The organism is Pantoea sp. Morm (assembly GCF_016643525.1).
GTDB classification, from domain to species: domain Bacteria; phylum Pseudomonadota; class Gammaproteobacteria; order Enterobacterales; family Enterobacteriaceae; genus Pantoea; species Pantoea dispersa.
Genome location: NZ_VOQX01000017.1, coordinates 1 through 57671, shown reverse-complemented (window position 1 = coordinate 57671; position 57671 = coordinate 1). Strand labels below are relative to the sequence as shown.

55 protein-coding genes and 1 pseudogene (1 of these 56 running past the window's edge) are annotated in these 57671 nt (G+C 57.2%); 27 read left to right on the top strand and 29 right to left on the bottom strand.

The features are described from left to right. The 3 genes from FT726_RS08580 to FT726_RS08570 all read right to left on the bottom strand — a co-directional run. Positions 1-419, bottom strand: the 5' end (the start) of a protein-coding gene (locus FT726_RS08580; RefSeq protein ID WP_288422450.1) for a DNA topoisomerase III. 1504 nt of this gene lie to the left of the window's left edge; the window shows 419 of its 1923 coding nt (coding positions 1-419); the start codon lies at positions 417-419; its stop codon lies off the left edge, out of view. A 21-nt stretch (positions 420-440) separates the two neighbouring features. Further along, complete coding sequence (gene selD / locus FT726_RS08575; protein WP_346302671.1) at positions 441-1484, bottom strand: selenide, water dikinase SelD; 1044 nt, start codon at positions 1482-1484, stop codon at positions 441-443. A gap of 153 nt (positions 1485-1637) precedes the next feature. Then, positions 1638-2189 (bottom strand): NAD(P)H nitroreductase, encoded by a 552-nt coding sequence (locus FT726_RS08570; protein WP_058774609.1) that lies wholly within the window; start codon positions 2187-2189, stop codon positions 1638-1640. A 171-nt stretch (positions 2190-2360) separates the two neighbouring features. On the opposite strand from FT726_RS08570, the gene sppA reads away from it, so the two are divergent. From sppA to pncA, 3 genes are all read left to right on the top strand, one after another. Beyond that, positions 2361-4217 carry a signal peptide peptidase SppA gene (gene sppA / locus FT726_RS08565; RefSeq protein ID WP_288422447.1) on the top strand — a complete coding sequence of 619 codons (1857 nt, stop codon included), beginning with the start codon at positions 2361-2363 and terminating at the stop codon, positions 4215-4217. Positions 4218-4302: 85 nt separating this feature from the next. Continuing rightward, entirely contained in the window at positions 4303-5316 is a 1014-nt protein-coding gene (ansA, locus tag FT726_RS08560) for an asparaginase (RefSeq protein WP_136547151.1), read from the top strand. 16 nt (positions 5317-5332) lie between these two features. After that, complete coding sequence (gene pncA, locus FT726_RS08555; RefSeq protein ID WP_031280213.1) at positions 5333-5941, top strand: bifunctional nicotinamidase/pyrazinamidase; 609 nt, start codon at positions 5333-5335, stop codon at positions 5939-5941. A gap of 35 nt (positions 5942-5976) precedes the next feature. Here pncA and FT726_RS08550 read toward each other — a convergent pair whose 3' ends face one another. Together FT726_RS08550 and msrB are read right to left on the bottom strand one after the other, a co-directional pair. After that, positions 5977-6258, bottom strand: coding sequence for a YeaC family protein (locus tag FT726_RS08550; protein WP_104189023.1), 282 nt, complete (start codon positions 6256-6258; stop codon positions 5977-5979). 2 nt (positions 6259-6260) lie between these two features. Beyond that, a complete protein-coding gene (msrB, locus tag FT726_RS08545) occupies positions 6261-6671 on the bottom strand; it encodes a peptide-methionine (R)-S-oxide reductase MsrB (RefSeq protein ID WP_021510062.1) in 411 nt (136 codons plus the stop codon). A 338-nt stretch (positions 6672-7009) separates the two neighbouring features. Between msrB and gapA the strand changes: the two genes are divergently transcribed. Both gapA and FT726_RS08535 read left to right on the top strand, forming a co-directional pair. After that, positions 7010-8008, top strand: coding sequence for a glyceraldehyde-3-phosphate dehydrogenase (gapA, locus tag FT726_RS08540; RefSeq protein ID WP_021510061.1), 999 nt, complete (start codon positions 7010-7012; stop codon positions 8006-8008). Positions 8009-8082: 74 nt separating this feature from the next. After that, a complete protein-coding gene (locus FT726_RS08535; RefSeq protein ID WP_058771253.1) occupies positions 8083-8958 on the top strand; it encodes a D-hexose-6-phosphate mutarotase in 876 nt (291 codons plus the stop codon). Positions 8959-8982: 24 nt separating this feature from the next. Here FT726_RS08535 and FT726_RS08530 read toward each other — a convergent pair whose 3' ends face one another. Then, the gene (locus FT726_RS08530; RefSeq protein ID WP_346302670.1) at positions 8983-9831 is read right to left on the bottom strand and encodes an aldo/keto reductase; all 849 of its coding nucleotides are present in this window, start codon (positions 9829-9831) and stop codon (positions 8983-8985) included. A gap of 83 nt (positions 9832-9914) precedes the next feature. Further along, complete coding sequence (locus tag FT726_RS08525; protein ID WP_059009705.1) at positions 9915-10664, bottom strand: MipA/OmpV family protein; 750 nt, start codon at positions 10662-10664, stop codon at positions 9915-9917. A gap of 408 nt (positions 10665-11072) precedes the next feature. Between FT726_RS08525 and yeaG the strand changes: the two genes are divergently transcribed. The 6 genes and pseudogenes from yeaG to FT726_RS08495 all read left to right on the top strand — a co-directional run bounded on the left by yeaG (position 11073) and on the right by FT726_RS08495 (position 19799). Continuing rightward, positions 11073-13007: a protein kinase YeaG gene (yeaG, locus tag FT726_RS08520; RefSeq protein WP_021510057.1), complete on the top strand. Its 1935-nt coding sequence runs from the start codon at positions 11073-11075 to the stop codon at positions 13005-13007. A 90-nt stretch (positions 13008-13097) separates the two neighbouring features. After that, entirely contained in the window at positions 13098-14372 is a 1275-nt protein-coding gene (locus tag FT726_RS08515) for a YeaH/YhbH family protein (protein ID WP_031280211.1), read from the top strand. 231 nt (positions 14373-14603) lie between these two features. After that, positions 14604-16331, top strand: a pseudogene (locus FT726_RS08510) (potassium/proton antiporter). 75 nt (positions 16332-16406) lie between these two features. Next, on the top strand, positions 16407-16640 hold the full coding sequence (locus FT726_RS08505; RefSeq protein ID WP_021510054.1) for a DUF1480 family protein: 234 nt from the start codon (positions 16407-16409) through the stop codon (positions 16638-16640). A 378-nt stretch (positions 16641-17018) separates the two neighbouring features. After that, a complete protein-coding gene (gene wbaP / locus FT726_RS08500) occupies positions 17019-18485 on the top strand; it encodes an undecaprenyl-phosphate galactose phosphotransferase WbaP (protein ID WP_141495377.1) in 1467 nt (488 codons plus the stop codon). A gap of 120 nt (positions 18486-18605) precedes the next feature. Beyond that, positions 18606-19799, top strand: a complete 1194-nt coding sequence (locus FT726_RS08495) for a multidrug effflux MFS transporter (RefSeq protein ID WP_104189014.1) — start codon at positions 18606-18608, stop codon at positions 19797-19799. Here FT726_RS08495 and dadX read toward each other — a convergent pair. Further along, positions 19792-20862 carry a catabolic alanine racemase DadX gene (gene dadX, locus FT726_RS08490; protein ID WP_104189012.1) on the bottom strand — a complete coding sequence of 357 codons (1071 nt, stop codon included), beginning with the start codon at positions 20860-20862 and terminating at the stop codon, positions 19792-19794. The two genes, FT726_RS08495 and dadX, sit on opposite strands and share 8 nt — an antisense overlap. Before the next feature lie 21 nt (positions 20863-20883). Further along, the gene (locus FT726_RS08485) at positions 20884-22185 is read right to left on the bottom strand and encodes a D-amino acid dehydrogenase (protein ID WP_058771249.1); all 1302 of its coding nucleotides are present in this window, start codon (positions 22183-22185) and stop codon (positions 20884-20886) included. Between the two features lie 499 nt (positions 22186-22684). Here FT726_RS08485 and FT726_RS08480 point away from each other — a divergent pair, with 499 nt between their 5' ends. Next, a complete protein-coding gene (locus FT726_RS08480) occupies positions 22685-24220 on the top strand; it encodes a SpoVR family protein (RefSeq protein WP_031280208.1) in 1536 nt (511 codons plus the stop codon). 324 nt (positions 24221-24544) lie between these two features. On the opposite strand, the gene fadR is transcribed toward FT726_RS08480, so the two are convergent. Next, a complete protein-coding gene (fadR, locus tag FT726_RS08475; RefSeq protein WP_058757728.1) occupies positions 24545-25264 on the bottom strand; it encodes a fatty acid metabolism transcriptional regulator FadR in 720 nt (239 codons plus the stop codon). Between the two features lie 309 nt (positions 25265-25573). On the opposite strand from fadR, the gene dsbB reads away from it, so the two are divergent. Further along, positions 25574-26104 (top strand): disulfide bond formation protein DsbB, encoded by a 531-nt coding sequence (dsbB, locus tag FT726_RS08470; protein ID WP_040679952.1) that lies wholly within the window; start codon positions 25574-25576, stop codon positions 26102-26104. 56 nt (positions 26105-26160) lie between these two features. Here dsbB and FT726_RS08465 read toward each other — a convergent pair whose 3' ends face one another. From FT726_RS08465 to FT726_RS08455, 3 genes are all read right to left on the bottom strand, one after another. After that, entirely contained in the window at positions 26161-26607 is a 447-nt protein-coding gene (locus FT726_RS08465) for a YcgN family cysteine cluster protein (RefSeq protein ID WP_282996816.1), read from the bottom strand. Positions 26608-26672: 65 nt separating this feature from the next. Beyond that, on the bottom strand, positions 26673-27332 hold the full coding sequence (locus FT726_RS08460; protein WP_021510045.1) for a fumarylacetoacetate hydrolase family protein: 660 nt from the start codon (positions 27330-27332) through the stop codon (positions 26673-26675). A 270-nt stretch (positions 27333-27602) separates the two neighbouring features. After that, on the bottom strand, positions 27603-27878 hold the full coding sequence (locus tag FT726_RS08455) for a YcgL domain-containing protein (RefSeq protein WP_021510044.1): 276 nt from the start codon (positions 27876-27878) through the stop codon (positions 27603-27605). Positions 27879-28031: 153 nt separating this feature from the next. On the opposite strand from FT726_RS08455, the gene minC reads away from it, so the two are divergent. Genes minC through minE form a run of 3 tightly spaced genes read left to right on the top strand, consistent with a single transcriptional unit; the run spans position 28032 to position 29858 of the window. Continuing rightward, on the top strand, positions 28032-28739 hold the full coding sequence (minC, locus tag FT726_RS08450) for a septum site-determining protein MinC (RefSeq protein ID WP_346302669.1): 708 nt from the start codon (positions 28032-28034) through the stop codon (positions 28737-28739). Between the two features lie 33 nt (positions 28740-28772). Continuing rightward, on the top strand, positions 28773-29585 hold the full coding sequence (gene minD / locus FT726_RS08445; RefSeq protein WP_021510042.1) for a septum site-determining protein MinD: 813 nt from the start codon (positions 28773-28775) through the stop codon (positions 29583-29585). Between the two features lie 3 nt (positions 29586-29588). Further along, complete coding sequence (gene minE, locus FT726_RS08440; RefSeq protein ID WP_346302668.1) at positions 29589-29858, top strand: cell division topological specificity factor MinE; 270 nt, start codon at positions 29589-29591, stop codon at positions 29856-29858. Positions 29859-29913: 55 nt separating this feature from the next. On the opposite strand, the gene rnd is transcribed toward minE, so the two are convergent. From rnd to FT726_RS08415, 5 genes are all read right to left on the bottom strand, one after another. Further along, on the bottom strand, positions 29914-31035 hold the full coding sequence (rnd, locus tag FT726_RS08435; RefSeq protein WP_021510041.1) for a ribonuclease D: 1122 nt from the start codon (positions 31033-31035) through the stop codon (positions 29914-29916). Positions 31036-31140: 105 nt separating this feature from the next. Further along, positions 31141-32814: a long-chain-fatty-acid--CoA ligase FadD gene (gene fadD, locus FT726_RS08430; RefSeq protein WP_132462411.1), complete on the bottom strand. Its 1674-nt coding sequence runs from the start codon at positions 32812-32814 to the stop codon at positions 31141-31143. A 208-nt stretch (positions 32815-33022) separates the two neighbouring features. After that, complete coding sequence (locus FT726_RS08425; protein ID WP_010616392.1) at positions 33023-33616, bottom strand: Slp family lipoprotein; 594 nt, start codon at positions 33614-33616, stop codon at positions 33023-33025. Between the two features lie 60 nt (positions 33617-33676). Beyond that, a complete protein-coding gene (tsaB, locus tag FT726_RS08420) occupies positions 33677-34378 on the bottom strand; it encodes a tRNA (adenosine(37)-N6)-threonylcarbamoyltransferase complex dimerization subunit type 1 TsaB (protein WP_288423764.1) in 702 nt (233 codons plus the stop codon). 52 nt (positions 34379-34430) lie between these two features. Continuing rightward, positions 34431-36341 carry an ATP-dependent DNA helicase gene (locus FT726_RS08415; RefSeq protein WP_346302667.1) on the bottom strand — a complete coding sequence of 637 codons (1911 nt, stop codon included), beginning with the start codon at positions 36339-36341 and terminating at the stop codon, positions 34431-34433. Positions 36342-36466: 125 nt separating this feature from the next. Between FT726_RS08415 and FT726_RS08410 the strand changes: the two genes are divergently transcribed. After that, positions 36467-36811: a RidA family protein gene (locus tag FT726_RS08410; protein ID WP_282996304.1), complete on the top strand. Its 345-nt coding sequence runs from the start codon at positions 36467-36469 to the stop codon at positions 36809-36811. A gap of 13 nt (positions 36812-36824) precedes the next feature. On the opposite strand, the gene FT726_RS08405 is transcribed toward FT726_RS08410, so the two are convergent. After that, complete coding sequence (locus FT726_RS08405) at positions 36825-37001, bottom strand: YoaH family protein (protein WP_010616389.1); 177 nt, start codon at positions 36999-37001, stop codon at positions 36825-36827. A 115-nt stretch (positions 37002-37116) separates the two neighbouring features. On the opposite strand from FT726_RS08405, the gene pabB reads away from it, so the two are divergent. The 4 genes from pabB to FT726_RS08385 all read left to right on the top strand — a co-directional run bounded on the left by pabB (position 37117) and on the right by FT726_RS08385 (position 42392). After that, positions 37117-38469, top strand: a complete 1353-nt coding sequence (pabB, locus tag FT726_RS08400; protein ID WP_346302666.1) for an aminodeoxychorismate synthase component 1 — start codon at positions 37117-37119, stop codon at positions 38467-38469. A gap of 1 nt (position 38470) precedes the next feature. Then, positions 38471-39040, top strand: coding sequence for a CoA pyrophosphatase (locus FT726_RS08395; protein WP_282996303.1), 570 nt, complete (start codon positions 38471-38473; stop codon positions 39038-39040). 190 nt (positions 39041-39230) lie between these two features. Further along, positions 39231-40595, top strand: coding sequence for an L-serine ammonia-lyase (locus FT726_RS08390; protein ID WP_058774595.1), 1365 nt, complete (start codon positions 39231-39233; stop codon positions 40593-40595). 234 nt (positions 40596-40829) lie between these two features. Next, complete coding sequence (locus tag FT726_RS08385; protein ID WP_058757738.1) at positions 40830-42392, top strand: EAL domain-containing protein; 1563 nt, start codon at positions 40830-40832, stop codon at positions 42390-42392. Positions 42393-42404: 12 nt separating this feature from the next. Here the strand turns inward: FT726_RS08385 and FT726_RS08380 are convergent, their stop codons facing one another. Beyond that, positions 42405-43973: a TerC family protein gene (locus tag FT726_RS08380; protein WP_288423782.1), complete on the bottom strand. Its 1569-nt coding sequence runs from the start codon at positions 43971-43973 to the stop codon at positions 42405-42407. 510 nt (positions 43974-44483) lie between these two features. Here FT726_RS08380 and manX point away from each other — a divergent pair. The 4 genes from manX (at position 44484) to FT726_RS08360 (ending at position 47715) form a co-directional block, all read left to right on the top strand. Beyond that, on the top strand, positions 44484-45446 hold the full coding sequence (gene manX, locus FT726_RS08375; RefSeq protein ID WP_058757739.1) for a PTS mannose transporter subunit IIAB: 963 nt from the start codon (positions 44484-44486) through the stop codon (positions 45444-45446). A 57-nt stretch (positions 45447-45503) separates the two neighbouring features. Continuing rightward, positions 45504-46304: a PTS mannose/fructose/sorbose transporter subunit IIC gene (locus FT726_RS08370; RefSeq protein WP_031280203.1), complete on the top strand. Its 801-nt coding sequence runs from the start codon at positions 45504-45506 to the stop codon at positions 46302-46304. Between the two features lie 14 nt (positions 46305-46318). Continuing rightward, positions 46319-47164, top strand: a complete 846-nt coding sequence (locus tag FT726_RS08365) for a PTS mannose transporter subunit IID (RefSeq protein ID WP_021510027.1) — start codon at positions 46319-46321, stop codon at positions 47162-47164. 92 nt (positions 47165-47256) lie between these two features. After that, complete coding sequence (locus tag FT726_RS08360) at positions 47257-47715, top strand: DUF986 family protein (RefSeq protein ID WP_282996301.1); 459 nt, start codon at positions 47257-47259, stop codon at positions 47713-47715. Here FT726_RS08360 and rlmA read toward each other — a convergent pair. From rlmA to FT726_RS08335, 5 genes are all read right to left on the bottom strand, one after another. Further along, positions 47712-48518 carry a 23S rRNA (guanine(745)-N(1))-methyltransferase gene (rlmA, locus tag FT726_RS08355; protein WP_282996300.1) on the bottom strand — a complete coding sequence of 269 codons (807 nt, stop codon included), beginning with the start codon at positions 48516-48518 and terminating at the stop codon, positions 47712-47714. The genes FT726_RS08360 and rlmA overlap by 4 nt on opposite strands. A gap of 140 nt (positions 48519-48658) precedes the next feature. Beyond that, positions 48659-48868 (bottom strand): transcription antiterminator/RNA stability regulator CspE, encoded by a 210-nt coding sequence (gene cspE / locus FT726_RS08350; protein WP_021510024.1) that lies wholly within the window; start codon positions 48866-48868, stop codon positions 48659-48661. An 83-nt stretch (positions 48869-48951) separates the two neighbouring features. Next, on the bottom strand, positions 48952-49026 hold the full coding sequence (locus FT726_RS08345; RefSeq protein ID WP_110866451.1) for a DUF2627 domain-containing protein: 75 nt from the start codon (positions 49024-49026) through the stop codon (positions 48952-48954). Between the two features lie 540 nt (positions 49027-49566). Continuing rightward, entirely contained in the window at positions 49567-50565 is a 999-nt protein-coding gene (locus tag FT726_RS08340) for an MBL fold metallo-hydrolase (RefSeq protein WP_282996796.1), read from the bottom strand. A gap of 18 nt (positions 50566-50583) precedes the next feature. Next, on the bottom strand, positions 50584-50859 hold the full coding sequence (locus FT726_RS08335) for a YebO family protein (RefSeq protein ID WP_152390949.1): 276 nt from the start codon (positions 50857-50859) through the stop codon (positions 50584-50586). A gap of 218 nt (positions 50860-51077) precedes the next feature. Here FT726_RS08335 and FT726_RS08330 point away from each other — a divergent pair, with 218 nt between their 5' ends. Then, positions 51078-51314, top strand: coding sequence for a YobH family protein (locus FT726_RS08330; RefSeq protein WP_021510021.1), 237 nt, complete (start codon positions 51078-51080; stop codon positions 51312-51314). Positions 51315-51354: 40 nt separating this feature from the next. Here FT726_RS08330 and kdgR read toward each other — a convergent pair whose 3' ends face one another. Next, a complete protein-coding gene (kdgR, locus tag FT726_RS08325) occupies positions 51355-52146 on the bottom strand; it encodes a DNA-binding transcriptional regulator KdgR (RefSeq protein WP_346302665.1) in 792 nt (263 codons plus the stop codon). 162 nt (positions 52147-52308) lie between these two features. Between kdgR and FT726_RS08320 the strand changes: the two genes are divergently transcribed. Further along, positions 52309-53691: an MFS transporter gene (locus tag FT726_RS08320; RefSeq protein WP_275028717.1), complete on the top strand. Its 1383-nt coding sequence runs from the start codon at positions 52309-52311 to the stop codon at positions 53689-53691. Between the two features lie 43 nt (positions 53692-53734). Here FT726_RS08320 and htpX read toward each other — a convergent pair whose 3' ends face one another. From htpX to proQ, 3 genes are all read right to left on the bottom strand, one after another. Then, the gene (gene htpX, locus FT726_RS08315) at positions 53735-54616 is read right to left on the bottom strand and encodes a protease HtpX (RefSeq protein ID WP_021510018.1); all 882 of its coding nucleotides are present in this window, start codon (positions 54614-54616) and stop codon (positions 53735-53737) included. A 210-nt stretch (positions 54617-54826) separates the two neighbouring features. Then, a complete protein-coding gene (gene prc, locus FT726_RS08310) occupies positions 54827-56866 on the bottom strand; it encodes a carboxy terminal-processing peptidase (RefSeq protein WP_346302664.1) in 2040 nt (679 codons plus the stop codon). Between the two features lie 20 nt (positions 56867-56886). Beyond that, on the bottom strand, positions 56887-57567 hold the full coding sequence (proQ, locus tag FT726_RS08305) for an RNA chaperone ProQ (RefSeq protein ID WP_346302663.1): 681 nt from the start codon (positions 57565-57567) through the stop codon (positions 56887-56889). Positions 57568-57671 lie beyond the last annotated feature (104 nt).

Below are 57671 nucleotides of genomic sequence, written 5' to 3'. Positions count from 1 at the left end.
GCAGGGTTGAGGTCGTTAATCAGGCAGCGCTGCACCTGCTGGCGCTTTTCAGCCGGCAGCTGCAGATAATCGAGCACTTCGTCGACCAGCAGTTGTCCTTCGCGATCCGGGTCACCGGCGTGCACCACCACGCTGGCCTGCTGCAGTAAGCCCTCGATCACTTTGAGCTGCTTCGCCACCGACGGGCGCGGCTGCAGGCGCCATTTGTCCGGGATGATGGGTAAATCCGCCAGATTCCAGCGCGCATAGCGGCTGTCATAGCTGTCAGGCTGCGCCTGCTCCAGCAGATGCCCGACACACCAGGTCACAACCTGGTCATTACCACAGGCAATATAGCCGTCGCCACGTCGATGCGGTTTGGGTAGCACATCGGCGATGGCGCGTGCCAGACTGGGTTTTTCAGCAATAAACAAACGCATGAATGGCGTCGTTCCTTTACGTCAGGTGACTACAGTAATCAGTGGATGGGCGCGGTCGGCCGGCAGCAGCGAGCCGATCGCCGTGGCCTCGACGCCAGCCTGCACGGCGCACGCGTGAAACGCCGCAATAGCGTCAGGCTGCACCGCCACCAGCAGCCCGCCGGAAGTTTGCGGATCGCACAGCAGTGCGCGCGTGGCCTCATCCATGGCAGAAATGTGCTCGCCGTAGCTGGCGAAGTTGCGGCTGGTGCCGCCCGGCACCGCGCCGGCCGCAATGTACTGGTCCACGCCGGGCAGACGCGGTACCTGTGCGGCCTGCACATGTGCGCGCAGGCCGGAGCCCAGACAGATTTCACTCAGATGCCCCAGCAGACCAAAGCCGGTGACATCGGTCATGGCGCTGACGCCGGGCAGTTTAGCAAATTCCGCCCCTGCGCTATTGAGCTGGCACATCACCTGCGCCGCCAGCGTCTGATGCTCCGCACGCAGCAGCCCTTTTTTCTCTGCAGTAGTCAGAATACCGATGCCAAGCGGTTTGGTGAGGAACAGCTCGCAGCCCGCCTGCGCAGCGCTGTTCTTTTTCACGCGCACCACGTCAACGATGCCGGTAACGGCAAGGCCAAAAATCGGCTCCGGCGCATCGATTGAGTGGCCCCCCGCCAGCGCGATGCCAGCCGCCTGGCAGGCCGCGCGACCGCCTTCAATCACCTGCTGTGCCACTTTCGCGTCCAGCACATTAACCGGCCAGCCGAGAATAGCGATAGCCATGATCGGTTTGCCGCCCATGGCGTAAATATCACTGATGGCGTTAGTGGCCGCGATACGGCCAAAGGTGTGCGGATCGTCAACGATGGGCATAAAGAAGTCAGTGGTGCTGACCACCGCCGTGCCGTTACCAAGATCGTACACGGCAGCATCGTCACGGGTTTCATTGCCGACCAGCAGTCGCGGATCGTGAAAGGCAGCCAGTTCGCTGTGCAGAATGGTCTCAAGCACCTGAGGTGAAATTTTACAGCCGCAGCCAGCGCCGTGGCTGTATTGCGTCAAACGAAGCGGTTCGCTCATGGCGGGTTCCTTGTGCGCTGAACAGAGAGGGCTATGTTAGCCTGGCTGCCCGCTGCTGGTAAGCGCTGTCGCCGCTAAGCGCGATCTTTCGCACAGCGACTGTGCAATCAGTGTCGTTGCATGCACCTTGCCGCAGAAACCCGCTGCTGTCTGTCAGAAATAACTGACAAACGCCTCGCTGTCGGGCGCAACCACGGTGGTATTGGCTTTCAGCTGCGGCGTTCCGAGGTAGAGGAAACCCACAATCGCATCCTGCTCGCGGCAGCCAAAGGCGGCGCGTACCTGCGGATGGTCGGTCCATGGCCCGCTGCGCCAGATGCCGTTAAAGCCCTGCGCGACAGCCGCCATTTGCATCGCCATCACCGCGCAGCCAGCGGACACGACCTGCTCCCAGCGCGGGACTTTAGCGGAGGCTTCGCAGTGTGCGACAACGGTGATGATCATCGGCGCGCGGAACGGTGACGTCCGGGCCTTCTCAATGGCTTTGTCATCCAGCTGGCTGTCGCGTGCGGCCTGCTCCAGCAGATGGCTGAAGCGTTCGCGCCCCTCATTTTCAATAATGATGAAGCGCCACGGCTGCAGCGTGCCGTGATCCGGTGCGCGCATACCCGCGTGCAGAATATTCTGCAGCACTTCACCGGCGGGTGCCGGCTCGGTCAGGCGCGACGCTGAACGACGGTTTACCAGTAATTCCAGTGCATCCATCTTGATTCTCCCGTGATTAACAAAGCGTGGGCTAATCCTGGCACAGCGCGATCTTTTGTAACAGTCTGGCGCGATTTCCTGCTGACTTTTCGCACGCTGCTCTTTAGGATGAACCCGACATCGGGGCAGACCGCACACCGGCTGCCCTGGCTACGTGAATATGGAGAGTTTATGCGCACATTGTGGCGAATTATTGCTGGCCTGTTCCGCTGGAGCTGGCGGGTGCTGAATTTTATCCGGGAATTTATCCTGAATCTGTTCCTGATTGTGTTAATTCTGGCCGGCGTCGGCATCTGGCTGCAGCTATCCAGCGCCAGCAGCAGTGAACCGGTGCAGCAGGGTGCGCTGAAAGTCGATCTGAGCGGCGTGCTGGTGGACAAACCGTCGGTCAGCAATCGTCTGAGCCGCATCAGCCGCCAGCTGCTGGGTGCCAGCAGCGATCGTTTGCAGGAAAACTCGTTGTTTGATGTGGTCGATGCCATTCGTCAGGCAAAGAGCGATAAAAATATCACCGGCATGGTGCTGGATCTGCGCGATTTTGCCGGCGGCGATCAGCCTTCGCTGCAGTACGTGGGTAAGGCGCTGCGCGAATTCCGCGACGCGGGCAAACCCATTTTTGCCCTCGGCGACAGCTATAGCCAGGCGCAATACTATCTCGCCAGCTACGCCACGAAGGTCTATCTGTCCCCGCAGGGCACGGTAGATCTGCACGGTTTCGCCACCAACGGCCTGTATTACAAATCCCTGCTGGATAAGCTGAAAGTCAGCTCACACGTGTTCCGTGTCGGCACCTATAAGTCCGCAGTTGAACCTTTCCTGCGTGATGATATGTCGCCGGAAGCGCGCGATGCTGATGGCCGCTGGGTCGGCCAGCTGTGGCAGAACTACCTCAACACGGTGTCCGCCAACCGGCAAATCACGCCGCAGCAGCTGTTCCCGGGGGCGGCGGGCATCATCAGCGGTCTGCAGGCCGTTCAGGGCGATACTGCTAAATATGCCCTGGATAACAAACTGGTGGATGTGCTGGATTCGCGCGCTGCCGCCGATCGCGAGCTGGTGAAAACCTTCGGCTGGGATAAAGCCAGCAATGACTACCGCAACGTCAGCATCTATGACTACAACGTCAAACAACCGACGCAGCAGGATGGCAACATTGCGGTGATTCTCGCCAGCGGCGCCATCATGGACGGCGAAGAGAGCGCCGGCAACGTCGGTGGCGACACCACCGCTGCGCAAATCCGTGACGCCCGCCTCGACGACAAAATCAAAGCCATTGTGCTGCGCGTCAACAGCCCGGGCGGCAGCGTAACGGCCTCTGAGGCCATCCGCGAAGAGCTGGCGGCGGCGCACGACGCCGGCAAGCCGGTGGTGGTTTCAATGGGCGGCATGGCGGCATCAGGCGGCTACTGGATCTCCACGCCGGCCGACTACATCGTCGCTGCGCCGAGCACCCTGACCGGGTCGATCGGCATCTTTGGCGTGATCAATACGGTGGAGAATAGCCTGAGCAGCATCGGCGTGCACAGCGATGGCGTTGCCACCTCGCCGCTGGCGGATGTGTCGACCACCAAAGCGCTGCCGACGGAAGTGCAGCAGCTGATGCAGCTGACCATTGAAAACGGTTATCGCAACTTTGTCGGTCTGGTGGCGGCGTCACGCCATAAAACGCCACCGCAGATTGATGCCATCGCGCAGGGTCACGTCTGGACCGGTAGCGATGCCAAAGCCAACGGGCTGGTGGATGCGCTGGGCGACTTCGACGATGCGGTAGCCAAAGCCGCCGAGCTGGCGAAGGTCGCGAAACCTGAACTGAGCTGGTATCAGGACGATCCGGGGATGATCGACCTGCTGCTGAACCAGATGAATGCGTCGGCACAGGCCGTGCTGCCGGCCGCGCTGAAAGTGTGGCTGCCGGCTCCGGTCAGCGAAGTGATGGGCGCGCTGCAGGCGCAGCCGGGCCTGATGAATAATCTCAACGATCCGCAAAACCGTTACGCGTTCTGCCTGACCTGCGGCAACGTACGCTAATCTTTACAGCCCGGCCGCTGGTCGGGCTGCTTTTCCCCGCCAATCGCCTTATACTGCGCGTTTTACGGCAAGTCTGAGTCCATTCATGCAAAAGAAAAATATCTATGTAGCCTACACGGGCGGGACCATCGGTATGCAACGCTCCGCGCAGGGTTACATTCCGGTCTCTGGCCATCTGCAGCAGCAACTGGCGATGATGCCAGAGTTTCACCGTCCGGAAATGCCGGATTTCACCATCCACGAATACCAGCCGCTGATTGACTCCTCGGATATGACGCCGCAGGACTGGCAGTCAATCGCTGATGACATCCAGCTGAACTACGATCGCTATGACGGTTTCGTCATTCTGCATGGCACCGATACCATGGCGTTCACCGCGTCGGCGCTGTCGTTCATGCTGGAGAACCTGGCCAAGCCGGTGATCGTCACCGGGTCGCAGATCCCGCTGGCCGAGCTGCGCTCAGACGGTCAGCAAAATTTGCTGAACTCGCTGTACGTTGCGGCTAACTATCCGATTAATGAAGTGGCGCTGTTCTTCAACAACACGCTATTCCGCGGTAACCGCACCACCAAAGCCCACGCCGACGGTTTTAATGCGTTTGCCTCACCGAACCTGTCGCCGCTGCTGGAAGCAGGCATCCATATTCGCCGTCTCAATACGCCGCCGGCACCGCGCGGCAGCGGTGAGCTGATCGTCCATCCGATCACGCCTCAGCCGATTGGCGTAGTGACCATCTATCCGGGCATCTCTGCCGACGTGGTGCGCAATTTCCTGCGTCAGCCGGTGAAGGCGCTGATTCTGCGCTCTTACGGTGTGGGCAACGCGCCACAAAACGCCGAGTTTCTTGCCGAACTGCAGCAGGCCAGCGAGCGCGGCATTGTGGTGGTGAACCTGACGCAGTGCATGTCCGGTAAGGTGAATATGGGCGGTTACGCCACCGGCAACGCACTGGAACACGCCGGCGTGATCAGTGGTTTTGATCTGACCGTCGAGGCCACCCTGACTAAACTGCACTTTTTGTTAAGCCAGAACCTCACCAGCGCTGAAATTCGTGCCAAAATGCAGCAGAATTTACGTGGCGAACTGACCGAAGACTGATACGGAGCAAAATCCCATGAAGCGGGCATTGATAATCATCGATATTCAGAACGATTTTTGCCCCGGCGGCCCGATGGCCGTGCGTGAAGGTGACCAGACGGTTGCCGTTGCTAATCGCTATGCACGCGAATTCCGCGCGCGCGGTGAATGCGTGGTGGCGTTGCAGGACTGGCATCCGGCCAATCACGGCAGCTTTGCCTCGGTCTCTGGCGAGCCGGTGTATACCCTCGGTGAACTGAATGGTCTGGCGCAGATCTGGTGGCCGGATCACGGCGTGCAGCACTCACAGGGCGCGGATTTCCATCCGGATCTCGATCGCAGTCTGATTGATGCGGTGTTTCATAAAGGCGGCGATGTGGATGTGGATAGCTACAGCGCCTTTTTCGATAACGGGCACCGCCGCAAAACCGAGCTCGACAGCTGGCTGCGCGAGCGCGGCATTACTCACCTGGTGATGCTGGGCCTGGCGACCGATTACTGCGTCAAGTACAGCGTGCTGGATGCGCTGGAACTGGGATATCACGTTGAGGTGGTGCAGGAAGGCTGCCGGGGCGTCAATCTCAATCCGGACGACAGCGAGATCGCGATCGCGCAGATGCAGGCGCAGGGTGCGGTCATTATCTGAAAATCAGGGCTGGAGCTCTCCAGCCCTGCAGCCGGTTAATGCAGGTTGATGCGCGTCACGTCGGACTCGATTCCCCACTCTTCCTTCAGCTGTTTTTTCGACTTCATCACCATCTCGCCGCCTTTACCGATGGTCATGTGCTGCGGTTCGTCGTTGTGCCGCGCCTGCCACAGCATCACCAGCTGCAGACAGTTATCTTTCTGATCCTGCGTCAGCGCCACGCCGTCTGGCCACTTGCCGGTTTCCACCGCGGTGGCGAGGCGCTCGTAGACTTCCGGCGTCATCGCCGCCAGCATTGCTTCCAGTTCCTGCTTCATGCTCAGCCCTCGTGCTGATTGCCCTGCTCGTCGGTAAAGTTCAGCGACGCTGAGTTGACACAATAGCGCTCACCGGTTGGCTGCGGGCCATCCGGGAAGACGTGGCCCAGATGGGCGTCGCAGTTACCGCAGCGGATTTCGACGCGGTGCATACCGTGCGAGTCATCTTCCAGATAGCGGATAGCTTCATCGTTATACGGCTGGTAAAAGCTCGGCCAGCCGCAGCCGGAGTCATACTTGGTTTCGGAGAGAAACAGCGGTGCATTGCAGACCAGGCAGTGATAGATACCCTCCTGCTTGTTGTGCAACAGCGCGCCGGTGAAAGGCGGTTCGGTTCCACGATGCTGAGTGACGTAGCGCTGCATTTCCGACAGCTGGGCAATTTTTGCCTCGGGTGCGGTGTCTTTAGCCATTTTGAGTTCCGGAGTGTCATTCTGTAAAAATCGTCTAGTATTCTAACAAACGAACAACATCTTCCGGGTCTTTTTTCGTGCGGATGCTTTTGCCCCGACCAGCACTGCGCAATTTTGTGATGACGATCACTCTTTGCAACAGTCATCCCTTTTTAGTCTGCATTCGGCGTAAGATAGGTGCGCAATAAGGGCGCTGCGCAAGCGTTTGCGCACCCAATTATTCCTGGCGCTGGAATTGACCTGTCGCAACAATTGACACGATTCCGCTTGACGCCTGGTAAGGTTTTTGTAATTTTACAGCCAACCTTTTATTCACTAACAAATAGCTGGTGGAATATATGACTATCAAAGTAGGTATCAACGGTTTTGGCCGTATCGGTCGCATCGTTTTCCGTGCTGCTCAGCAGCGTTCTGACATCGAAATCGTCGCGATCAACGACCTGCTCGACGCCGATTACATGGCTTACATGCTGAAGTATGACTCTACACACGGTCGTTTCGACGGCACCGTAGAAGTGAAAGATGGCGCGCTGATCGTTAACGGTAAAAAAATCCGTGTTACCGCTGAGAAAGACCCGGCTAACCTGAAATGGGACGAAGTGGGCGTTGACGTTGTTGCTGAAGCAACCGGTATCTTCCTGACCGACGAAACCGCACGTAAACACATCACTGCCGGCGCGAAGAAAGTGGTTCTGACTGGCCCGTCTAAAGATGACACCCCAATGTTCGTTCGTGGTGCCAACTTCGACAAATATGCCGGCCAGGACATCGTGTCTAACGCTTCCTGCACCACCAACTGCCTGGCACCGCTGGCTAAAGTAATCAACGACAAGTTCGGTATCGTTGAAGGTCTGATGACCACTGTTCACGCCACCACCGCCACTCAGAAAACCGTTGATGGCCCGTCTCACAAAGACTGGCGCGGCGGCCGCGGTGCAGCGCAGAACATCATCCCATCTTCTACTGGCGCAGCGAAAGCAGTAGGCAAAGTTCTGCCAGAGCTGAACGGTAAACTGACCGGTATGGCGTTCCGCGTACCAACGCCAAACGTGTCTGTGGTTGACCTGACCGTTCGTCTGGAAAAACCAGCGTCTTACAAAGACATCTGTGCAGCCATCAAAGCCGCTGCTGAAGGTGACATGAAAGACGTGCTGGGCTACATCGAAGACGACGTGGTTTCTACCGACTTCAACGGCGAAACCCTGACTTCCGTGTTCGACGCGAAAGCCGGTATCGCTCTGAACGACAACTTTGTGAAACTGGTTTCCTGGTACGATAACGAAACCGGTTACTCCAACAAGGTTCTGGATCTGATTGCACTGGTTGCTGCTAAGTAAGCTAACCGGCTAAACAGACAAGGGGTGACTTCGGTCGCCCCTTTTTTTTCGATTGGATGAGAGAAGGTCTGACAATGCACAATTCGCTCTTTAACTTGCCCGTGGTGACGCAGATCACCCCTTACCTGTCGCAGCGTCAGATGGGTGAATTATCGATTCTGGTGATCAGCCATCCGAAAGTGCGCGCCGCCATTGCCCTGCAGGGTGCGCACCTACTGGCATGGCAACCGGCCGGTCAGCAGCCCGCCATCTGGCTCAGCGACAAGACGCCATTCGTCAGCGGAAAAGCCATTCGCGGCGGCGTGCCGGTCTGCTGGCCGTGGTTTGGTCCGGCAGGTGAACCTGCGCATGGCTTTGCCCGCAATCAGCCGTGGACGCTGACGGCGCATGATGAGAACGAAGATGCGGTCATGCTGACGTTCACGCTGGAAAGTAATGCACAAACGAAAAAACTGTGGCCGCACGACTTCACACTGCTGGCGCGCTTCCGCATTGCTGAACACTGTGAGATTGAGCTGGAAGCCTGGGGCGATTATGAAGCCACTGCCGCGCTGCACAGCTATTTTCAGGTGGCGGACATTGCGCAGGTTGAAGTCAGCGGGCTCGGCAACAGCTACATCGATAAGGTGCAGGACAGTGCCATCGGCAGCGCAGCGGACGGGAAACAAACTTATCCCGATCGGGTTGATCGCATTCATACCGCAGCGGAAGACTGCAGCGTGATCCACGATCGCGCCGGTAAACGCCAGATTGAAGTCTATCACCATTATCAAAGTGACGTTGTCACCTGGAATCCTGGCCCGGCACTGTCCTGCAGCATGGCCGATATGCCTAATGATGGTTATAAAACCATGGTATGCGTGGAGACGGCGCGGATTAGCAAACCGATGAAAAGTGCCGGAGAAACCCCTGCCCGCCTTGGCGTCACGCTGAGAATCCGCAATAAGTAATGCTGAACTGCGCGCACGCGCCGTTTACACCACATCCAGCGCCAGTTTATGCTGCGGCGGCGGAAAGGCGCGATCCAGCAGCGCCAGCTCATCGCTGGTCAGGGTGATATTCAGGGCCGCCGCATTCTCCTGCACGTGCGCCACGCTGCCCGCCTTGGGAATGGCCATTACGCCCGGCTGGCGAATCACCCAGCTCAACAGCAACTGAGCGATGCTGATGCCCTTCTGTTGTGCAATCTGCTGCAGAGTCGCATCGTCAAACAGCGCGTGACGCAGCCGTCCGGCCTGCGCCAGCGGACAGTAAGCCATGACGGGTGTATGGTGCTGCTGACAGAGCGGCAGTAAATCAAATTCAATACCGCGCGAAGCCAGATGGTACAGCACCTGATTAGTCGCGCAGCCCATCCCTCCGGCTTCACTCAACAGCTCCTGCAGATCGTCGCTATCAAAATTGGAGACGCCCCAGTGGCGGATTTTGCCCTGCTGCTGCAGCGTTTGCATGGCGCGCACGGTCTCTTCCAGCGGTACATTACCGCGCCAGTGCAACAGATAAAGATCGAGATAGTCCGTCTGCAGACGGCGCAGACTGCGCTCACAGGCGTCAATCGCATCGACCTCACCGGCATTCCACGGGTAAACTTTTGATACCAGCCAGGCTTGATCGCGCCGGCCGCGCAGCGCTGCGCCGACCACCTCTTCCGCGCCGCCTTCGGCATACATCTCAGCGGTATCGATCAGTTTCAGTCCGGCGTCCAGTCCAGCCTGCAGCGCAGCGATTTCCTGCGCCCGCTGTGCCGGATTTTCGCCCATATACCAGGTGCCCTGGCCGATAGCCGGTAACGGCCTATCGTCGTTAAACTGAATCGTCTTCATCTCACCTCCTGTTGCGCCATTATGGGGCGCAATATTGGTGCAAGGTAACAAAAACGCCTCATTATGAGGCGTTCGTGCGGTCATCAGAAGCTGTAGCTGACGCCGGTCCACAGCGTAAACTGACCGTCTTTATCCACCATCGGACTGTCTTTAATTTCACTGGCGAAGCGGGTGTAACGGCCTGACAGGCTGGCGTTCCAGCTCTCACTGATCTGGTAGCTGGCGTTCATCTCGACGTAAGGCGACCAGCTGTCGTCCGGGTGATAGCGATCGATGCCGGTACGCGCGCTTTCGTGGCCGGAAACGCCGTAGTAATAGCGGTTTTGGTTGGCACTGTTCCACATTGCGCCAATGCCCGGTGTCAGGCTGAACGCGCCGAAATCAAAGCGGTACAGGTAGGTCAGGTCCCAAATCATGCCGTTGCTGTTATTCAGCACATCGCCCAGCAGCGCGGTACGCACAATCCCCCAGTCAGCAACGTGACGATAAGTTGCGCCGGCCATCAGCGTCATACGACGCTTGTCCAGCCCTTTCATATCGCCCAGATCGTTATCTTTCGGGTCATACTGCTGCGGCGAGCCCAGCAGCGTTAACGACAGCTGATTCTGCGGGTCTTTCCACAGGTAATAACCGCCCTGCAGGCTGCGGAACCAAAAGTTTTCCCCCTCATAATTGATGACCGGGATCGGCAGATAACGGTCCTGGCCGCCGCGGTACGGCGACTGGGCATAAATAACCGAAGCCCCAAGTGACAAGGGTTCAGCGTAAGTGCTGAACGCCGCAAAATAGCAAGGACACATCAGAGCAAGCGCTTTAAGTTTGAAATGGTTCACAATTTATTCATTCCATTAATATAACAATCACACGCAGAGTCTAACCAAATTTTGCCACTGGTTTAACTTTTAATGTTGATTTCCTTTTTATCCTGTCAGAAGCGTCTGAGACGCAGCGCACCTGTTGCCGCAAGGGCGTGACGGCCTTAGCGCTTATGAGACTTTGTTATTGATATATCGCTAAATAAGGAGAAAAGACGGAGCAATTTTTCTGATTGCCTTCTACAGTAAAAGTAAGACGAGAATTTTTGTACGAGCAGAGTAACCATAAGAATTGTGAATCCCGATAAAAAATCGTCAGGTTGGCATAAGGGTTGCTGTACTCAATAAAGAATATCTTCCGGGAGCTGCAAGAGCATCTTATTACGCTCCTTTACCTGTGCTAAAAACGAAAGGACGGGCATCGCTATGAATATATTCGATCACTATCGTCAGCGTTATGAAGCTGCCAAGGACGAAGAGTTCACACTGCAGGAATTCCTCACCATCTGTAAGCAGGATCGCAGTGCATACGCCAACGCGGCAGAACGACTATTGATGGCCATCGGTGAGCCTGTGATGGTCGATACTGCCCAGGAGCCTCGCCTTTCCCGTATCTTCTCGAACCGCGTCATCGGACGCTACCCGGCCTTTGAAGAGTTTTACGGTATGGAGGAAGCGATTGAGCAGATCGTCTCCTACCTGAAACACGCCGCGCAGGGGCTGGAGGAGAAGAAACAGATTCTGTACCTGCTCGGCCCGGTGGGCGGCGGTAAATCCTCGCTGGCCGAACGGCTTAAAGCGCTGATGCAGCGCGTGCCGATCTATGTGCTGAGTGCCGACGGTGAACGCAGCCCGGTCAATGACCATCCGCTGTGCCTGTTTAATCCGCAGGAAGACGCCAATATTCTGGAAAAAGAGTACGGCGTGCCGCGGCGTTACCTTGGCACCATCATGTCGCCGTGGGCGGCAAAACGGTTGCATGACTTTGGCGGCGACATCACCCGCTTCAAAGTGGTGAAAGTGTGGCCGTCGATTCTGGAACAGCTGGCTATCGCCAAAACCGAACCGGGTGATGAGAACAACCAGGATATTTCAGCGCTGGTGGGTAAAGTGGATATCCGTAAGCTGGAAAACCACGCGCAGAACGATCCGGATGCCTACGGCTATTCAGGTGCGCTGTGCCGCGCCAATCAGGGCATCATGGAATTCGTGGAGATGTTCAAAGCACCCATTAAAGTGCTGCATCCGCTGCTGACCGCCACTCAGGAAGGTAACTATAACGGTACCGAAGGGATTTCCGCCCTGCCGTTTAACGGCATTATTCTGGCGCACTCCAACGAATCAGAGTGGGTGACGTTCCGTAACAACAAGAACAACGAAGCTTTCCTCGACCGCGTGTACATCGTGAAGGTGCCTTACTGCCTGCGCGTGTCCGAGGAGATCAAAATTTATGAAAAACTGCTCAACCACAGTGAGCTGACCACCGCGCCTTGCGCACCCGGCACGCTGGAAACGCTGGCGCGTTTCTCGATTCTGTCGCGCCTGAAAGAGCCGGAAAACTCCAGCATCTACTCGAAGATGCGCGTCTATGACGGTGAAAGCCTGAAAGACACCGATCCGAAAGCGAAATCGTGGCAGGAGTATCACGATTACGCCGGGGTGGATGAAGGCATGAACGGCCTGTCGACCCGCTTCGCGTTTAAAATTCTGTCACGCGTGTTTAACTTCGACCATGCCGAAGTAGCGGCTAACCCGGTGCACCTGTTTTACGTGCTGGAACAGCAGATCGAGCGCGAGCAGTTCCCGCAGGATCAGGCGGAGAAGTATCTGGAACACCTGAAAGGCTATCTGATTCCGAAATATGCGGAGTTCATTGGCAAAGAGATTCAGACCGCTTACCTTGAATCCTATTCGGAGTATGGTCAGAACATCTTCGACCGCTACGTCACTTACGCGGATTTCTGGATTCAGGATCAGGAGTACCGCGATCCGGATACCGGCCAGCTGTTTGATCGTGAATCACTCAATGCCGAGCTGGAAAAGATCGAGAAACCTGCCGGGATCAGTAACCCGAAAGATTTCCGTAACGAGATTGTCAACTTTGTGCTGCGCGCACGAGCGCAGAATAACGGACGCAATCCAAACTGGACCAGCTACGAAAAACTGCGCACGGTGATCGAGAAGAAAATGTTCTCCAACACCGAGGAGTTGCTGCCGGTGATTTCGTTCAACACCAAAACATCCACGGACGAACAGAAAAAACACGACGATTTTGTCGATCGCATGATGGAAAAAGGCTATACCCGCAAGCAGGTGCGTCTGCTGTGCGAATGGTATCTGCGCGTGCGCAAATCGTCATAATCGACAGCGGTAAGCTACGCGGCATCCACATGCCGCCTGAGGAGGCCGGACCCGTTCCGGCCTGGCTTACAGCGTAGTTTGGGGGAATTTATGGCCTATTTCATCGATCGGCGTCTTAACGGCAAGAATAAAAGTGCGGTCAACCGGCAGCGCTTTTTGCGCCGTTATAAGTCGCAAATCAAACAGTCGATCTCCGAGGCCATCAACAAGCGTTCGGTCACCGACGTGGAGAGTGGCGAATCGGTGTCGATTCCTGTTGACGACATCAACGAGCCGATTTTCCATCAGGGGCGCGGCGGCAGCCGCCATCGCGTGCATCCGGGGAACGACCACTTTGTGCAAAACGACCGCATTGAGCGGCCGCAGGGCGGCGGTGGCGGCGGCAGCGGTCAGGGCAATGCCAGCCAGGACGGAGAAGGTCAGGACGAGTTCGTGTTTCAGATATCGAAGGATGAGTACCTCGACCTGCTGTTTGAAGATTTAGCGCTGCCTAACCTGCGCAAAAATCAGCATCGCCAGCTCAATGAGTACAAAACTCACCGCGCGGGCTTCACCTCGAATGGCGTGCCGGCCAATATCAGCGTGGTGCGCTCGCTGCAAAACTCGCTGGCGCGACGAACCGCCATGACCGCAGGCAAGCGTCGCATGCTGCACGAACTGGAAGCCACACTGAGTGAAGTCGAAAACAGCGAGCCGGCGCAACTGCTGGAAGAGGAGCGGCTGCGTAAAGAGATTGCGGAACTGCGGGCGCGCATTGAGCGCGTGCCGTTTATCGACACCTTTGACCTGCGTTACAAGAATTTCGAGAAGCGGCCTGAACCGTCCAGCCAGGCGGTAATGTTCTGCTTAATGGACGTTTCCGGCTCGATGGACCAGGCAACCAAGGATATGGCGAAACGCTTTTATATCCTGCTTTATCTGTTCCTTAGCCGGACTTACAAAAACGTCGATGTAGTGTATATCCGTCACCATACTCAGGCGAAAGAAGTCGATGAACAGGAGTTCTTCTACTCGCAGGAAACCGGCGGCACTATCGTCTCCAGCGCGCTTAAGCTGATGGATGAAGTGGTGAAAGAGCGTTATGACCCGTCGCAGTGGAATATCTATGCGGCGCAGGCCTCGGACGGCGATAACTGGGCGGATGACTCACCGTTGTGTCATGAAATTCTGGCGAAGCATATTCTGCCGGTGGTGCGCTACTACAGCTACATTGAGATTACCCGACGGGCGCACCAGACCCTGTGGCGCGAGTATGAGCATTTGCAGGCGATGTTTGATAACTTTGCCATTCAGCACATCCGCGAGCCGGAAGACATCTACCCGGTATTTCGTGAGCTTTTCCATAAACAGGTCGCTGAAGCCTGAGTTTACCAGCCGGTCACCGACCGGCTTTTTCTTTACCCCGCCCGGCTTAACCCCTCTGAAAACCCTGCTGTTTTTCTGTGCGGATTTAACCTTCTATGGGATAGCGCGCCACAGAATGAAAAAATGTGCAATTAACCGCTGACAAGCTATTGATAAGGCATTATCTTTTCACCTTGTCTGTGTGAATTGCCCGCAATTTGCTTTTTTATGCCCCGCCGCAGGAGAACGCCGTTGAATGCCAGCATGATTTACAGTTTGTTCATTATTGGTTCCGTGCTGGTCGCAGCAAGTATTCTGCTGAGCTCCTTCTCGTCGCGTCTCGGTATCCCGATTCTGGTGATCTTCCTGGCGCTGGGGATGCTGACCGGCGTGGACGGCATCGGCGGTATTGCCTTTGATAACTAACCGGTGGCCTATCTGGTGTCCAACCTGGCGCTGGCGATTATTCTGCTCGACGGCGGCATGCGCACCAAGGCCAGCTCGTTCAAGGTGGCGCTTGGTCCGGCGCTGTCGCTGGCCACCGTTGGCGTGATGATTACCGCCGGCCTCACCGGTCTGGCTGCCGCCTGGCTGTTTAAGCTCGATCTGATGCAGGGCTTCCTGATTGGCGCCATTATCGGCTCGACCGACGCCGCAGCGGTGTTTTCACTGCTGGGCGACAAAGGGCTTAACGAGCGCGTCAGTTCCACGCTGGAGATTGAATCAGGCAGCAACGATCCGATGGCGGTGTTTCTTACCATTACGCTAATCGACATGATCCAGCAGGGGCAGAGCGGCCTGAGCTGGATGTTTGTGGTGCATCTGGTGCAGCAGTTCGGCCTTGGCATTGTGCTCGGACTGGGCGGCGGCTGGGCGCTGCAGCAACTGATCAACCGCATCAGCCTGGCGCAAGGGCTCTATCCGCTGCTGGCGCTGAGCGGCGGCATCATTGTGTTTGCCCTGACCACGGTGATGGAAGGCAGCGGCATTCTGGCGGTGTATCTGTGTGGTTTTCTGCTGGGCAACAGCCCGATTCGTAACCGCCACGGCATTCTGCAGACTTTCGACGGCATGGCCTGGCTGAGCCAGATTGGTATGTTTATCGTGCTCGGCCTGCTGGTGACGCCGTCTGACCTGTGGCATATCGCGCTGCCGGCGATGATTCTCTCACTGTGGCTGATTCTGGTGGCGCGTCCGCTGTCGATTCTGGTCGGGCTGCTGCCGTTTAAAGGCTTTACCGGACGTGAACGCATCTTTATCAGCTGGGTAGGCCTGCGCGGTGCGGTGCCGATTATCCTCGCGGTGTTCCCGATGATGGCCGGGCTGGAGAATTCAAAACTCTACTTCAATATCGCCTTCTTCGTGGTTCTGGTATCTCTGATGCTGCAGGGCACGTCGCTGGGCTATGCCGCTAAACGGGCTAAGGTGGTGGTACCGCCGACCGCGTCGCCCATCAGCCGCGTCGGGCTGGATATCCATCCGGAAAATCCGTGGGAGCAGTTCGTTTATCAGCTCAGCGCCGACAAATGGTGCGTTGGCGCCGCGCTGCGCGATTTGCAAATGCCGCGCGAAACGCGCATTGCCGCCCTGTTCCGCGATAACGCGCTGATGCACCCCAACGGCAATACGCGTCTGAAAGAGGGTGACGTGCTGTGCGTGATTGGCCGTGAGCGCGATCTGCCGGCGCTGGGCAAAATGTTCAGCCAGACGCCGCCGGTGGCGCTGGATCAGCGCTTCTTTGGTGACTTTATCCTTGATGCCGAGGCGCGCCTGCGCGATGTCGCGCAGATCTATGGCCTGGAGCTCGACGAAGAGACCAACGATCAGCAGTCGCTCGGCCAGTTGATTATGGGTCTGCTCGGCAGCACGCCGGTGGTGGGAGATCAGGTCGAGTGGAACCAGCTGACGTGGACGGTGGCGGAAAAAGAGGATAACCAAATCGTCAAAATCGGGGTGCGCGTGCGGGAAGAGAAGGAATAATCTGAGGCCGTATCGCTCGTAAACTGCGTGTCAGCGTCTATGATCACTATTCCACCCAGCAAACGGGAGAAGATGATGGGACACGTGGTGAAGATTGGTCGTTACGAGATCGTCGATGCAGTAATGGATGTGGAGAAGCTGGATACCGTCGGCATCCCCTGCCATACCAACCCCGGCCTGAGTTATCAGCTCGACGGCTGGGATCATGAAACCAGCGTACCGGCGTGGATTGATGGCGAACCGGTCGATCTGCAAATCGGCCACTATGACAAGCAGCAAGACCGCTGGGTATTGAAAAAACCGGCCTGATATTTTCCTCACCGCCATTCACTTTGACTGGCGGTCATTCCGAAAAGTAGTCTTAAAATAGTCTGTCATTTCACGGCACCTTTTACTTTTATTATTATTTTTCAAGAAATTAGCTGGCCTGTACTTTAATCAAATATTGTTTTTTCAGACTCTTTCCATATTAACTCTGTCAAATAACTCCTGCATACTCTTAAACGTTGCTGCAGCTTTTCGTGACGTAAATCACGTCTCAAACGGCCCTTTCCATGCAGCGCTTATGGCAGCACTGACTCATATCTCGCTGAATATTATTTTATTTCTGCTTTCAGCGGACGACTCCTGAGCGCGTACTTGATTCTGGTCAGGCCATCTTTTACTTAAGAAAAGAGAGCAGGTTTTATGGCAAGTACATTGGTAATGAACGATGCAACCCGCTCGTGGAGCGGACTGCGCAAAAATCTCATCGCGAAAGTGGCACTCAGCTTTTCGGATTTAATTGCACTGAACCTGGCATTATTTTTATCCGCGGCCACCGTCCAGGGTATTTGGGGAGAACTGGACAGTTTTATTCCGCCGCAGCAAATTGAATACCGCTTTGTCGCACAGTTAGGTCTGTCAGTGCTGTGCACGGCCTGGTTCTGGGTGCGTATGCGTCACTACACCTACCGCAAACCGTTCTGGTTTGAGCTGAAAGAAATCGTCAAAACGCTGTTTGTGTTTTCGCTGCTGGATCTGGCGCTGATTGCCTTTTCCAAATGGGACTTCTCGCGCATGGTGTGGGTATTTAGCTGGACTTATGCCCTGCTGCTGCTGCCGCTGATGCGAGCCGGCGTGAAGCGTGCCATCAATCGCGCTGGCCAGTGGCAAAAAGAGACCATTATCATCGGCTCCGGTAAAAACGCCATGGAAGCCTACGCAGCGCTGCAGAGCGAGGAGATCCTCGGCTATAACGTGCAGGCGTTTATCTCGCTGGACGATGAGCCTCACCAGGAAAATGTTAACGGCGTGCCGGTTATTACCTGGAAAGACATCAACTGGCAAACCATGGACCGTGACAACACGCAATTTATCGTCGCCACCGAATTTGAACAGCAGGTGGTGCGCGATAAATGGCTGAAGTTTCTGTCCAAGATGAAATGCCGCTCAATTTCGGTTATCCCTACGCTGCGCGGTGTGCCGCTGTATGGCACCGATATGTCGTTTATCTTCAGCCATGAAGTGATGATCCTGCGCGTCAGTAACAACCTGGCGAAACGCTCCTCGCGTTTCCTCAAGCGCACTTTCGACGTGGTGGTTGCCTCCCTGCTGCTGCTGTTTCTTGCCCCGGTGTTCGGTCTGCTGTGCTGGATGGTAAAACGCGATGGCGGCAATGCCATTTATGGCCACGAACGCGTCGGTCAGGATGGCGTGAAGTTTAAGTGCCTGAAGTTCCGTTCAATGGTGACTAACTCGCAGGAAGTGCTGCAGAATCTGCTGGCCACCAGTGCCGAAGCGCGCGCTGAATGGGATCGTGATTTCAAACTGAAGAACGATCCGCGCATCACCAAAATCGGTGGCTTCCTGCGGAAAACCAGCCTGGATGAACTGCCCCAGCTGTGGAACGTGATTCGCGGCGAAATGAGTCTGGTGGGACCGCGTCCGGTGATTGAAGCTGAGCTGGAACGCTACGCGGGCGATGTCGACTACTATCTGATGGCCAAACCGGGCATGACCGGCCTGTGGCAGGTCAGCGGGCGTAACGATATCGACTACGACACGCGCGTCTATTTTGACTCCTGGTACGTGAAGAACTGGGCGCTGTGGACCGACATCGCCATTCTGTTCAAAACCGCTGGCGTGGTGCTGCGCCGCGACGGTGCTTACTGATACCCTCGACGCGATGTCTGCGCCGTCCCGGCAGACATCGCCTTTTCGTTTTAGCCCTTTCTTTTTGGCCGCAGACTCATTACCCTTCTCGCCTGTTTAACAGGACGTTACTGGTTCGTAATGCAAAAGTTTACCCTACTCCTTTTGAGCCTGGTGCTGCTGGCACCGCTGGGCATTGATCTCTACCTCCCGACGCTGCCGCAGATTGCCGACGGTCTTCATAGCCCGGTCAGTCTGATCCAGACCACCATTCCGCTGTTTTTGCTGGTGATGGGTATCGGTCAGCTGGTCACCGGTCCGCTGGTGGATAATTTTGGCCGTAAGCCGATCGCGCTGATCGGCCTCGCGCTCTACATCATCGGCAGCGCAGTGGCTGCAACCGCCACCGTCTGGCCGGTGTTCTTCCTGGCGCGCCTGATTCAGGGCTGCGCGGTATGCTGTAGCGCGGTGGTGGCATTTAGCGGCGTGCGCGATCGGCTGAGCGGCGATGCCGCGGCGCGCGCTTATGGTTTCCTCAATGGCGCGCTGAACATCGTGCCGGCGCTGGCACCGCTGCTCGGCGGTATTCTGGCGGAAGCCTATGGCTGGCGTGCGCCCTTCTGGTTCCTGTGCGGTTATGCGCTGGTGATTGCCATTATTGTGGTAGTCGCGCTGCCGGAAACGCGTCCGGCGGACACGCTGCGCGTTAAAGGGCTGCCGCTGGCGCAGTATGCTGCCATCGCCCGGCAGCCGCGCTTTCTCGCTTTCGCCTTTGCCAACGCGGGCGCGCTCGGCATGGTGCTGACCTACGTTTCGCTGGCGCCGCACGTGTTGATGACCGAAGGTGGCCTGACGCCGCTGCAGTTCTCATTTGCGTTTGGCGCCAACGGTTTCTGGATCATGCTGGTGAGTGCCTTTGTTAATAAAACCATTCGCAAGGCGGGCCGCCCATTTTGTCTCGCCATGGGGTTTGTCACCATGCTGCTCGGTGCGCTGCTGCTGGTGGCGGGGATGACGCTGTTACCTGCGGCCTGGCAAACCCACTGGTCGCTGTACATGATTCCGGTGGCGATCTCGGTAGCCGGCCTGGCCTTCACCGTCGGGCCGGCCACCAGCTATGCGCTGGAGCCGTATCAGCAGCAGGCGGGTGTGGCGGCGGCGCTGCAGGGATTTATTCAGATGGCGGGCGGTGCGGGTGGCAGCCTGGCGATGGTGGCGCTGCCGGTGGCAGAGAAATCAGCGTTAGCGCTGATGATGCTGGTGGGTGCCGCGCTGGCGCTGATCGCCTGGCGCTGCAGTAAGAACATGCGTGGTACAGTGACGGCGCTTAACTAAGCGTGACCGGGACGCGCGGCGCGAGTGCACACATCAGCTCGTAGCCTACCGTTCCGGCGGCTTTCGCCACCTCATCAATTTTCACCTCGTTGCCCCACAGCTCCACGCGCGAACCGATACCCGCCTGCGGGCAGGGTTCGAGGTCAATCATCATCATGTCCATCGAGATCGCCCCAAGCGTTTGCGTGCGGATGCCGTCAACGCTGACCGGCGTACCGGTCGGCGCATGGCGCGGATAGCCGTCAGCATAGCCACAGGCCACAATACCGATACGCTGCGGCGCGGCCGCGTGGTAGCGATAACCGTAGCCAACGCCCTCGCCGGCACCGATCTGCTGTACGCCAATAATTTCACTGCTGAGTGTCATTACCGGCTGCAGACCGGTACTGGCGATATCCTGCCAGTCGCCACTCGGTGACGCGCCGTAGAGAATAATGCCGGGCCGCACCCAGTCAAAATGCGCCTGCGGATGCCACAGCGTGGTCGCGGAGTTGGCAAGCGAACGCGGGCAGTTCAGTCCTTCCGCCGCCTGTTCCACGCGCTGCATCGGTTCCACCAGCCCCTGCGGGTTTTCCGCATCGGCAAAGTGCGCCATCAGCGTCATTTCCCCCACGTTGGGCAACGCACGCAGCTTGTGCCAGGCCGCCTGCGCCTGTTCCGGACGAAAACCGAGACGGTTCATGCCGCTGTTGATCTTCAGATAAACATCGACTGGCGCCGACAGCTGCGCCTTCGCCAGCGCCTGAATCTGCCAGTTACTATGTACGCTGGTGGTCAGGCGATAGCGATCGATCAGCGTCAGGTCATCGGCGTGAAAGAAGCCTTCCAGCAGCAGAATTGGCTTTTTCCAGCCCTGCTCGCGCAGCAGGATCGCCTCTTCCATATTCAGCAGCGCGAAACCGTCGGTCTCCGCCAGACTCTGCCATACGCGGGCAATGCCGTGGCCGTAGGCATTGGCCTTCACCACCGACCAGACGCGCGCGTGCGGTGCCGCCTGACGCACAATCGCCAGATTGTGGCGCAGCGCCTGTTGATTAATGGTGGCACCCGTAGGACGTGACATGTTTTTACTCTCCCTGAAGTATCAGCGCGTCGCGCTGGCATTACGCAGCGGCGATGCCGGGGCCGCAAAGCCCGGCAGATAACGCAGCACCGACAAGTCGTCGGCGGCGATGGCCGGTTTACGTCCCGAAATCAGATCGGCCAGCAACTGGCCGGAACCACAGGCCATCGTCCAGCCCAGCGTACCGTGCCCGGTGTTCAGCCAGAGATTGGTCAGCGGCGTGCGCCCGACAATGGGCGTGCCATCCGGCGTCATCGGGCGCAGTCCGGTCCAGAACGTAGCCTGTTCAACATACCCGCCTTCAGGATAGAGATCGCGGACCACCATCTCCAGCGTTTCACGTCGTGCCGGCAACAGTTTGGTGTTAAAACCAACGATTTCGGCCATGCCACCGACGCGAATGCGGTCATCGAAGCGTGTCACCGCCACTTTATAGGTCTCATCCAGAATGGTGGAGACCGGCGCGCCCTGCGGATCTTTGATCGGAATAGTCAGGGAATAGCCTTTCAGCGGATAGACCGGAATCGACACAATGTCTTTCAGCAGCGCCGTGGAGTAAGAGCCAAACGCCACGACGTAAGCATCGGCTTTGATGACCTCATCGCCGCACTTCACGCCATAGATGCGATTGCCTTCGCGCAACAGTTGATCCACCGACGTGTCATAACGGAAAGTGACGCCGGCTGCGGCTGCCATCGCCGCCAGACGCTGGGTAAACAGCTGGCAGTCACCGGTTTCGTCATTCGGCAGGCGCAGGCCGCCGGTCAGCTTGTGCGCGGTACCCGCCAGCGCCGGCTCCACGCTGTGCAGCTGATGCGCTTCCAGCAGCTCATAAGGCACACCCGCTTCACGCAGCACCGCGATGTCTTTGCTGGCGCTGTCAAACTGTTGCTGCGTGCGGAACAGCTGCAAAGTGCCGCCCTGGCGCCCTTCATAGGCGATGCCGGTGCTGCTGCGCAGTGCCTTCAGGCAGTCGCGGCTGTATTCGGCGATACGCACCATACGGCCCTTATTTTCCTGGTAGTGACGCATGTCGCAGTTGCGTAGCATGTTCCACATCCACTCCAGCTGGAATTTGCTGCCGTCGAGTCGCACTGCCAGCGGCGCATGCTTCTGAAACATCCACTTTACCGCCTTAAGCGGTACACCGGGCGCCGCCCAGGGTGCCGCATAGCCGGGCGAAATTTGCCCGGCATTGCCGGCACTGGTTTCCAGCGCCGCGCCGGGCTGGCGATCGATTACGGTGACGTCATGCCCCGCCTGCGCCAGATACCACGCACTGGCTACCCCTACGACACCACTACCCAGAATGACTACGCGCATAAGCCCCTCATCGCGAAAAGCATAATTAACTGGTATCACCATCGGGTTTAGCATAACCCGATGGCTGAACTGATATTACATTCGACCCTTTCATTTCACATGTTTTTCACTTAACTGCACACTGAAATCATGCGGTCGCGCCAAAATCAGAGTTTTTTGTGCCTTAAAAGCGTTAACCAGCGAATTATTATGCGAAAGGCAGAGCATCTCACTTTTTTCAGGAGAAAGCGCCGCAGTCATATCGCGCGCTTATAAACAGGATTTAATGCTGCAATTCATCACTCAGATAACACATAACCTTATTAGCTACCAAAGCACGCCTATTATGATGATTTTGTACCAAAAGAATTCGATTGAGTTCCCGCATCGGATAAGCGACAGTGGACTATCATTGAAGTGTTCGCTCAGTTTTTTTGGGCTGTCTTTCTCAGGATGAAGCCTTAAACGATCGTGACAGGTGACACTCTGTTGCCTGCCGCTTGCAAAACAGAGGTGCGCTATGACGACAATGTTTGACGAGCCAACCCGCAACAGCAAACGACTCAGTGACGGTCCCGACTGGACCTTTGAGCTGCTTGATGTCTACCTGGCGGAGATCGACCGCGTGGCCAAAAGCTATGGGCTCGATACCTACCCGCACCAAATCGAAGTGATCACCTCCGAGCAGATGATGGATGCGTACTCCAGCGTGGGGATGCCCATCAATTATGCCCACTGGTCGTTCGGCAAGAAGTTCATCGAAACCGAGCAGCGCTACAAACACGGTCAGCAGGGACTGGCGTATGAAATCGTCATTAACTCGAATCCCTGTATTGCTTACCTGATGGAAGAGAACACCATGACCATGCAGGCGCTGGTGATGGCGCATGCCTGCTACGGCCACAACTCTTTCTTCAAAAACAACTACCTGTTCCGCAGCTGGACCGATGCCAGCTCGATTGTCGATTACCTGCTGTTCGCACGTAACTACATCTCTGATTGCGAAGAGCGTTATGGCGTGGAAGAGGTCGAGCGGCTGCTGGACTCCTGTCATGCGCTGATGAACTATGGCGTCGATCGCTATAAACGCCCGCAAAAGATTTCGCTGCAGGAAGAGAAAGCGCGGCAGAAAAGCCGGGAAGAGTATCTGCAGAGCCAGGTCAATACGCTGTGGCGCACCCTGCCACGCAAAGAGAAAGAGTTTACTCAGGTCGAGGCGGCGCGCTATCCCTCTGAGCCGCAGGAAAACCTGCTGTACTTTATGGAAAAGAACGCGCCACTGCTGGAGTCGTGGCAGCGTGAAGTGCTGCGCATTGTGCGTAAAGTCAGCCAGTATTTTTACCCGCAGAAACAGACCCAGGTGATGAATGAAGGCTGGGCGACCTTCTGGCACTACACCATCCTGAATCACCTGTACGATGAAGGCAAAGTGTCGGAGCGCTTTATGATGGAGTTCCTGCACAGCCATACCAACGTGGTGTATCAGCCGCCGTATAACAGCCAGTGGTATAACGGTATCAATCCGTATGCGCTGGGCTTTGCCATGTTCCAGGACATCAAGCGTATCTGTCAGTCGCCAACCGAAGAAGATCGCTACTGGTTCCCGGACATCGCCGGCTCCGACTGGCTGAAGACGCTGCATTTCGCCATGCGCGAGTTTAAAGACGAGAGCTTCATCAGCCAGTTCCTGTCGCCGAAAGTGATGCGGGATTTCCGTCTGTTTACGGTGATGGACGACGATCGCAATAACTATCTTGAGATTGCCGCCATTCATGATGAGGCGGGATATCGTGCGATTCGTCAGCAGCTGTCAGCGCAGTATAATCTGAGCAATCTGGAGCCGAATATTCAGGTGTACAACGTAGACCTGCGCGGTGACCGTTCGCTGACGCTACGCTATGTGCCGCAGCAGCGCGCCCCGCTCGATAAGAGCCGTCGCGATGTGCTGAAGCATGTGCATCGGCTGTGGGGTTTTGATGTCAATCTGGAACAGCAGAACGAAGATGGCAGCGTGGAGCTGCTGGATCGCTGTCCTGCGCGCGGACCGGCGCTTTAAACAAAATCTCCATGCTCAGGGACGAGCATTTATCTTCCTGCCTGGTAGGCCCCTAATCTCACAGATAATCCTGCACCAACTTCACAGACAGTCAGTATCCGCTGATGCAGCGGGCTATTCGCAGCGCTGAGGCTTTTACGTTGCGCCAGGAGATTCCCGCGGGGAGGCGGGAATCAGGCCGGGCCGGTCAGGAAGACCGATACCGGCCGGTCCGTCAGGCGCAACGTGAACGCCGAAGGTACCGCGTAAGCGGCGCGAGGAGCAGCCCGGCAGCAGCGAATACTGACTGTCCGGGACTGGAACCCGCGAAACGTTTGTGCGCTGTTAACGCTTACTGCTCAAATCATCCGGCATGCTTTTCTGCATGCTGTGCCAGATTTCACCGCTGCGGCGGCCGTAGTTACGCACGCTGTCGACGATCTGATCCTGCGTTGGCTGTTTGCCACACAGATCCGCCAGTTGACGATAAAAGTTACGCGCCAGTTCACGCGCTTCCGGATTTGAGAAGTAATGGCGGCCAACGCGGGTGTACAGCCCTTTCAGACCGTTGAGAATCAGGCCGTAAATCGGGTTGCCGGAAGCAAAGGCCAGGCCGCGAAACACGCGGTAATCCAGCTCGGTATAGGCTTCAGCCTGATCTTCCTCGCTCAGCGCACTCTCCAGCACTTCACGCGCCTTATCCGGATGATGGCGCAGCGCGCGGCTGATAAAGATCGACGCGATATTGGTGCGCACTGACAGCAGGTTATCAATTAACTGCGGCACACTATCGTGGTCAAGACGGGCGAGCGTTTCGAGGATATTAAGACCAGACGTTTCCCAGAAATCATTGACGCGGGTGGGTTTACCATGCTGAATGGTCAGCCAGCCATCACGAGCCAGCCGCTGCAGCACTTCACGCAGAGTGGTGCGGGTCACGCCGATCAGTTCAGAAAGCTCACGTTCGGCAGGAAGAATCGATCCCGGCGGAAAACGGCTGTTCCAGATGCTTTCAATTATGTACTCTTCAGCGAATCCTGCAGGGCTCTGTGCCTTAATCACCATAGCATTTATTTCTCATTGCTTTCTTTGTCGTAATGGCACTCATCATACCAGAGGGGTCATAGCGGAAATAGCCTGCCAGCGGATTAAAAGCGCGCGCTGGCGCAAAATTCAGCAGCTGCGCAGCGAAAAAAGCCGTGGGTTACGCTGCGCTTGCGTGGGCGCTTTTGATGCCGTGTGCTAAAAGCCACGATTTTTTGGCGTGGATCAGGGATAAGTCATTTTTATACATGATTTTTTCCGCCTGCCTGGCTGGCACGGGTACGCTTTTGGTTTACACTGCGATGCATTAACGGCTACGGGAAAAGCAATATGTTGCGATACTTGAATCAATGCTCACGCGGACGCGGTGCCTGGTTATTAATGGCCCTGACCGCCCTGGTTTTTGAACTGGTTGCGCTGTTCTTTCAGCACGTGATGGGATTGCAACCCTGCGTAATGTGTATCTATGAGCGTTGTGCGCTGTTTGGCGTCATGGGCGCCGGCCTGGTGGGTGCAATTGCGCCTAAAACGCCGCTGCGCTGGGCGGCCATCGCCATCTGGCTCTACAGCGCTTATGAAGGGGTACGCCTCTCTTATGAGCACACCATGATTCAGCTGCACCCCAACCCGTTTGTGACCTGCGATTTTGCTGCTCGCTTCCCGAGCTGGCTGCCGCTGGATAAATGGCTGCCGGCGGTATTTGTCGCCAGCGGTGACTGCGCGGAACGCGGATGGACTTTCCTGACCTGGAGCATGCCGCAGTGGATGATCGTGATTTTTGCCGCTTATCTGCTGGTGGGCATTCTGGTATTGATTGCGCAACCGTTCAAAGCAAAACGTCGCGATCTGTTTGGTCGCTGAGTTCAGTCAAACAAAGTCTCAGACGAAACAGGCAGCCGCGGCTGCCTGTTGCGTTATCAGCCGTTCCGATCCGGCCGGTCAATAATGTGTTCTTCCCAGTCGCGCACTTCACTCTCGCGCACCGCGATGTATCGCACCGAAATACGCTGAGCATGCATCGCCTTCTTCGACCCGGCAATCAGCGGGTGCCATGCCGGCAGCCTTTTGCCCTCCCCTAACAGCCGGTAAGCGCAGGTGCGCGGCAGCCAGTTAAAGGTGGTGAGATTCTCGCGCGTCAGCTTGATGCAATCTTCTTCGTACTCGAAGCGACGCTCATAATTGCGGCACTGACAGGTCTTGATGTTGAGCTGATTGCAGGCGACGTTAGTGAAGTAAATCTCATCGGTATCCGCATCCTGCAACTTATTCAGACAGCACTGTCCACAGCCGTCGCACAGCGATTCCCACTCTGCGTCGTTCATTTGGTCCAGGCGTTTGGTCTGCCAGAAAGGTTGGTCGGTCATGATAGCGGTCCGGGTTGAGCAACAAGACCGCACCTTATAAAGCTTCAGGTGCGGTGATGCAAGTATTACAGTACGCGGGTGCTGATACCGTGACCGGCCAGCGACACTTCCAGCTTATCGCCGGAGCGCAGCGGGCCCACGCCTTCAGGCGTACCGGTCAGCACCACGTCACCGGCGCGCAGCGTGAAGTACTGGCTCATGTAAGCAATCAGCGGCAGAATTTTGTGGATCATATCTGCCGTAGTGCCGTGCTGGCGCACCTCGCCGTTAATGACCAGCTTGAGTTCGGCATCCTGCGGATCGACGCTGAATTCAGCCGCCGGGATAAACCCGGACAGCGGACAGGAGTTATCGAAACTCTTGGCGCGCTCCCATGGCTGACCGGCTTTCTTAAACCCGGCCTGCAGATCGCGCAGCGTTAAATCCAGCGCGACGCCATAACCGGCAATCGCTTTCGCCACGTGCTCTTCACTGGCCTGCTTCAGGGTAGCGCCAATCAGCACCGCCAGCTCCACTTCATGATGCACCTCACCAAAGCTGGCCGGGATCGACAGTGGCTGCCGCAAATCGCACACCGCGGTTTCCGGTTTGATAAACACCACCGGCTCACTCGGGGTGGCGCTGCCCATCTCTTTAATATGCTTTGCATAGTTGCTGCCGACGCACACCACTTTGCTGACCGGATAATCCAACAGCGCGCCCTGCCAGTTACGATGCTGATACATGCTAATCCCCTGCTTGAGTTGTGTTAGGTGCCAGCCGCGCTGGCGAAGATGTCTCATCAGCCGCCGGAACGTGGCAGGCTGCTGAGCACTATATTAGCGGGTTTATCGCGGCGCACGTGACGGAAAGCGGCAAAAGCCGTTCCCCTGTTCATCAGGTCCGCCGCTTAAGACAACGATTATTGCCCACAATAATGGGTTAAGGTGAGCAATTAAATTAATGCCGAAGCACTGATTATATTTACAGGATATATTTTTACAGATGAATCTGAATTAAACTTTTTTACCCTGTTCAAGATGAATGTTGAGCAGACTTTCAACCGGTGGTGGGATCTGCAAATAATAACCTTGTTCGCTTAAACCCTGCTTCACTTTATTGATGTCAGCGTTGGCCAGCCTGTCGCGCTGGTCGAGCGACAGCACCATCGCCAGCTGCGGTTTACCAAAGCCGCGCAGCAATTCTTCCGGGACGCGCGAAAAATCGTCTTTTTTTTCTACATACAGATAAGTCTGGTCACGTTGCGGGCTTCTATAGATCACACAAAACATATTTTTTACTCGAATTAACTAAGGGCGTCACTTGCCTGAATATAGCAGTAACTATAACATGCTTGCAGAACTTCGAATATTGACCCGCGGATGTTAATGACGATTTTATCGGCGTTTACTTCAGGGTCGTAAAACAGGACTGAGTCAGGACAGATGTCGCAATCGCCAATCGAATTCAAGGGCAGCAGTTTTACCCTGTCAGTTGTTCATCTGCACCATTCGCAACCCGAGGTGATTCGTCAGGCGCTGCAGGACAAAATCGACCAGGCCCCGGCTTTTCTGCACAACGCGCCGGTGGTGCTGAACGTGTCAGCCCTGAACGGTGACATCAACTGGAAGCAGATGCAGCAGGCCGTCAGCGCCACCGGCTTACGCATTGTGGGCGTGAGCGGCTGCAAAGATGAAGCCCTGAAAAAGATGATTGCCCGCGCTGGCCTGCCGGTGCTGTCAGAGGGTAAAGAGAACCGCAAACGCGCTGATGCGCCCGCGCCGGAGCCGGAAGCGGTCGCGCCGCCGGTCAGCGAACCGGCCAGCAAAACGCGTATCATCAATACGCCAGTGCGTTCCGGTCAGCAGATTTACGCGCGCAACGCCGATTTGATCGTCACCAGCAGCGTCAGCGCCAGTGCCGAACTGGTGGCTGACGGCAACATTCATATTTACGGCATGATGCGCGGCCGCGCGCTGGCCGGTGCCAGCGGCGATCGCGACTGCCAGATTTTTTGCACCAACCTGTCAGCAGAGTTGGTCTCCATTGCCGGCGAATACTGGATCATGGACCAGATCCCGGCGGAATTCTTTGGTAAAGCTGCGCGCCTGTGCCTTAAAGAGGGCGCGCTCACCATCCAGACACTTAATTAGGCCCCTTTTCTTTCGTTAAGGAAATCAACATTTATGGCACGCATCATTGTAGTTACATCGGGTAAAGGGGGCGTTGGCAAGACCACGTCAAGCGCGGCCATCGCCACAGGGTTAGCGCAGAAAGGCAAAAAAACCGTGGTGATCGATTTTGATATCGGTCTGCGTAACCTCGATCTGATCATGGGCTGTGAACGCCGCGTGGTGTATGACTTTGTCAACGTTATTCAGGGCGATGCGACGCTGAATCAGGCACTGATTCGCGACAAGCGCACCGAGCAGCTTTATATTCTGCCCGCCTCACAAACCCGTGATAAAGATGCCCTGACCCGCGAAGGCGTGGAAAAAGTGCTGAACGACCTGGCGGCAATGGACTTCGATTTTATCGTCTGCGACTCGCCGGCCGGTATCGAAACCGGTGCGCTGATGGCGCTGTACTTCGCGGATGAAGCGATCATTACCACCAACCCGGAAGTCTCTTCCGTGCGTGACTCAGACCGTATTCTCGGCATCATCTCGTCGAAATCACGTCGCGCTGAAAACAGCGAAGAGCCGGTAAAAGAGCACCTGTTACTGACCCGCTATAACCCGGGACGCGTAACGCGTGGCGACATGCTGAGCATGGAAGACGTGCTGGAAATCCTGCGCATTCCTCTGGTCGGCGTGATTCCGGAAGATCAGTCGGTGCTGCGCGCGTCTAACCAGGGTGAGCCCGTGATCCTCGATGCAAACTCTGACGCCGGTAAAGCTTACGCTGATACCGTAGATCGCCTGCTTGGCGAAGAACGCCCCTTCCGCTTTATCGAAGAAGAGAAGAAGGGTTTCCTGAAACGCCTGTTCGGGGGATAACCAATGGCATTACTTGATTTCTTTTTATCCCGTAAGAAGAACACAGCCAACATAGCCAAGGAGAGGCTGCAGATTATCGTGGCCGAACGCAGAAGGGGCGACAATGAGCCCCACTATCTGCCGCAGCTGAAGCGCGATATCCTGGAAGTGATCTGTAAATACGTGAAAATTGACCCGGACATGGTCACGGTGCAGCTGGATCAGAAAGGGGATGACATCTCTATCCTCGAGCTCAACGTGACGCTGCCGGAGACGGAAGACGTTCCTAAATGATTGTAGCGGGTTCCTGATTTTCCCCTGCGTGGTTGCGCAGGGGAAAACGTTCCGCTTACAGCGTGTGTAAAATCTCGTCGATCCCGGCTTTCAACACCTCACCCCGCCAGCCTGCCAGCAGTTCCGGCGGACGCGTGGCGCTCTTCAGTCCCCAGTGCACGCTCAGCACCTGGTTAATCTGGCGCCGTGATGCTAACAGCTCCTGACTGTAACCGGTCTGCTCACTCACCTGCTGTACCAGCGCTTTAATCGCTTTAAACGCCTGCTTGTAGTGCGCGTGGTCAATCAGATTAGGCAACGGCGGCGGTAATGCGGCCTCATCCAGCGCCTGCGCCTCTGCCACCATCGCCACCAGCGCCTTACCGTGGAAGCGGATTTCGTGACCGTTCAGGCCGAGATGATCCAGCTCGCCAAGGCTGCCGGGCATAAAGCGCGCGACTTTCCACAGGTTCTCTTCGCGCACCACAAAATTCACCGCCATGTCTTTCTGCCGGGCGAGGTTGAGACGCCACGCGGCCAGGCGCTGCAGCACCGCCAGCTGGCGCGGACGCAGCTGCCACGCGTTGGTGATATCGCGCCACGCCTCTTCCGGCTGCAGTACGTCAAGACGGCGCTGACACAGCGTAGCGCACTCACTCAGCGCCGCCGCCATGTTGCCTGCCGCTTCGGTTTGCGCCACCAGCTGATGGGCGATCGGCAGCAGATAAGCCACATCGGCCGCAGCGTACTGGCACTGCCGCTCGGTAAGCGGACGCGCCAGCCAGTCGGTGCGCGCTTCGCTCTTATCCAGCTCAATCTGGTTGAAATGATTGACCATCGCGGCAAAGCCCCACGACAGCGGCTGCCCGGCGAAAGCGGCCAGAATCTGTGTATCGATCATCGGCTCCGGCAGGCAGCCGAAACGATGCAGGAAGACTTCAAGGTCTTCCCCGCCGGCGTGCAGGAACTTGGTCAGCTGACGATCCTGCAGCAGCGCAACAAACGGTGCCCAGTCGCTGATGGTTAACGGATCGATCAGAACCAGTTGCTCGCCATCGAAGAGCTGGATCAGGCCAAGCTGCGGATAGTACGTGCGGGTGCGCACGAATTCGGTATCCAGCGCCACGGCGCGATGCTGGCGGGCCTGCTGGCATACGGCGGCCAGCTGGTCATTGTGGTCGATCAGGGTGTAATTCACGTTGTCTTTCTCGCTGCGACAAACCTCGCACAGCGCTCCATGTTAAAAGCAATAAAAACGCCGGACGGTGCCGGCGTTAACCTGAGCATTCAGCGGAAGCCAGTACTACGCTTCGCGCTTCGCCTCATCGCGCAATTCGCGACGTAAAATTTTACCGACGTTGGTCTTCGGCAGCTCATCACGAAACTCGATAATCTTCGGCACTTTATAACCGGTGAGCTGACGGCGACAATGATCCAGCACTTCCTCTTTCGTCAGTGACGGATCTTTTTTCACGATGCACACTTTCACCGCTTCGCCGGAGAGATCGCTCGGCACGCCAATCGCCGCCGCTTCGCGCACCTTGGCGTGCTGCATCAGCACATCTTCGATTTCGTTAGGATACACGTTAAAGCCGGACACCAGAATCATGTCTTTTTTACGATCGACGATGCGGATAAACCCTTCCGCGTCCACGGTAACAATATCACCGGTGTGCAGCCAGCCATTTTTCAGCACTTCCTCGCTGGCATCCGGTCGCTGCCAGTAGCCAATCATGACCTGCGGCCCGCGAATGCAAAGTTCACCCGGTTCGCCTGGCGGTACGTCGCGATCTTCATCATCGACAATACGCACGTCGGTGGACGGAACCGGCAAACCGATGCTGCCGGTGTGGCAGGTAATATCATACGGATTAACCGACACCAGCGGTGAGCATTCGGTGAGTCCGTAGCCCTCCAGCAGATAGTGCCCGGTGAGTTTCTCCCAGCGCTCGGCCACCGCTTTCTGCACCGCCATGCCGCCACCGGCAGACAGACGCAGTGTGGAGAAGTCCAGCTGGTTAAAATTGGCATCGTTCAGCAGGGCGTTGAACAACGTATTAACACCGGTGATGGCGGTAAAGGGAAATTTACTCAGCTCTTTAACGAAGCCGGGAATATCGCGCGGGTTGGTAATCAGCAGGTTGGTGCCGCCCAGGTCGAGGAACAGCAGACAATTCACCGTCAGGGCAAAGATGTGATAAAGCGGCAGCGCGGTTACCACCTGCTCCTGTCCGGCGCGCAGCAGTTTACCGTAGGTGGCTTTGGTCTGCTCCAGATTAGCCTGCATGTTGCCGTGGGTCAGCATGGCGCCTTTCGCCACGCCGGTAGTGCCACCGGTGTACTGCAGAAATGCCAGATCCTGATTATTGATCACAGGACGATGATAGCTCATCTGCTCGCCCTGCTGCAGCGCATGACGAAACGGTACCGCCCCTGGCAGATGGTATTTCGGTACCAGCTTTTTCACATATTTAACGACGAAGTTCACCAGCGTGGCTTTTACCGGCGCCAGCTGATCGCCCATGCGCGTCAGCATCACGTGCTTAACCGGGGTTTCCGCGACCACTTTTTCCAGCGTATGGGCGAAGTTGGAGACAATGACAATCGCACTGGCACCGCTGTCGTTAAGCTGGTGCTTCAGCTCGCGCGGCGTGTACAACGGGTTAACATTCACCACCACCATACCGGCACGCAGCACGCCAAACAGCGCCACGGGATACTGCAGCAGATTCGGCATCATCAGCGCGACGCGATCGCCCTGCTGCAAGCCTAATCCCTGTTGCAGCCAGGCCGCAAAAGCACGGCTCTGCTGCTCCAGCTGGCGGTAAGTCATTGGCTGGCCCATGTTAATGAAAGCCACCTGATCGGCATAACGTTGCGCTGCGTGTTCGAAAAGATCGACCAAAGAGGGATAACGGTCTGCGTTAATTTCCGCTGGTACATCTGGCGGATAGCGTTTCAGCCAAACCTTGTTCAAAGATTCACCCCGATATTCTTGTTGCGTAGCCATCGCTGCCTCTGCAATCAGTGTTGTTAACAATATTTTAACTGATTGTACCAGTTTGCCTGTTCCGGCATTTTCAGGTTGCGAGGCGCATCACTAAATTTCGCGCATCGGTTGCGCGCCCAATAAAAAGGCCCGTTCGCGAGCACCGCGACCGGGCCGTAAAAAAACCTGTTTAGCGCTATTCGGTAAGAATGGTCTCGACCTGCGCCGGACCGCCGGTATTCATGCCCCAGTAGGGGTTAGGCCCCCAATAGCCGGGATGGCGACGCGTCGGCCCGTACCAAATCCACGGATCGATCGGCTGCGGCGGCGTCATCACCTGCTGAGTCAAATGCCAGCGCTGATAACCGCGCACATCAATCACCACAAAGTTGTAACTGGCTTTGCCAATTTCCCCTTTCTCGGTGCCTTTGATATTGCCCAGCACCGTGACGTACTGATTATTGACGTCGATCGGATCAACAAAACCATGAATGTCAGCATAAATGCGGCCAATTGAGGCAGCACCGAGGCGCGGTCGCGCGCTGTCATCCAGCGGCTGAGTGGCAATTTCCAGCCGGGTCAGGCCGTTAAGGTTGGTCACCTTCACGACTTTGCCGCCGAAGCGCGACTCCTGGCCGACATACAGCTGCGGCGCATTCATCACGCGTAATAAATCCTGCTGTGGAAGCTGAGAACTCCCTTTAATGGCATCCGGCACCGACACGCAGCCGCTGAGCAACAGCGCACAGGCTAACAGAGCGCCAGACATCCCTTTACGACTAATTGGCATAGCACTTCTCCTGTTATTTCTCCGTTAGACTGAAGGCGCAAAAATAAGTTGCGTGGGCGCCTAGCGTCCCGGCAATTTTTTCCATGCCACTTCATTGCGCAGATAAACCGGCTCAGCATTTTCCACCGCCACGCTATCGCCGCGCTGCCAGGCGCTGAGCGCCAGCGGCAGCATATCTTCTGCGGCAGGCAGCGTGACCGTGGTGGTCAGCAGTTGTGCCCCGGTCGCGCCAGCCAGCAGCTGCGGATAAGCCTGCCAGCCGGTGCCGACGGTGGCCCACTCGCCGCTCAGCTGCGCGATGCGCGCCTGTGCCGCTTCCGGCTTCAGTACGGCTTCGCTCTCAGCGCCCTGCCACGCGCCCTGCTCATTACGCTGATACTCTGCCCAGTAGACTTCACCCATGCGCGCATCAATCGCCGCCAGCACGCGCGTTGCCCCGGTCAAACGCCAGGCACCCTGCGCCATGGTTGCCAGCGAGGATACGCCAATCATCGGCAGATTTGCGCCCAGCGCCAGGCCCTGCGCGATGCCAATGCCGATGCGCACGCCGGTAAAACTGCCGGGCCCGCGGCCAAACGCCAGCGCGTCCAGCGCGTCCAGCGCCAGCGACTGCGCCTGCAGCAATTCCTGCACCAGCGGCAAAATACGTTGAGTATGATCGCGGGGCGCGATTTCGAAGCGGGCATCGATCTGCTGCTGATTCAGCAGCGCGGCAGAACAGGCTTCTGTCGCGGTGTCCAGGGCTAAAATTCGGGCGGACATAACAACCTCAGAGAATCAAAATGGCGCGCATCTTACCACAGCCTGGCACAAATTAGTGCTGCTCTGGCGGACGCACAAAGTCAATCGCACGTTGTAAATCGCGGGTGCGCGGTGTCGGCGGCAGGCTATTAAGGAACAGTCCGCCATACGGACGCGACACCAGCCGCTGGTCACAAATCACCAGCACGCCGCGATCGTCGGTATCGCGAATCAGACGGCCCACGCCCTGCTTGAGGGTGATCACCGCGTCCGGCAGCTGCACATCGTTGAACGGATCGCCGCCGCGCAGACGGCAATCCTCCATGCGCGCCTTCAGCAGCGGATCTTCCGGCGAGGTAAACGGCAGCTTGTCGATGATCACCAGCGACAGCGCATCACCGCGCACGTCAACGCCTTCCCAGAAGCTGCTGGTGGCCACCAGCAGTGCATTGCCGGCGTCAAGAAACTGTTTGAGCAGCTGGCCTTTGCTGGTTTCGCCCTGCAACAGCACCGGTAAGGTCATGGAGGCGCGGAACTCCGCTGCCAGCTCGCGCATCATTTTGTGCGAGGTGCACAGGAAGAAACAGCGCCCTTTGTTGGCTTCAATCAGCGGTTTCATCATGCGTGCCAGCTGACGCGCACCGCCAGGATAGTTGGGTTCCGGCATGTTGCGCGGCACGCACAGCAAGGCCTGCTGCGCATAATCAAACGGACTTTCGAGGATCAGGGTGCGGGCATTATCCACGCCGAGCCGGCTGGCGAAGTGGCTCATCTGTTCGTTGACCGCCAGCGTCGCCGAGGTAAATACCCACGCCGCTTTGCGTCCGTCCATCACTTCGCGGAAGCGCTCCGCAACCGACAGCGGCGTCAGCGCCAGCGTAAAGTGCCGGCTGCTGCATTCGTACCAGTAGCTAAAGCCCGGTTCATCAATCGCACGTAAACGCTTGAGCCGGGTGCGATACAGCGCGGCACGCTCGAAGGCAGCGTCCAGCAGCGCGGAACGGCCCAGCGACAGCTTAATCACGTCGTAACACAGCTCGAGCGCATCATCCAGCAGCGTAAACATGCGCATGATGTTGTTGTCGCTCAGCAGGTCACGCAGATTGCCGCGAAAACCGGGCTCGCCCAGCGTCAGGCGGAAATCCTGTGCGCACTGCGCCAGCCGGTCGGCGGATTTCTGCAGCTGCTGCACATCGCGCACCTCGGTGCGGTAGGAAAGGATAATGTCTTTGGCGAGATCCTGCAGTTGCCGGCTCGACAGCTGCTGGCCAAAATACTGGCTGGCTATATCCGGCAGCTGGTGCGCTTCATCGAAGATCATCACGTCAGCTTCCGGGATCAGCTCGCCAAATCCCCCCTCTTTGACCACCAGGTCAGCGAGAAACAGGTGATGGTTCACCACCACCACATCCGCATCCATCGCTTTTTTGCGCGCCTTCACCACGAAGCAATCTTTATACAGCGGGCAATCGCTGCCGAGGCAGTTATCGTTGGTGCTGGTGACGTAAGGCCAGATCGGGCTGTCTTCCGCGACGCCAGCGCAGCTGCTGACGTCGCCATCAACGGTCTCCGATGACCAGCTGCGCACGTTAATCAGATCGCCGAGCGCCTGCACGCTGAGATCGCCGCCGGTCTGATTTTGCTGCTCCAGCCGTTCCAGGCACAGATAGTTGGAGCGCCCTTTCAGCAGCGCGGTTTTGCCGCTGAACGCCAGGGCGCGGGCAATGGTCGGCAGATCGCGGTTGTAGAGCTGATCCTGCAACGCTTTGGAACCGGTCGATACAATGACTTTTTTCTTCGCCCGCAACGCCGGTGCCAGATACGCATAAGTTTTACCGGTGCCGGTGCCGGCCTCGACCACCAGCTCGCCCGCCTGCTGCACCGCTTCGCTCACTGCCTGCGCCATTTCGCGCTGTGCCGCACGCGGCTTAAAGCCGGGAATTGCCTGCGCTAACGCGCCATCCGCTGCAAAATCGTCTGCCACACATCCTCACCGATTGCTCTTAAAACTACTGTAATTATGTCAGGATTCACCGCAGGCGACCACAACAGATGACAGCCGGCCATGGGATATGGCAGGCTAACGCAGCAAAAATAAAGGAGAACAGCATGACCATTACGCGTATTGATGCCGAGCACCGCATGTCCGAAGCGGTTGTACATGACCAGACCGTGTATTACACCAGCGTGCCGGAGAATCTGGATGACGATGCGGAAGCGCAGACCGCCAACGCGCTGGCGGTGATTGACCGCATCCTGACGCGCGTGGGTTCGGATAAAAGCAAAATTCTCGACGCCACCATTTTTCTGGTAGATAAAGATGACTTTGCCGCGATGAACCGCGCCTGGGATGCGTGGGTCTCGCCGGGTAATGCGCCGGTACGCTGCACGGTGCAGGCCGGCCTGATGAATCCGCGCTACAAAGTGGAAATCAAAATCATCGCCGCGTTATAACGCTCGCCGGGCGCTATTCGTCCTCTTCGAAGCGCGCCCGAATCGCTTCGCCCTGATGGTTCTGGCGAATTTCCTGCGCCACCTGCGCAATCGCCTGTCCGCTGGACATGCCGCCGGCCATCAGTTCCTGAATACGTTCCACTGCCTGCTGCTGCTGTTCGTGTGATAAAGCCGGAAGACCTGAAAACATGATGCACTCCTGTAATGGGGGGACGCATTATTCCACGCCGAACAAACAGGTGCCAGCAGCAAAAAAATATGCCAGGCTACGCGCCTGCCTGCTGAACTGATTTAGCCAAACGAACGTGAAAACCCTCTCGCTACAGTATACGCCCGATATACTTTTACACCGTTTTTCCACGCTGGCGCACCGCCCGTGGGCGATGCTGCTGACCTCTGGTCACGCCGAGCACGCGGATAACCGTTTCGATATTTTCACCGCCGACCCGCGGGTGACCCTGACGACGCGCGGTGACAGCACCGCCATCGACGACGGCACCGGCATCAGCCACTCTAACGCCGATCCGCTGCAGCTGGTGCAGCAGCAGCTGGACGCGCTGGGCATCCGGCCGGCGTTTGATGCAAATCTGCCGTTTCAGGGCGGCGCGCTGGGTCTGTTTGGTTATGACCTCGGTCGCCGTTTCGAAACGCTGCCGCAGCGGGCGCAGCAGGATTTACACACGCCGGATATGGCGGTCGGCATTTATGACTGGGCGCTGATTGCCGATCATCATCGCCAGACGCTGACGCTGATTGCCCTGCACGACGCGGAGCAGCGCTGGCAGTGGCTACAGGCGCTGGCGGTGCCGCAGCCCAAACCTTTTGCCCTGACCAGCGACTGGCAGGCCAATATGAGCTATGCGCAGTACGCCGCGCGTTTCCAGGCGGTGCAGGCCTACATTCAGGCGGGTGATTGCTACCAGGTTAATCTGGCGCAGCGTTTCCAGGCCAGCTATCGCGGCGATGAGTGGCAGGCGTTTTTACGTCTCAACCGCGCCAACCGCGCGCCGTTCAGTGCCTTCATTCGTCTGCCGCACAGTGCCGTGCTGAGCTTGTCGCCCGAGCGTTTTCTCTCGCTGCAGCAACAGCAGATTGAAACCCGCCCGATTAAAGGCACGCTGCCGCGCCTGGCCGATCCGCAGGCCGATCGGCTGCAGGCGGAGAAACTGGCCAGCGCCGAAAAAGATCGGGCGGAAAACCTGATGATTGTGGACCTGCTGCGTAATGATATTGGCCGCGTCGCCGAGCCGGGCAGCGTCAGCGTGCCGGAGCTGTTCGTAGTGGAGCCGTTCCCGGCGGTGCATCACCTGGTGAGCACGGTGCGAGCCAGACTGCCGGACGCGCTCTCCGCTACCGATTTGCTGCGCGCCTGTTTCCCCGGCGGCTCCATTACCGGCGCGCCCAAGATCCGCGCCATGGAGATCATCGAGGAACTCGAACCGCAGCGGCGCAATGCGTGGTGCGGCAGTATCGGCTACATCAGCCTGTGTGGGCGTATGGACAGCAGCATTACCATCCGCACGCTGATTGCCGAAAACCAGCAACTGTACTGCGCGGCGGGCGGCGGCCTGGTGGCTGACAGCGATGCTGAGGCGGAATATCAGGAGACGCTGCACAAGCTCAACCGTATTCTGCCCTGTCTGCGTGATGAGGCGTGATATGGAGCTGACGCTGGCGCAGTTTCTCAGTCGCTTTGTGTTGCAGCCACCGCTGGCGACCGCGCACAGCGTGATCAGCGGACGCCGTGCCGCGGTGCTGGTACCGGTGATTGATGGCGACCAGCCCGAACTGCTGCTGACCCGCCGCTCCGCGCTGCTGCGCAAACACGCCGGGCAGGTGGCGTTCCCCGGCGGCATGATGGATGCCACTGACGATTCGCTGATCGCCACCGCGCTGCGTGAAGCACAGGAAGAAGTGGGCATCGCACCGCAGCAGGTGCGGGTGGTCGGCGTGTTACCGCCGGTCACCAGCAGTACCGGTTTCGCCGTCACGCCCGTTGTCGGCATCATTCCGCCGCACCTGCCGCTGCGGCTCAACCCGGATGAAGTTGAAAGCGCGTTTTCCATGCCGCTCGCTGAGGCGCTGCGGCTGGGGCGCTACAGCGGACTGACGCTGCGCCACGGTCATCGTCAGCATCAGGTGTGGCTGTCGTGGTATGAAGATTATTTTATCTGGGGCATGACCGCCGGTATCCTGCGCGCGCTCGGCCAGCAGATCGCCCTGCCCTGATCCCCCGTCCCGTTTCACCCTGGCCGAAAAATTGATCCCGTTCACATCCGGGGATACGGATAACTATTTCTGTGGTTTATAATTAGTTTATTTCATGCGAAAAGCTGCTCGCTGCCGCCCGCTGGCGATTACTATTAGCCGCATTAACGGCCTGCGCCGTAGAAAAGAAGATTTGTGAGGAGCGTCACCGGTGATAAGTGTTTTTGACATGTTCAAAGTGGGTATCGGCCCGTCCAGTTCGCATACCGTTGGCCCGATGAAAGCGGGCAAGCAGTTTGTTGATCTGCTGATCGAGCAGGGCAAGCTGCAGGACGTGACGCGCGTGGCGGTGGACGTCTACGGCTCACTGTCGCTCACCGGTAAAGGACACCACACCGACATTGCCATCATTATGGGTCTGGCCGGCTTTGAGCCTGCCAGCGTCGACATCGACAGCATTCCGGCGTTTATCAAAGATGTCGAAACGCGTGAGCGGCTGCTGCTGGCACAGGGCGCGCGCGAGGTCGACTTCCCGCGTGACGGCGGCATGGTCTTTCGCAGCGAAAACCTGTCGCTGCATGAAAACGGCATGACCCTGTACGCTTTTGCCGGCGATCGGCTGCTTGAGCGCAAAACCTATTACTCGATTGGCGGTGGCTTTATTGTCGACGAAGCGCACTTTGGTCAGTCAGTGCTGGATGAGGTCGCTGTACCCTACCCGTTCCATTCAGCCAAAGAGTTGCTCAGCCACTGCCGCGATACCGGCATGTCGCTTTCCGGGCTGGTGATGAAGAACGAGCTGGCGCTGCACAGCCGGGACGAGATTTACGCCTATTTTGGCAACATCTGGCAAACCATGCAGGCGTGTATCGATCGTGGCCTGAATACCGAAGGTGTGCTGCCGGGCCCGCTGCGCGTGCCGCGCCGGGCGGCGTCGCTGCGACGTCTGCTGGTCTCCTCGACCAAACACTCCAACGATCCGATGAATGTCATCGACTGGGTCAATATGTTTGCGCTGGCGGTGAATGAAGAGAATGCGGCCGGTGGTCGTGTGGTCACCGCACCGACCAACGGTGCCTGCGGCATCGTGCCGGCGGTGCTGGCGTATTACGATCACTTCATCGAAACGGTCACGCCGGATATTTTTATCCGCTACTTCCTCGCCTCGGGCGCGATTGGCGTGTTGTATAAAATGAACGCTTCGATTTCCGGTGCCGAAGTCGGCTGCCAGGGTGAAGTGGGCGTGGCCTGCTCAATGGCCGCCGCCGGCCTTGCTGAATTACTGGGAGCCAGCCCGGAGCAGGTGTGTGTTGCCGCTGAAATCGGCATGGAACACAACCTCGGACTGACCTGCGATCCGGTCGCTGGTCAGGTACAGGTGCCGTGCATTGAACGCAACGCCATTGCTTCGGTGAAAGCGATCAACGCCGCGCGGATGGCGCTGCGCCGCACCAGCGAGCCGCGCGTATCGCTGGATAAGGTGATCGAGACGATGTACGAGACCGGCAAAGATATGAACGCTAAATATCGTGAGACCTCGCGTGGCGGTCTGGCGATCAAGGTGCAGTGCGACTGACCGGCAACGTCGCGTTTCGCTGCTGACAATTGCAGCGATCGGCCATTATTTCTGCAATGGCCTCTACCTCCGCGTTATCAAACCAGATACATTATTTTTGCGCGCGACCTCTACCGGTCGCGCGATTTTTTAGTGCCGCTTTTTTTCTCCAGCCGCGCTAAATTTGGCCGCCGCCATGCCGATAACCTTCACGTTAATTTGGCCTCATTCTTTGTCTTAGCAAGGTGGTTACTGATGCTCCTTCCCCAGCAATTTGTGGGTCAATTTCGCCGTAAGCGCCTGCTTATTGCGTTGGTGATCGCGTCGCTGGTTCTCATTCTTACGCTGACTTTTCGCTACATCGAAGAGAAGTCACGCATTGAGCAGCAGTCCCTTAACTTTGCCACCCGCGCGATTGAGCGCTTTGACCGCATGTTTTCGCCGCTGGACGTCTCCGCCAACAACACGCTGGGGCTGGTGGGCGTGCCCTGCACGCAGGTGCGCTATCCGCTGATTGAGAAGATCGCCGCGCTGCAAACCGTGCGTACCGTGCTGCTGGTGCAGGACGATACCATCTACTGTTCGAGTATTTATGGCCCGCGTCACATCTCGTTCAGCCAGACCTATCCCGAGCTGGCGATCAACAACCAGCGCATGATGCTGTCTACCGACGACTACCTGCTTAAAGGTTCACCGGTGCTGCTGCTGTGGACGCCAAAGTCGCTGGATAACCAGGACGGCCTGCTGCAGATCATCAACATTGAACTGATGACCAACTATCTGCTGGAGCCGCAGCTGCCGTGGGTGGAGCGCGCGATCTTTAACGTAGGCGGACAGAGCCTCGAGTACGGTAATCCGCTGATCGAGCATACCGTGCCGTCCGATGACGAAGTGGCATACGATCAGGCCTCGCTGCGTTATCCCTACAGCATTACGCTGTACGGCCCGTCCCCGGCGCGACTGGCGCTCAATACCCTGCCGTCTCAGCTGCCGCTGGCGGTACTGCTGAGCCTGCTGCTGGGCTACATCGTCTGGCTGGCCACCGCCAATCGCATGAGCCTGAGCTGGCAAATCAGCTATGGCATCACCGCTAACGAATTTATGGTCTACTGCCAGCCGCTGATCAATGCCCGCAGCGGCGACTGCGATGGTATCGAGCTGCTGCTGCGCTGGCACAATCCGCGTCAGGGCTGGATTGCCCCGGACGTATTTATTCCGCTGGCCGAACGCCAGAACCTGATTGCACCGCTGACGCGCTTTGTGATTGCCAGAGTCGTCGCGGAGTTGCCTAATCTGCCACAGTGCCCGGCTTTCCATATCGCGATTAACGTCGCGGCCAGCCACTTCCGCGATCGCCTGATTGTTGAGGATTTACAGCGCTACTGGTGGCCCGCCAATCCCCTGCCGAAACTGGTGGTGGAGCTGACCGAGCGCGATGCGCTGCCGGTCATCGACCAGACGGTCGTGGCGCAGCTGCATGAAATTGGCGTGCGGCTGGCGATTGACGATTTCGGTACCGGCCACAGTTCGCTGGCCTATCTGAAAGATCTGAAGCCGGACGTGCTGAAAATCGATAAAATCTTTACCGCCGCGATTGGCACTGACGCGATCAACGCCACGGTAACGGATATGGTGATTTCACTGGCGCAGCGGCTAAATATTGCGCTGGTCGCGGAGGGCGTGGAAACCGCCGAGCAGGCGCATTATCTGCGCGAGCGCGGCGTGGATCATCTGCAGGGTTACTACTATGCGCGCCCGATGCCGATTGAGGACTTCCCGCAATGGCTGGCGCAGCATCAGGCGCAGCTGGGCGCCTGATGCCGGACGACATCAGGCGTCGCCCTCTTCCTCGTCATGGTGCGGCTTGTCTTTGGTGACGCGCACCAGATCGATACGGTAATCCGTGGCTTCGATAATCTGGAAGTGCAGCGGTGGCAAATCGATAATCTCGCCCGGCAGCGGCAGCTGTCCCTTCTGCTCAATCAACAGGCCGGCCAGCGACGCGTGATCTTCATCCGGATCGACCAGCTCATGGTGGTCGAGCAGCTGCTGCAGCGAGTGCAGATCGGTACCGCCCTTCACCAGCCAGCCGTCGCCATCCGCCACCACATCCGGCGTTTCGTCTTCGTCCGGGAACTCACCGGCAATCGCTTCCAGCACGTCCAGCGGCGTAATCAGGCCCTGCACCACGCCAAATTCGTTGGTAACGATGACGAAGCTCCCTTTAGCGCGACGCAATACGCCCAGCAGGTTGATCGGATCCAGTGTTTCCGGCACCACAATCGGCGGCGTGTTGGCCGCGAAGGTCGCGACATCCATACCGTGCTCCAGCGCCACCAGCAGCTCTTTCGCGCGCACCACACCGATGATCTCATCCAGCTCGCCGCGACACACCGGGAACAGACTGTGAGGCGTATCCAGCAGCTGAATGCGGATCTCATCCAGCGGACGCGAGACGTCAACCCACGAGATATCGCCGCGCGGCGTCATGATGCTGCGAATCGAACGCTGTGACAGCGTCAGTACGCCGTTAATCATGTAACGCTCTTCGTCTTTAAACGCTTCCTGCGGCATCGCTTCCGTCAGTGACGCTTCTTCGGTATGCGCCGGCTGGTTACGCTGGCGCCCGCCCATCAGACGCAGAATCGCTTCGGCGGTACGTTCACGCATCGGACGGTGCGCCTGATGACGGATAAAGTTCCGGCGCGCAATCTGGTTGAACAGCTCAATCAGAATCGAGAAGCCAATCGCCGCGTACAGATAACCTTTCGGAATATGGAAACCAAAGCCTTCCGCCACCAGCGACAGACCGATCATCAGCAGGAAGCTCAGACACAGCACCACCACCGTTGGGTGCGCGTTAACGAAGCGGGTCAGCGGTTTTGAGGCCAGCAGCATCACGCCCATGGCAATCACCACCGCCGTCATCATCACTGGCAGATGGTTCACCATACCGACGGCGGTAATCACCGCATCCAGGGAGAACACCGCGTCCAGCACCACAATCTGCGTCACGACCGCCCAGAAGCTGGCATAGGCTTTATTGCCCTGATGCTCCATGCCGCGGTTTTCCAGCCGTTCGTGCAGTTCCATGGTGGCCTTAAACAACAGGAACAAACCACCAATCAACAGAATTAAATCTCGTCCGGAAAAGCTGAAATCGCCTACGCTGAATAGGGGTCGCGTCAGCGTCACCATCCAGGAGATCAGCGACAGCAGGCCGAGGCGCATCACCAGCGCCAGCGACAGACCAATCAGGCGCGCTTTATCGCGCTGTTTCGGTGGCAGCTTGTCGGCAAGAATGGCGATAAACACCAGGTTGTCGATGCCGAGCACAATCTCCAGCACGATCAGCGTCAGTAAACCCGCCCAGATTGAGGGGTCGAAGATAAATTCCATCAATGACTCCTTGCTAAACGTAAGGGCGAACGCGACTGAGCCTGCGCCGGAAGGCGAGACGGGAGAGCGTTAACGGATGAGGCAACACCGGCAGGTGTCAGGGTGCGCGCTGAGCAGCGCGGGGAACAAGTGAAGCGACGTCGGTGACGGTCCATATAGGTGAGCTAAAGCCCGGTACTCCTGAGTAATAAACAGAAAGCTAATGTATCAGTTACATCAACAACGTCAAAAAATTTTCTTACATTTACAAATAACTGCGCCAGCGCAAGAAACTGCCATAAAAATGCCCGTTGCCGCCGGTACGCTCTGAATAGCAGAGCAACGTCACAAATTTTATTTTTACGCTCACTAAAATAAATCGCGACCTTACTGATATATCGCGGAATGTTTTGGGCCTTTTCCTGATGACTTTCTTCAATTTAGTCCCGGGCGATCCACAGAAAATAACAACGGTAATTCTCAATGATTCCCGGCCATGGTCGGGAACTCTCATGCGAACGGAGGTAGCAAGTGACCATTGCGCTTGTAATTGGTACACATGGCTGGGCGGCAGAACAGCTGCTGAAAACAGCAGAAATGCTGTTGGGCGAGCAGGAAAATGTCGGATGGATTGATTTCGTTCCCGGCGAAAATGCAGAAACGCTAATCGAAAAATATCAGGCACAGCTCGCCCGACTCGACACGTCGAAAGGCGTGCTGTTTCTGGTGGACACCTGGGGCGGCAGCCCGTTTAACGCCGCCAGCCGCATCGTAGTGGACAAACCGGGCTATGACGTTATTGCCGGGGTCAACATTCCCATGCTGGTGGAAACCCTGATGGGGCGCGATGACGATCCATCGCTGGAAGAGCTGATCCATATCGCCGTCGAGGCCGGCCGCGAGGGGGTGAAAGCACTCAAAACCGAATCCGCCGCGCCGGCAGCGGCAGCGCCGGCCCCGAAAGCTCCTGCCCAGCCGCAGAAACCGCTGGCACCGGGCGAGCACATGAAAATTGGCCTGGCACGTATCGATGACCGTCTGATCCATGGCCAGGTGGCCACGCGCTGGACCAAAGAGACCAACGTGACGCGCATCATCGTCGTCAGTGATGAAGTGGCTAACGATCACGTACGCAAAACCCTGCTGACTCAGGTGGCGCCGCCGGGCGTGACCGCCCACGTGGTGGATATCGCCAAGATGATCCGCGTGTGGAACAACCCGAAGTACGGTTCCGATCGCGTGATGCTGCTGTTTACCAATCCGACCGATGTTGAGCGCGTGGTGGAGCAAGGCGTGGATATCAAGTCGGTGAATATCGGCGGCATGGCCTTCCGTCAGGGGAAAACGCAGGTTAATAACGCGGTGTCGGTGGATGAGAAGGACATCGCTGCCTTCCGCAAGCTGAATGAGCGAGGTATCGAACTGGAAGTGCGTAAAGTCTCCAACGACCCGAAATTGAAAATGATGGACCTGATTGCGAAGGTCAATGCCTGATTCGCCTGTGCCTGCGCGCGTGGGCAAAAAGTTCTGATCTTGCTGAGGAAAAATGCAATGGAAATAACCTCGCTACAAATAGTGTTGATATTTATTGTGGCCTGTATTGCCGGGATGGGATCGATTCTCGATGAGTTCCAGTTCCACCGGCCGCTGGTGGCCTGTACCCTGATTGGTGCAGTGCTGGGTGATATGAAAACCGGCATCATCATTGGCGGTACGCTGGAGATGATCGCGCTGGGCTGGATGAACATCGGTGCGGCAGTGGCACCGGATGCGGCGCTGGCTTCCATCATCTCTACCATTCTGGTCATTGCCGGCGGTCAAAGCGTCGGTGCCGGTATTGCGCTGGCCATCCCGCTGGCCGCAGCTGGTCAGGTGCTGACCATCATCGTGCGTACCATCACTGTCGCCTTCCAGCACGCCGCGGATAAAGCTGCGGAGAAAGGCAATCTGACGGCGATTTCATGGATCCACGTCTCTGCCCTGCTGCTGCAGGCGATGCGTATCGCTATCCCGGCGCTGATTGTGGCGGTCTCGGTCGGTACCAGCGCGGTACACAGCCTGCTGAGTTCGATTCCGGAAGTGGTCACCAATGGTCTGAACATCGCCGGCGGCATGATCGTGGTGGTCGGTTACGCGATGGTCATCAACATGATGCGTGCCGGTTATCTGATGCCGTTCTTCTATCTTGGCTTTGTCACCGCCGCGTTCACCAACTTTAACCTGGTGGCGCTGGGCGTGATTGGCGTGGTAATGGCGGTGCTGTACATCCAGCTGGCGCCAAAATACAACCGCGTCGCAGGCGCTGCCTCGGCGGGCCCGGCTAACAACGACCTCGACAACGAACTCGACTAGGAACAGGTGACATCATGGTAGATACAACCAATACTCCAAAGAAACTCACCCCCGGTGACGTGCGCGGTGTGTTCCTGCGCTCCAACCTGTTTCAGGGTTCGTGGAACTTTGAACGCATGCAGGCGCTGGGCTTCTGCTTCTCAATGGTGCCGGTGATCCGTCGCCTGTATCCGGAAAACAACGACGAGCGCAAGCAGGCGATTAAGCGTCACCTTGAGTTCTTCAACACCCATCCTTACGTGGCGGCGCCGGTGCTCGGCGTGACCATGGCAATGGAAGAGCAGCGCGCCAACGGTGCGGCGATCGATGACGGTGCCATTAACGGCATCAAAGTGGGTCTGATGGGTCCGCTGGCTGGCGTGGGCGACCCGATTTTCTGGGGGACCGTGCGTCCGGTGTTCGCCGCACTGGGTGCCGGTATCGCGATGAGCGGCAGCCTGCTTGGTCCGCTGCTGTTCTTCTTCCTGTTTAACATTGCGCGCATGCTGACCCGCTATTACGGCGTGGCTTATGGCTATCGCAAAGGGGTGGATATCGTCAGCGATATGGGCGGCGGCTTCCTGCAAAAACTTACCGAGGGGGCATCGATACTCGGCCTGTTTGTCATGGGGGCGCTGGTCAACAAATGGACGCACGTCAACGTGCCGCTGGTGGTATCCCGCATCACCGACCAGACCGGCAAAACCACGGTCACCACCGTGCAGTCGATTCTCGACCAGCTGATGCCCGGCCTGATTCCACTGCTGCTGACCTTTGGCTGTATGTGGCTGCTGCGCCGTAAAGTTAACGCGCTGTGGATCATCGTTGGCTTCTTTGCCATCGGTATCTTTGGTTACTGGATCGGCCTGCTCGGTCTGTAATCTCACCGCCGGGAGTCAGACTCCCGGCGTTTTTTGAACGGCGTGACCTGAGCGCCAACGCTGAGGTCACTTCGGTTGAGGAAGAAGCCTGTATGTCACTGACTGACGCCCTGATTGCCCTGCTGATCGCCGCTCTCGCCCTGTTTGCGATTTACGACGATGTCATCCTGCCCCGCCGCAATGGACCGACCCGACTGCGCGTCACCCTGCGCCGCCGCCATAAAATCGACAGCGGCATCTTTATCGTGCTGCTACTGATTCTGCTGTGGAACAACGTCAGCCATCATGGCCCGCAGCTCACCACTACCCTGCTGATGGTGCTGTGCTTTATGGCTATCTGGCTGTTCTGGATCCGCAGCCCGCGGCTGCTGATGAAAAATGACGGCCTGTTTTTTGCCAGCGTGTGGATCGATTACCGGCGTATTCAGAGTATGAACCTGTCAGAGGATGGCATTCTGGTGATGCAGCTGGAGCAGCGTCGCTTGCTGATAGCGGTGAAAAAGCTCGACGATCTGGAGAAAATCTATCATACGCTGGTGGAGGCGCGTTAAACGCGCTGCCACAGCGTCAGGGTGAAATCCGCGTCACAGCTAAAGCTGGCGCTGGAGGCCAGCTGCTGCCACACCGCTTCACGCGCACGCCAGGCAAAGGGGGTCATCTGCAGCAGGCTCACCGCTTCCGCCCCGTTCAGTGTCATCGTGTAGTGAAGGTTTTGCTGATCGATCTGTTCAAATCCCGCATAGTTTTTCTCTTCCGCCGTATGCAACTGCACTTCGCGATAGATCAACGCCTTAAACTGCTGCAGATGGTGCGGCCCCGGCGTCACCGTCAGCAAATAGCCGCCGGGCCTGATAACGCGGCTCAGCTCCTGCTCGTTACAGGGCGCGTAAATGCGCACGATGGCGTCCAGTGAACCATCGGCAAACGGCAGGCGCTGGCTGGAGGCGACACAAAAGTTAACCGCGCGATAGCGCTTTGCCGCCATGCGCACCGCGGCTTTGGCCACATCCAGACCGTACAGATGGCTGTCGGGCAACGCGGCAGCCAGGGCGGCGGTGTAATAGCCTTCGCCACAGCCGATATCCAGCAGCTGCGCGGGCCGGTTCGTGAGCGGCTGAGCCAGACGTTGCGCCACCCGATCGCGCAGCGGCTGATAGTGTCCGGCATCCAGAAAGGCCCGGCGCGCCTGAAGCATCTCTGCGCTGTCGCCCGGTTCCCGTGAACCTTTGTGCTGCACCGGCAGCAGGTTGACGTACCCCTCTTTCGCCCGATCGAACTGATGACCGGACGCACAGCGATAACTGCTGGCGTGCAGGTGCAAAGCGAGGTGGCAAAGTGGGCAAATCAACGACATAGATAACTCCGGGTTAGCGATTCGCGGCGCAGTTTACCCTGATCATCCGGTAACAGAAAGGATAAAGAAAAGCCCCGCTCATTGAGCAGGGCTTTTAAGATTCGATTCAGCGGTGCATGACACCGAGCCTGAGTGCGAAATCAGATAGCAGTAACGTTAACTGCTGCCGGGCCTTTCTGGCCGTCCTGAATTTCAAACTCAACTTGTTGACCTTCGGCCAGGGTTTTAAAACCGTTGCCCTGGATAGCAGAGAAGTGAACGAACACGTCTTTGCTGCCGTCAGCAGGAGTAATAAAACCAAAACCTTTAGACTCGTTGAACCACTTAACCTGACCTTTAATCTTTGCCATTTTTGCAAATTCCTTAGAGTGTTTATATTGCCCGCAGGCAGTCTTACAGAGAAACCAGAGACATTACTGAATGAGGCACTAATTTAAGGTTCGGCAAGGAAGCGGTATTCAACGTCAACGTCTTTACTCGTAACTTCTTTACTGAAGATGCCATACATAAACAGAACTGTACCTCGTTTGACCCACGATTCGTTATCACATATCCGCTAATTAATGGCAAGCCATTTTTAAACAGTGATCGACATGCCGCACATAATTGCCTGAAACCGGCAGCGAAAGGTGGATAACGTTATTGACAGCAACGCCTCAGCGTGTGCAAAAAAAGTCTATGCGTCAGTATAGTTAGCGCCAGACTCGCGTTTCGTCAAGCGCAGCGGTAAACGCTGCCTTTTCACATTTAAACCAAATAAGTTTAGGCAAAAAATATTGCATTAATATGGCACAGATAAGCTATTTCACTGGCCGTTGTGCAATGAGCAACATAAACTGCGCAGCGCTCAAATCTTGTACAATAAATTGCTGGCAGTACAAGTTAAAAATAGTTTTGCACCAAAATCAGGAAAATATAATCGCCGTTGCCCCAAATATAAGCAGACTGCACGCTGGCATTTATCTCATTTTTTTCTAAACAACCAACAATTAAATGTTAAAAAGCGCGGAAGCCGCTGGCATTTAACAAAAATGGCTTAGGATAAATCTTAATCGTAATTCATCAGGCTGCGGCTCTCGCCAATTCGCCATGGGGCAAAAGGCGCATCGACCTCGCCCGCCTGCAGCAATGCTTGCGCCAGCACCGTCGGCGGATCGTCAAGCGACTCGTCCGCCAGTTCAAACACGCCCCAGTGAATGGGAATCGCCAGCGGTCGCCCTATCTGCTGCCAGAGCTGTACCGCCTGATCCGGGTCCATGTGCTGGCCGCGCATGAACCATTTTGGTGCATAGGCACCTATCGGTAACGCAGCCAGATTAAACGGCCCCAGCCGCTGTGCGATGGCAGAGAGATAATCGCTGTAGCCGCTATCGCCGGAGAACCAGAAATTGAGCTGCGCATTACGCACTACCCAGCCGCACCACAGCGACCGGTTGCGATCCCAGAAGGTGCGCATGCTCCAGTGGCGCGCGGGAACGGCTGTGAAGCTGATGTCGTCCAGTTGCACCTGCTGCCACCAGTCCAGTTCGGTGACGGTGCGCACGCCACGGCGGCGACACCAGTCGGCCATTCCCAGCGGCACCAGAAAGTGCGCGGCAGGAAAGCGGCGGGCGATGCGTTTCACTGTAGGCCGATCAAGGTGGTCGTAATGGTTATGCGAGATCAGCACATAATCAAGATGCGGCAGCTGCGCCACGCTGAGCGGCGCCGGGGTTTTACGCTGCGGCCCGGCAAACGGCAACGGCGAGGCGCGTGCCGACAGCGCCGGGTCGATCAAAATATAACGCTGATTGAGACGCAGCAGGAGCGCGGCATGGCCCAGCCACCAGACACGGTCATCTTCACCGCTCAGGTCGGCCTGCTGGCACCAGCTGGCGGTAAAGGCCGCATAGCCGGACTGCGGTGGCAGCGGCAGATTCTGCTGCTTACGCTCGCGCCGCCAGCGCTGTAGATCGCCAGGCTGACGCAACTCCTCTTCCGGGTTACGAAAGCCGTGCGGCGTATGATGGGCCAGCGAAGCGTCATACCAGGGATTTTGCCAGGCCATGGCCTCTCCGTTGTGTGCTTAACGTTCCGGAATCAGGCGAATAAAGTCGCGCTTATCCCCGGCATCCTGCTCATCCTGCGCTTTTTCGGCCACCGGCTGCGCCTCAGCGATACGGCGCAGCAGCGCGTTCTGTTTCTTTTGCTCTTCCAGCAGCGCTTCCAGCAGCTGAAGCTGTTCACTGGCGCGCACGCTGGCCCGGTTAACAAAAAACCAGGCAATAAAGGCCACAACCACAATGATGGCCAGCACGCCATAGTTAAACAGCGGACCGGTACTGGCGGCTAATTCGTTCATAACTGCATCAATCCTCAAACATCATTCAGGTACATCGCCGCTGATTCTACTCGTTGCGTGCGGAAAAGATATGGTGGCGGAGATAAAGCAGATTATCCCGCCTGCGTGCCGCTTTCAGTTATCTCTGATCGATCCGGCGAGAAAAGCGAGGCATGCTGCTACTATAGAGTTCGCAGCAATGCGGGAACAGCTGCGTTATGTAACACAAGGAGATAAAAATGAAACTACTGATTCGTGCGGTGATGGTGCTGGCTGTCTTGTGGCTGGCGATGCTGTTTACCGGCTACGGCGTGTTAACCGGCAGCAATAAAAACGCAGCCGGGCTGGGCTTACAGTGCAGCTACCTGACCGCGCGCGGCATGATTACCGCACAGTATCTGCACACCGACAGCGGCATTGTTGGCGTTACCGATTGTCCACTGCTGAAGAAAAGCGGCGAAGTGGTCGACAACTAAGTTAAGCCGCCTGCCGGGCTGCACGTCAGCCCGGCAGGATTCAGAACGGATAGTCGTAATAGCCCATTTGCTCCGACACCTTACGCGCGGCACGATGCAGCATCGCCACATACTCTTTTTTCGCCGGTTCGGAGAAGCGCACCGTCGGAAAAGAGAGACTCATGCCGGCAATCACCACGCCGAAGCGATCAAACACAGGTACTGCCAGACAGCGAATCCCCGCTTCCTGCTCTTCATTATCCTCACCAAAGCCCTGTTGCCTGACCTGATCCAGCACCGGCAGTAGCGCCTGCGCGCTGACGATAGTGTTAGCGGTGCTGCGACGGAATTCCACTTCACGCAGAATGTCGTTCACCTCCGCGCGCTCACGCCACGCCAGCAGCACTTTGCCGATGGCGGTACTGTGCAGCGGATTACGCCGGCCGATGCGCGAATACATGCGCAGGTTATACAGCGAGTCAATCTTATGGATATAGACGATGCTGTCTTCTTCCAGCGCGCCGAGATGAATGGTCTCTTTGGTCTGGCGCGACAGTTCGCGCATCTCCACATCGGCGCTGCGAATCAAATCCACGTTCTGCAGCGCGTGCGCGCCAAGTTCAAACAGTTTGAGCGTCAGCGAATATTTTTCGCTCTCGCCCTCCTGCGCCACGTAGCCGAGTGATTTCATGGTCTGCAGAAAGCGGTAGACCGTGCTTTTCGACATCATAACCCGCTGCGAAAGCTCGGTGATGCCGTGATCGCGCTCTTCGCCCAGCGCCTGCAGAATGCCAAACACTTTCATCACTGATGATACGGCATCCGGCTGTTTATCGTTATCGCGGCTCGCCATGCGGGACTTCCTTAACGCTTTTGCAAAAAACGCCAGTATAGAGGTTACAGCCGGACGGCGGCAACGACACATCCACTTGTAATTTTTGTCCATTAATGCGGTGATTTCAGGCAGAAAATTGATTAGCATGATGATATTCACTTACTTCACTTCTCCCTGTTTATGTCTCCTACCGTGTCTCAGGATGGATTACCCGTTCCACAGCGCTACGGCGCAATAATTACCATTGCGCTTGGCATCATGATGGCGGTGCTGGACGGCGCGATTGCCAACGTGGCGCTGCCGACCATTGCGCGTGAGCTGAACGCCAGCCCGGCGGAATCGATCTGGATCGTCAACGCCTATCAAATCGCTATCGTGATTTCGCTGCTGTCGCTGTCGTTTCTTGGCGATATGTTCGGCTACCGGCGCGTCTATCAGGTCGGGCTGGTGCTGTTTGTATTCACCTCGCTGTTCTGCGCCCTTTCCTCTTCGCTGAATATGCTCACCGTGGCGCGCGTGCTGCAGGGCTTCGGCGGTGCGGCGCTGATGAGCGTCAACACTGCGCTAATCCGTATTATTTACCCGCAGCGCTTCCTGGGACGCGGCATGGCCATCAACTCGCTGATCGTGGCCGTTTCCAGCGCCGCCGGTCCCACGGTGGCGGCCGCGATTCTCTCCATCGCCAGCTGGAAATGGCTGTTCCTGATCAACGTGCCACTCGGTGTGGTGGCGCTGTGGCTGGCGCTGCGCTTCCTGCCGGATAACACGCAGAAAGCGAAGCAGCAGAAATTTGATGTGCCGAGCGCCATCATGAATGCGCTGTTTTTCGGCCTGCTGATTTCAGCGCTGACCGGCTTCGCGCAGGGAGAAAACGGCTGGCTGATTGCGGGTATGCTGCTGGCGCTGCTGCTGATCGGCGTGGTGTTTGTACGGCGTCAGCTGGCGATGCTGGTGCCGCTGCTGCCAGTAGATTTGCTGCGCATTCCGGTGTTTTCGTTGTCGATCGGCACTTCGATCTGTTCGTTCTGTGCACAAATGCTGGCGATGGTGTCGCTGCCGTTTTTCCTGCAAAACGTACTGGGCCGGGATGAGGTCGCAACCGGCCTGCTGCTGACGCCGTGGCCGCTGGCTACCATGGTGATGGCACCGATTGCCGGCCGCCTGATCGAGAAGTTTCATGCCGGGCTGCTGGGTGGGCTGGGGCTGGCGCTGTTTGCCGCCGGGCTGTTTCTGCTGGCGCTGCTGCCTGCACAACCCACGGATGCCGATATTATCTGGCGCATGATGCTGTGCGGTGCCGGCTTCGGGCTGTTCCAGTCACCCAACAATCACACCATCATCTCGTCGGCTCCGCGCCAGCGCAGTGGCGGTGCCAGCGGCATGCTCGGCACCGCGCGACTGGTCGGGCAAAGCACCGGCGCCGCGCTGGTGGCGCTGATGTTTAACCTGTTCAACGACAGCGGCACGCATGCCTCGCTGCTGCTGGCCGGGACCTTTGCCAGCGTGGCGGCGATCGTCAGTATGCTGCGCATGACGCAAAGCCGTCAGCCGGCAGAGTCATAAAAAAAAGGGCGCCCGCAGGCGCCCTGTTCATTTTCTATATGGCTTACTTAAGGTAGGCACCGCTGCGCAGCGCTTCGATACGCTTGTCGAGCGGCGGGTGCGACATAAACAGCTCGCTCAGCGACTTACCTTTACCGTTAATACAGAACGCCATCATGCTGCTGGGTTCCTGCGGTTCGTAGCTGGTTTTCAGGCGCTGCAGCGCGGCAATCATCTTTTCACGACCCACCAGCTTCGCAGAACCGGCGTCGGCGTGGAATTCGCGATGGCGCGAGAACCACATGGTAATGATGCTGGCGAGAATACCAAACACCAGTTCCAGCACCGTCGCCACGGCAAAATAGACCAGCGGATTGCCGTTGCTGCTCTCTTCACCGTCGCGGTTGCCGGACAGGAAGCCAGACGCCACCTGCGCAATGATACGCGAAATGAAGATCACGAAGGTGTTCACGATACCCTGAATCAGCGTCATGGTGACCATGTCACCGTTCGCGATGTGGGCGATCTCGTGCGCCAGCACCGCCTCCGCTTCGTCGCGGCTCATGTTCTGCAGCAAACCGGTGGAGACCGCCACCAGCGAGGCGTCACGGCGTGCGCCGGTGGCAAAGGCGTTGATATCGGGCGCGTGGTAAATCGCCACCTGCGGCATCGCAATGCCGACCTGCTGAGCCTGGCGGCCGACGGTTTCCATCAGCCAGCGTTCCGTCTCGTTACGGGGTTGTTCAATCACTTCACCGCCGACCGAGCGTAACGCCATCCATTTGGACATCAGCAGTGAAACAAACGCACCGCCAAAGCCAAACAGACCTGCCATAATCATCAGACCCTGAACACTGCTTGACTGGATTCCTGTCAGACTCAGAATCAGTCCGAATACCAACATCACCGCCAGGTTGGTGACCAGGAAAAGCGCAATACGCATCATAAACGTTAATCTTCCTCAGTTGTGCTCGCGCTCATGCGCGGATATACATCCTATGTCCATTGTGGCGCTTTTCAAGCGACCTTAATCTTTAAGTGCCTAAAAAGACATAACTTTACATTTGGTAATGTGAGCAGCTGCCGCCTGCCGGGCAGTGATTTCAAGGCAAAAAAAAGCACCGCCGCAGCGGTGCTGTGATTTCAGGCCGAAGGGTTACTTCGCTGCCGCCGGCGCTGGCTGATCTTTTTCCAGCTGGGCCAAATCGTTAGCGATTTTCACCGTTTCATCCAGATACGGATCCGGCTCTTTGTAGTCTTTCGGCAGATCGTCCAGGCTCTTCAGCGGCGCTTTGCCTTCCGCCAGGTAGCGCGCATTGATACGTTCCAGACGCAGCGCATCTTCTTCGTGGTTCTCTTTCTCGCGCTGAGCCAGATTGAGCGACACGATGTTACGCTTGTCCTTCATCGCGTTGAAACGCGCGATGTCTTTCATGATGTACTGGAACTCGCGATCTTTGGCGATGCGATCGGCGTGCTCTTTGGTCAGCTGCGGCACCAGCGGCGTGATATCGCCGGTTTTGGTGTAGGTCGCCGCGTTGATGCTGTCCCACGGCAGCGCGTTATCCTCAAATTTCTCGCCGGTCTCTGCCGCTTCCACACCGGTCGGCATCAGCAGGTCTGGCGTGACGCCTTTCCGCTGAGTACTGCCGCCGTTGATGCGGTAGAACTTCTGAATGGTGTACTGGACTGAGCCCAGCGCCGGCCATTCCGGACGCAGCATCTGATCGTAGATGCGGTTGAGTGAGCGATACTGCTGCACCGTGCCCTTACCGAAAGTCGGTTCGCCGACAATCAGCGCGCGGCCGTAATCCTGCATCGCCGCGGCAAAGATTTCCGACGCCGAGGCGCTGAAGCGATCGACCAGCACCACCAGCGGACCTTTGTAGTAAACGATGCCGTCGTTGTCGCTGTCCTCACGCACGCGACCATTATTGTCACGCACCTGCACCACCGGGCCACTCGGAATAAACAGGCCGGAGAGCGATACCGCTTCGGTCAGCGCGCCGCCGCCGTTGGTACGCAGATCGATGACGATACTGTCGACGTTCTGCTTCTGCAGTTTCTGCAGCTGCACTTTCACATCATCGGTCAGGCCAACGTAGAAGCCCGGGATATCCAGCACGCCGACTTTCTCTTTGCCGACGTTGTGCACAGTGCCCTTCACCGCACGATCTTCCAGACGGATTTTCTCACGCGTCAGCGTCACGGTACGGGTTTTGGTGCCCTTGCCGGCTGGCAGGATCTCGAGGCGCACTTTGCTGCCCTTCGGCCCTTTGATTTTGGACACCACATCATCCAGACGCCAGCCAATCACATCTTCCATTGGCTTGCCCGGCTGGCCGACGCCCACAATGCGGTCGCCCACGCTGATGGATTTGCTCTTGGCCGCCGGACCACCGGCCACCATCGAGTTGATCACCGTGTAGTCATCATCCATCTGCAGCACGGCACCGATACCTTCCAGCGACAGGCTCATTTCGGTATTGAACTGCTCGGTGTTGCGCGGCGACAGATAGTTCGTATGCGGGTCGATTTCATGCGCGAACGCGGTCATCGCCAGCTGGAACACATCTTCGCTGTTGCTTTGTGCCAGACGACGGATGGCAAAGTTGTAGCGCTTGGTCAGCGTCTCGCGAATCTCTTTATCATCTTTCCCGGCCAGCTTCAGGCTCAGCTCGTCATACTTCACCTTGGCATCCCACAGCGCGTTTAGCTCATCCGTGCTTTTCGGCCACGGTGCTTTGGCACGATCGATATCGATGGTGTCATTGCCGGTGAAGTTCATCGGGCGGTTCAGCACGCTGAGCGCATACTGATAGCGCTCGAAGCGGCGCTTCTGCGCCAGATTATAGAGATCGTAAAACACATCCAGCTTGCCGCTGCGCAGCTCATCACCGAGCGTGGTTTTTTTGTCGGCGAATTGTGCCACGTCCGACGCCAGCAGCACGTTATGGCTGTAATCGAGCAGATTCAGGTAGCGGTCAAAAATTTTCGCCGAAAAATCCTGATTCAGATCGAACTGACGATAGTGGGAGCGGGTGAAACGCGAAGTGACGCGTTCACTGACGGTAGGATGCTGTGCTTCTTCGTGTAACTGGGGAATCTGGTCGGCGCGGGTAATGTTGTCCGCGCCAAAGGTGGGGCCTGCCAGCAGCAGGCCCGCGATCATACCGATCTTAAAAATGCTGTTCATGCCAGGGTCGGGCCTCCGTTTCAGAACTGCAAGTGTTCTGCGCGCACAATCATTGCCAGGCCGGAAGCGAGCTGGACCCGGACGCCATCTTTGGTAATTTCCAGGATGGTAGCGTCCATTGCACTTTTGCCTGCTTTGACTTTGATGTTTTGACCCGCTTGCAACGTTGAAGTGTCAGTGACGGGTTTTGCCCGCGGTGGACGCGGAGCAGCCTGACGCTCACCGGCCGCAGCACGCGGTGCCTGTGGACGTGGCTTACGCGGTGCGTCACCCTCCGCCGCTTTACGGGCAGCAGGCTTGCGCGGACGACGCTCAGCGGTCTCTTTACCGGCTTCACGTTTTTTCGCTTTTTGCTGCTCGCGCTGCGCCTGCACGCGCGCTTTGGCTTCTTCCAGCTGCTTGCGCGCATGTTCTACGTGCTGCTCATCCAGCACGCCACAGGCGTTGCCGTCGAGATCGACACGGGTGGCACCGGCTTTAATGCCGTAAAGATAACGCCAGCTTGAGGTATAAAGGCGTAAGGCCGAACGCAGTTGCGTCTTGCTCAGGCTGTTTTCGCCCTGAACGCGCTCCACCAGATCCTGAAAGATACCGATTTTGAGCGGACGCGCTTCACCTTCGGCGCTAAAGCAGTGCGGAAAACGCTGCGCCAGAAAGGCGATGACTTCTTTACTGCTGTTCAACTTAGGTTGATTTTCCATGAAATTTCCTGATTACAACGGGTTTGCCGACCAGAGCAGGCATGAACAGGCGACATTATAATGACAACATCGCCAAATGCTATGTGATCCAGTCGATTAGCTGC

What these genes read in the sequence shown, in the direction of transcription:
- FT726_RS08320 (WP_275028717.1), top strand. Translation starts at nt 52,309, where the DNA reads ATGTCTCCTACCGTGTCTCAGGATGGATTACCCGTTCCACAGCGCTAC.
- pncA (WP_031280213.1), top strand. Translation starts at nt 5,333, where the DNA reads ATGAAGCGGGCATTGATAATCATCGATATTCAGAACGATTTTTGCCCC.
- FT726_RS08550 (WP_104189023.1), bottom strand. Translation starts at nt 6,258, where the DNA reads ATGAAGCAGGAACTGGAAGCAATGCTGGCGGCGATGACGCCGGAAGTC.
- sppA (WP_288422447.1), top strand. Translation starts at nt 2,361, where the DNA reads ATGCGCACATTGTGGCGAATTATTGCTGGCCTGTTCCGCTGGAGCTGG.
- htpX (WP_021510018.1), bottom strand. Translation starts at nt 54,616, where the DNA reads ATGATGCGTATTGCGCTTTTCCTGGTCACCAACCTGGCGGTGATGTTG.
- rlmA (WP_282996300.1), bottom strand. Translation starts at nt 48,518, where the DNA reads ATGTCGTTGATTTGCCCACTTTGCCACCTCGCTTTGCACCTGCACGCC.
- FT726_RS08380 (WP_288423782.1), bottom strand. Translation starts at nt 43,973, where the DNA reads ATGGAATTTATCTTCGACCCCTCAATCTGGGCGGGTTTACTGACGCTG.
- FT726_RS08480 (WP_031280208.1), top strand. Translation starts at nt 22,685, where the DNA reads ATGACGACAATGTTTGACGAGCCAACCCGCAACAGCAAACGACTCAGT.
- FT726_RS08395 (WP_282996303.1), top strand. Translation starts at nt 38,471, where the DNA reads ATGGAGCTGACGCTGGCGCAGTTTCTCAGTCGCTTTGTGTTGCAGCCA.
- kdgR (WP_346302665.1), bottom strand. Translation starts at nt 52,146, where the DNA reads ATGGCGAGCCGCGATAACGATAAACAGCCGGATGCCGTATCATCAGTG.
- FT726_RS08365 (WP_021510027.1), top strand. Translation starts at nt 46,319, where the DNA reads ATGGTAGATACAACCAATACTCCAAAGAAACTCACCCCCGGTGACGTG.
- ansA (WP_136547151.1), top strand. Translation starts at nt 4,303, where the DNA reads ATGCAAAAGAAAAATATCTATGTAGCCTACACGGGCGGGACCATCGGT.
- prc (WP_346302664.1), bottom strand. Translation starts at nt 56,866, where the DNA reads ATGAACAGCATTTTTAAGATCGGTATGATCGCGGGCCTGCTGCTGGCA.
- msrB (WP_021510062.1), bottom strand. Translation starts at nt 6,671, where the DNA reads ATGGCTAAAGACACCGCACCCGAGGCAAAAATTGCCCAGCTGTCGGAA.
- FT726_RS08460 (WP_021510045.1), bottom strand. Translation starts at nt 27,332, where the DNA reads ATGTATCAGCATCGTAACTGGCAGGGCGCGCTGTTGGATTATCCGGTC.
- FT726_RS08570 (WP_058774609.1), bottom strand. Translation starts at nt 2,189, where the DNA reads ATGGATGCACTGGAATTACTGGTAAACCGTCGTTCAGCGTCGCGCCTG.
- cspE (WP_021510024.1), bottom strand. Translation starts at nt 48,868, where the DNA reads ATGGCAAAGATTAAAGGTCAGGTTAAGTGGTTCAACGAGTCTAAAGGT.
- FT726_RS08405 (WP_010616389.1), bottom strand. Translation starts at nt 37,001, where the DNA reads ATGTTTTCAGGTCTTCCGGCTTTATCACACGAACAGCAGCAGCAGGCA.
- wbaP (WP_141495377.1), top strand. Translation starts at nt 17,019, where the DNA reads ATGGCAAGTACATTGGTAATGAACGATGCAACCCGCTCGTGGAGCGGA.
- selD (WP_346302671.1), bottom strand. Translation starts at nt 1,484, where the DNA reads ATGAGCGAACCGCTTCGTTTGACGCAATACAGCCACGGCGCTGGCTGC.
- FT726_RS08340 (WP_282996796.1), bottom strand. Translation starts at nt 50,565, where the DNA reads ATGGCCTGGCAAAATCCCTGGTATGACGCTTCGCTGGCCCATCATACG.
- proQ (WP_346302663.1), bottom strand. Translation starts at nt 57,567, where the DNA reads ATGGAAAATCAACCTAAGTTGAACAGCAGTAAAGAAGTCATCGCCTTT.
- FT726_RS08410 (WP_282996304.1), top strand. Translation starts at nt 36,467, where the DNA reads ATGACCATTACGCGTATTGATGCCGAGCACCGCATGTCCGAAGCGGTT.
- FT726_RS08485 (WP_058771249.1), bottom strand. Translation starts at nt 22,185, where the DNA reads ATGCGCGTAGTCATTCTGGGTAGTGGTGTCGTAGGGGTAGCCAGTGCG.
- FT726_RS08495 (WP_104189014.1), top strand. Translation starts at nt 18,606, where the DNA reads ATGCAAAAGTTTACCCTACTCCTTTTGAGCCTGGTGCTGCTGGCACCG.
- FT726_RS08455 (WP_021510044.1), bottom strand. Translation starts at nt 27,878, where the DNA reads ATGTTTTGTGTGATCTATAGAAGCCCGCAACGTGACCAGACTTATCTG.
- FT726_RS08515 (WP_031280211.1), top strand. Translation starts at nt 13,098, where the DNA reads ATGGCCTATTTCATCGATCGGCGTCTTAACGGCAAGAATAAAAGTGCG.
- FT726_RS08335 (WP_152390949.1), bottom strand. Translation starts at nt 50,859, where the DNA reads ATGAACGAATTAGCCGCCAGTACCGGTCCGCTGTTTAACTATGGCGTG.
- FT726_RS08330 (WP_021510021.1), top strand. Translation starts at nt 51,078, where the DNA reads ATGAAACTACTGATTCGTGCGGTGATGGTGCTGGCTGTCTTGTGGCTG.
- fadR (WP_058757728.1), bottom strand. Translation starts at nt 25,264, where the DNA reads ATGGTGATTAAGGCACAGAGCCCTGCAGGATTCGCTGAAGAGTACATA.
- dadX (WP_104189012.1), bottom strand. Translation starts at nt 20,862, where the DNA reads ATGTCACGTCCTACGGGTGCCACCATTAATCAACAGGCGCTGCGCCAC.
- FT726_RS08385 (WP_058757738.1), top strand. Translation starts at nt 40,830, where the DNA reads ATGCTCCTTCCCCAGCAATTTGTGGGTCAATTTCGCCGTAAGCGCCTG.
- FT726_RS08465 (WP_282996816.1), bottom strand. Translation starts at nt 26,607, where the DNA reads ATGACCGACCAACCTTTCTGGCAGACCAAACGCCTGGACCAAATGAAC.
- FT726_RS08425 (WP_010616392.1), bottom strand. Translation starts at nt 33,616, where the DNA reads ATGCCAATTAGTCGTAAAGGGATGTCTGGCGCTCTGTTAGCCTGTGCG.
- minD (WP_021510042.1), top strand. Translation starts at nt 28,773, where the DNA reads ATGGCACGCATCATTGTAGTTACATCGGGTAAAGGGGGCGTTGGCAAG.
- tsaB (WP_288423764.1), bottom strand. Translation starts at nt 34,378, where the DNA reads ATGTCCGCCCGAATTTTAGCCCTGGACACCGCGACAGAAGCCTGTTCT.
- minE (WP_346302668.1), top strand. Translation starts at nt 29,589, where the DNA reads ATGGCATTACTTGATTTCTTTTTATCCCGTAAGAAGAACACAGCCAAC.
- gapA (WP_021510061.1), top strand. Translation starts at nt 7,010, where the DNA reads ATGACTATCAAAGTAGGTATCAACGGTTTTGGCCGTATCGGTCGCATC.
- minC (WP_346302669.1), top strand. Translation starts at nt 28,032, where the DNA reads ATGTCGCAATCGCCAATCGAATTCAAGGGCAGCAGTTTTACCCTGTCA.
- yeaG (WP_021510057.1), top strand. Translation starts at nt 11,073, where the DNA reads ATGAATATATTCGATCACTATCGTCAGCGTTATGAAGCTGCCAAGGAC.
- dsbB (WP_040679952.1), top strand. Translation starts at nt 25,574, where the DNA reads ATGTTGCGATACTTGAATCAATGCTCACGCGGACGCGGTGCCTGGTTA.
- FT726_RS08370 (WP_031280203.1), top strand. Translation starts at nt 45,504, where the DNA reads ATGGAAATAACCTCGCTACAAATAGTGTTGATATTTATTGTGGCCTGT.
- FT726_RS08535 (WP_058771253.1), top strand. Translation starts at nt 8,083, where the DNA reads ATGCACAATTCGCTCTTTAACTTGCCCGTGGTGACGCAGATCACCCCT.
- FT726_RS08360 (WP_282996301.1), top strand. Translation starts at nt 47,257, where the DNA reads ATGTCACTGACTGACGCCCTGATTGCCCTGCTGATCGCCGCTCTCGCC.
- FT726_RS08530 (WP_346302670.1), bottom strand. Translation starts at nt 9,831, where the DNA reads ATGAAGACGATTCAGTTTAACGACGATAGGCCGTTACCGGCTATCGGC.
- FT726_RS08505 (WP_021510054.1), top strand. Translation starts at nt 16,407, where the DNA reads ATGGGACACGTGGTGAAGATTGGTCGTTACGAGATCGTCGATGCAGTA.